General features: G+C 31.7%; 38 protein-coding genes and 6 pseudogenes (1 of these 44 running past the window's edge). 16 read left to right on the top strand and 28 right to left on the bottom strand.

Features of this window, described 5'->3' with window-relative positions; all coding sequences use genetic code 11:
* Positions 1 to 1,144, top strand: the end of a protein-coding gene (locus AC3IPI_RS12255) for a TonB-dependent receptor (RefSeq protein WP_489159196.1). It extends 1,226 nt beyond the left edge of the window; 1,144 of the gene's 2,370 nt are visible here — the last part of the coding sequence; its start codon lies beyond the left edge, outside the window; the stop codon is at positions 1,142 to 1,144.
* Between the two features lie 102 nt (positions 1,145 to 1,246).
* Here the strand turns inward: AC3IPI_RS12255 and AC3IPI_RS12250 are convergent, their stop codons facing one another.
* The 3 genes from AC3IPI_RS12250 to AC3IPI_RS12240 form a co-directional block, all read right to left on the bottom strand.
* Positions 1,247 to 1,663 (bottom strand): IS6 family transposase, encoded by a 417-nt coding sequence (locus AC3IPI_RS12250; protein ID WP_489159233.1) that lies wholly within the window; start codon positions 1,661 to 1,663, stop codon positions 1,247 to 1,249.
* A gap of 427 nt (positions 1,664 to 2,090) precedes the next feature.
* Positions 2,091 to 2,990, bottom strand: coding sequence for a hypothetical protein (locus AC3IPI_RS12245; RefSeq protein WP_489159195.1), 900 nt, complete (start codon positions 2,988 to 2,990; stop codon positions 2,091 to 2,093).
* Positions 2,987 to 3,406 carry a DM13 domain-containing protein gene (locus tag AC3IPI_RS12240; protein ID WP_489159194.1) on the bottom strand — a complete coding sequence of 140 codons (420 nt, stop codon included), beginning with the start codon at positions 3,404 to 3,406 and terminating at the stop codon, positions 2,987 to 2,989. Before AC3IPI_RS12240 ends, AC3IPI_RS12245 begins: the two co-directional genes overlap by 4 nt.
* 533 nt (positions 3,407 to 3,939) lie before the next feature.
* Between AC3IPI_RS12240 and AC3IPI_RS12235 the strand changes: the two genes are divergently transcribed.
* From AC3IPI_RS12235 to AC3IPI_RS12225, 3 genes are all read left to right on the top strand, one after another.
* Complete coding sequence (locus tag AC3IPI_RS12235; protein WP_489159232.1) at positions 3,940 to 4,194, top strand: Cas9 inhibitor AcrIIA9 family protein; 255 nt, start codon at positions 3,940 to 3,942, stop codon at positions 4,192 to 4,194.
* 772 nt (positions 4,195 to 4,966) lie between these two features.
* A complete protein-coding gene (locus AC3IPI_RS12230) occupies positions 4,967 to 5,197 on the top strand; it encodes a PcfJ domain-containing protein (protein ID WP_489159193.1) in 231 nt (76 codons plus the stop codon).
* Complete coding sequence (locus AC3IPI_RS12225) at positions 5,173 to 5,460, top strand: PcfJ domain-containing protein (RefSeq protein ID WP_489159192.1); 288 nt, start codon at positions 5,173 to 5,175, stop codon at positions 5,458 to 5,460. The genes AC3IPI_RS12230 and AC3IPI_RS12225 overlap by 25 nt, the downstream gene beginning before the upstream one ends.
* A 1,113-nt stretch (positions 5,461 to 6,573) precedes the next feature.
* On the opposite strand, the gene AC3IPI_RS12220 is transcribed toward AC3IPI_RS12225, so the two are convergent.
* Together AC3IPI_RS12220 and AC3IPI_RS12215 are read right to left on the bottom strand one after the other, a co-directional pair.
* The gene (locus AC3IPI_RS12220; RefSeq protein WP_489159191.1) at positions 6,574 to 7,443 is read right to left on the bottom strand and encodes an outer membrane beta-barrel protein; all 870 of its coding nucleotides are present in this window, start codon (positions 7,441 to 7,443) and stop codon (positions 6,574 to 6,576) included.
* 232 nt (positions 7,444 to 7,675) lie between these two features.
* Positions 7,676 to 11,440, bottom strand: a complete 3,765-nt coding sequence (locus AC3IPI_RS12215; RefSeq protein WP_489159190.1) for an MBG domain-containing protein — start codon at positions 11,438 to 11,440, stop codon at positions 7,676 to 7,678.
* A 202-nt stretch (positions 11,441 to 11,642) separates the two neighbouring features.
* Here AC3IPI_RS12215 and AC3IPI_RS12210 point away from each other — a divergent pair.
* Together AC3IPI_RS12210 and AC3IPI_RS12205 are read left to right on the top strand one after the other, a co-directional pair.
* Positions 11,643 to 11,836 (top strand): annotated as a pseudogene (locus AC3IPI_RS12210) (IS256 family transposase); the annotation flags it as partial.
* Between the two features lie 820 nt (positions 11,837 to 12,656).
* The gene (locus AC3IPI_RS12205; protein ID WP_489159189.1) at positions 12,657 to 12,998 is read left to right on the top strand and encodes an IS110 family transposase; all 342 of its coding nucleotides are present in this window, start codon (positions 12,657 to 12,659) and stop codon (positions 12,996 to 12,998) included.
* A gap of 133 nt (positions 12,999 to 13,131) precedes the next feature.
* Here the strand turns inward: AC3IPI_RS12205 and AC3IPI_RS12200 are convergent, their stop codons facing one another.
* Together AC3IPI_RS12200 and AC3IPI_RS12195 are read right to left on the bottom strand one after the other, a co-directional pair.
* On the bottom strand, positions 13,132 to 13,974 hold the full coding sequence (locus AC3IPI_RS12200) for a hypothetical protein (protein ID WP_489159188.1): 843 nt from the start codon (positions 13,972 to 13,974) through the stop codon (positions 13,132 to 13,134).
* A 24-nt stretch (positions 13,975 to 13,998) separates the two neighbouring features.
* Positions 13,999 to 14,295, bottom strand: a pseudogene (locus AC3IPI_RS12195) (IS3 family transposase); the annotation flags it as partial.
* A gap of 724 nt (positions 14,296 to 15,019) precedes the next feature.
* On the opposite strand from AC3IPI_RS12195, the gene AC3IPI_RS12190 reads away from it, so the two are divergent.
* Positions 15,020 to 16,780, top strand: coding sequence for a M12 family metallopeptidase (locus tag AC3IPI_RS12190; RefSeq protein ID WP_489159187.1), 1,761 nt, complete (start codon positions 15,020 to 15,022; stop codon positions 16,778 to 16,780).
* 103 nt (positions 16,781 to 16,883) lie between these two features.
* Here the strand turns inward: AC3IPI_RS12190 and AC3IPI_RS12185 are convergent.
* The 6 genes and pseudogenes from AC3IPI_RS12185 to AC3IPI_RS12160 form a co-directional block, all read right to left on the bottom strand.
* Positions 16,884 to 17,195: pseudogene (locus tag AC3IPI_RS12185) on the bottom strand (transposase); the annotation flags it as partial.
* Positions 17,196 to 17,204: 9 nt separating this feature from the next.
* Entirely contained in the window at positions 17,205 to 17,480 is a 276-nt protein-coding gene (locus AC3IPI_RS12180; protein ID WP_489159186.1) for a MauE/DoxX family redox-associated membrane protein, read from the bottom strand.
* 296 nt (positions 17,481 to 17,776) lie between these two features.
* Positions 17,777 to 17,947 (bottom strand): hypothetical protein, encoded by a 171-nt coding sequence (locus tag AC3IPI_RS12175; protein WP_489159185.1) that lies wholly within the window; start codon positions 17,945 to 17,947, stop codon positions 17,777 to 17,779.
* A 263-nt stretch (positions 17,948 to 18,210) separates the two neighbouring features.
* Complete coding sequence (locus AC3IPI_RS12170; protein WP_489159184.1) at positions 18,211 to 18,990, bottom strand: beta-barrel domain-containing protein; 780 nt, start codon at positions 18,988 to 18,990, stop codon at positions 18,211 to 18,213.
* The gene (locus tag AC3IPI_RS12165; protein ID WP_489159183.1) at positions 18,971 to 19,537 is read right to left on the bottom strand and encodes a hypothetical protein; all 567 of its coding nucleotides are present in this window, start codon (positions 19,535 to 19,537) and stop codon (positions 18,971 to 18,973) included. The genes AC3IPI_RS12170 and AC3IPI_RS12165 overlap by 20 nt, the downstream gene beginning before the upstream one ends.
* Positions 19,530 to 20,402, bottom strand: a pseudogene (locus AC3IPI_RS12160) (ATP-binding cassette domain-containing protein). The gene AC3IPI_RS12165 and the pseudogene AC3IPI_RS12160 overlap by 8 nt, the downstream one beginning before the upstream one ends.
* Positions 20,403 to 21,361: 959 nt before the next feature.
* Between AC3IPI_RS12160 and AC3IPI_RS12155 the strand changes: the two are divergent.
* Together AC3IPI_RS12155 and AC3IPI_RS12150 are read left to right on the top strand one after the other, a co-directional pair.
* Positions 21,362 to 22,348, top strand: coding sequence for a zinc-dependent alcohol dehydrogenase family protein (locus AC3IPI_RS12155; RefSeq protein WP_489159182.1), 987 nt, complete (start codon positions 21,362 to 21,364; stop codon positions 22,346 to 22,348).
* A 612-nt stretch (positions 22,349 to 22,960) separates the two neighbouring features.
* Positions 22,961 to 23,050 (top strand): annotated as a pseudogene (locus AC3IPI_RS12150) (JAB domain-containing protein); the annotation flags it as partial.
* Between the two features lie 5 nt (positions 23,051 to 23,055).
* On the opposite strand, the gene AC3IPI_RS12145 reads toward AC3IPI_RS12150, so the two are convergent.
* The 13 genes from AC3IPI_RS12145 to AC3IPI_RS12085 form a co-directional block, all read right to left on the bottom strand.
* Complete coding sequence (locus AC3IPI_RS12145; protein ID WP_489159181.1) at positions 23,056 to 24,174, bottom strand: T9SS type A sorting domain-containing protein; 1,119 nt, start codon at positions 24,172 to 24,174, stop codon at positions 23,056 to 23,058.
* Between the two features lie 11 nt (positions 24,175 to 24,185).
* Positions 24,186 to 26,021 carry a glycerophosphodiester phosphodiesterase family protein gene (locus AC3IPI_RS12140; RefSeq protein ID WP_489159180.1) on the bottom strand — a complete coding sequence of 612 codons (1,836 nt, stop codon included), beginning with the start codon at positions 26,019 to 26,021 and terminating at the stop codon, positions 24,186 to 24,188.
* 232 nt (positions 26,022 to 26,253) lie between these two features.
* Positions 26,254 to 27,525, bottom strand: coding sequence for a hypothetical protein (locus AC3IPI_RS12135; protein WP_489159179.1), 1,272 nt, complete (start codon positions 27,523 to 27,525; stop codon positions 26,254 to 26,256).
* Between the two features lie 31 nt (positions 27,526 to 27,556).
* Positions 27,557 to 28,606: a UDP-glucose--hexose-1-phosphate uridylyltransferase gene (locus AC3IPI_RS12130; RefSeq protein ID WP_489159178.1), complete on the bottom strand. Its 1,050-nt coding sequence runs from the start codon at positions 28,604 to 28,606 to the stop codon at positions 27,557 to 27,559.
* Between the two features lie 196 nt (positions 28,607 to 28,802).
* Positions 28,803 to 30,110 carry an MFS transporter gene (locus AC3IPI_RS12125; protein ID WP_489159177.1) on the bottom strand — a complete coding sequence of 436 codons (1,308 nt, stop codon included), beginning with the start codon at positions 30,108 to 30,110 and terminating at the stop codon, positions 28,803 to 28,805.
* Positions 30,111 to 30,196: 86 nt separating this feature from the next.
* Positions 30,197 to 31,123 carry a glycerophosphodiester phosphodiesterase family protein gene (locus AC3IPI_RS12120; protein WP_489159176.1) on the bottom strand — a complete coding sequence of 309 codons (927 nt, stop codon included), beginning with the start codon at positions 31,121 to 31,123 and terminating at the stop codon, positions 30,197 to 30,199.
* A 118-nt stretch (positions 31,124 to 31,241) separates the two neighbouring features.
* Positions 31,242 to 32,717: an outer membrane protein assembly factor BamB family protein gene (locus AC3IPI_RS12115; protein ID WP_489159175.1), complete on the bottom strand. Its 1,476-nt coding sequence runs from the start codon at positions 32,715 to 32,717 to the stop codon at positions 31,242 to 31,244.
* A complete protein-coding gene (locus AC3IPI_RS12110; protein ID WP_489159174.1) occupies positions 32,710 to 33,843 on the bottom strand; it encodes a glycerophosphodiester phosphodiesterase family protein in 1,134 nt (377 codons plus the stop codon). The genes AC3IPI_RS12115 and AC3IPI_RS12110 overlap by 8 nt, the downstream gene beginning before the upstream one ends.
* Before the next feature lie 19 nt (positions 33,844 to 33,862).
* Positions 33,863 to 35,596, bottom strand: coding sequence for a RagB/SusD family nutrient uptake outer membrane protein (locus AC3IPI_RS12105; protein ID WP_489159173.1), 1,734 nt, complete (start codon positions 35,594 to 35,596; stop codon positions 33,863 to 33,865).
* Positions 35,597 to 35,605: 9 nt separating this feature from the next.
* On the bottom strand, positions 35,606 to 39,178 hold the full coding sequence (locus AC3IPI_RS12100) for a SusC/RagA family TonB-linked outer membrane protein (protein ID WP_489159172.1): 3,573 nt from the start codon (positions 39,176 to 39,178) through the stop codon (positions 35,606 to 35,608).
* Positions 39,179 to 39,281: 103 nt separating this feature from the next.
* Positions 39,282 to 40,493, bottom strand: coding sequence for a FecR family protein (locus tag AC3IPI_RS12095; RefSeq protein WP_489159171.1), 1,212 nt, complete (start codon positions 40,491 to 40,493; stop codon positions 39,282 to 39,284).
* A 66-nt stretch (positions 40,494 to 40,559) separates the two neighbouring features.
* On the bottom strand, positions 40,560 to 41,114 hold the full coding sequence (locus AC3IPI_RS12090; RefSeq protein ID WP_489159170.1) for an RNA polymerase sigma-70 factor: 555 nt from the start codon (positions 41,112 to 41,114) through the stop codon (positions 40,560 to 40,562).
* Between the two features lie 1,470 nt (positions 41,115 to 42,584).
* A complete protein-coding gene (locus AC3IPI_RS12085) occupies positions 42,585 to 42,746 on the bottom strand; it encodes a hypothetical protein (protein ID WP_489159169.1) in 162 nt (53 codons plus the stop codon).
* 463 nt (positions 42,747 to 43,209) lie between these two features.
* On the opposite strand from AC3IPI_RS12085, the gene AC3IPI_RS12080 reads away from it, so the two are divergent.
* The 4 genes from AC3IPI_RS12080 (at position 43,210) to AC3IPI_RS12065 (ending at position 47,734) form a co-directional block, all read left to right on the top strand.
* Positions 43,210 to 44,514, top strand: a complete 1,305-nt coding sequence (locus tag AC3IPI_RS12080) for a hypothetical protein (RefSeq protein WP_489159168.1) — start codon at positions 43,210 to 43,212, stop codon at positions 44,512 to 44,514.
* A 656-nt stretch (positions 44,515 to 45,170) separates the two neighbouring features.
* Entirely contained in the window at positions 45,171 to 46,088 is a 918-nt protein-coding gene (locus AC3IPI_RS12075) for a hypothetical protein (RefSeq protein WP_489159167.1), read from the top strand.
* 945 nt (positions 46,089 to 47,033) lie between these two features.
* Positions 47,034 to 47,276, top strand: a complete 243-nt coding sequence (locus tag AC3IPI_RS12070; protein ID WP_489159166.1) for a transposase — start codon at positions 47,034 to 47,036, stop codon at positions 47,274 to 47,276.
* A gap of 287 nt (positions 47,277 to 47,563) precedes the next feature.
* On the top strand, positions 47,564 to 47,734 hold the full coding sequence (locus AC3IPI_RS12065; protein ID WP_489159231.1) for a transposase: 171 nt from the start codon (positions 47,564 to 47,566) through the stop codon (positions 47,732 to 47,734).
* A gap of 83 nt (positions 47,735 to 47,817) precedes the next feature.
* On the opposite strand, the gene AC3IPI_RS12060 is transcribed toward AC3IPI_RS12065, so the two are convergent.
* Positions 47,818 to 48,873 carry a glycosyltransferase family 9 protein gene (locus AC3IPI_RS12060; protein ID WP_489159165.1) on the bottom strand — a complete coding sequence of 352 codons (1,056 nt, stop codon included), beginning with the start codon at positions 48,871 to 48,873 and terminating at the stop codon, positions 47,818 to 47,820.
* A 363-nt stretch (positions 48,874 to 49,236) separates the two neighbouring features.
* Positions 49,237 to 49,500, bottom strand: coding sequence for a hypothetical protein (locus AC3IPI_RS12055; RefSeq protein WP_489159164.1), 264 nt, complete (start codon positions 49,498 to 49,500; stop codon positions 49,237 to 49,239).
* Between the two features lie 368 nt (positions 49,501 to 49,868).
* On the opposite strand from AC3IPI_RS12055, the pseudogene AC3IPI_RS12050 reads away from it, so the two are divergent.
* The 3 genes and pseudogenes from AC3IPI_RS12050 to AC3IPI_RS12040 all read left to right on the top strand — a co-directional run.
* Positions 49,869 to 50,212, top strand: a pseudogene (locus AC3IPI_RS12050) (DUF1016 N-terminal domain-containing protein); the annotation flags it as partial.
* Positions 50,213 to 50,221: 9 nt separating this feature from the next.
* Complete coding sequence (locus AC3IPI_RS12045) at positions 50,222 to 50,413, top strand: hypothetical protein (RefSeq protein WP_489159259.1); 192 nt, start codon at positions 50,222 to 50,224, stop codon at positions 50,411 to 50,413.
* A gap of 3,626 nt (positions 50,414 to 54,039) precedes the next feature.
* The gene (locus tag AC3IPI_RS12040; protein WP_489159163.1) at positions 54,040 to 54,252 is read left to right on the top strand and encodes a hypothetical protein; all 213 of its coding nucleotides are present in this window, start codon (positions 54,040 to 54,042) and stop codon (positions 54,250 to 54,252) included.
* Positions 54,253 to 57,671 lie beyond the last annotated feature (3,419 nt).

Raw genomic sequence — 57,671 nt, 5'->3', positions numbered from 1 at the left:
CCAGTTTGCAAATCAATATAATGAGGAGACAAGAAGTTTTAGTATTACAGATCTTGGTATTGAAAATAACCTGAGTTATTATTGGTCACAATTGCTAAGTACCACGGCAGGTTTAGGGGGTAATTTAACCCGTTTTATTGATAAAAATACAGATACTAACAAATTAACAAAGGTTGTGCATCTGAAAGCTTATATTGATAATGATATAAAACTTTCGAATAAATTTCACATCAAAGCCGGCTTGCACTATGGAGCGTTTATAACTCAAAATAAAACCTATCATTCTTTTCAACCACGCACAAGTCTTATTTATCAACCAAATTCTTTCAATAGTTTTTTTTTATCATATTCTACAATGGAACAGTTTTATCATCAGATTGTTACAAATGCATATGCCCTTCCCTCCGATTTACGTATGCCAAGCTCGGATCAGATGCCGCCAGAAAAATCAATTATTTATGAATTAGGATACGAAAAATCATTCGGTAACTTTGGATATGTCAAACTACAATTATTCAAAAAAAATCTTTATAATATTTTGATGTACCAACCCAGTTATAATAGCTTGAATGATGGTGAAACGGAACCCATTTTAATTGGAAATGGCAATTCTAAAGGTTTTGAACTCGAATATACCAACCATTTTAAAAAAGTGAATATACAGGCTTCCTATACTCTTGGACGATCAATGATGCAATTCAAAACAGTAAATAATGGCAATCCATTTCGCTCTCCAAACGATATAACAAATAAAATAAGTGGCGCAATTACTTGGAATATAAGTTCGAGATGGGAAATATCAGGAATGTTTAATTATAGTTCAGGAATGTTAATCTCTGCACCAGGTTCTTTTATATACGATGATAAAAAAGATAGCTATCCACTAGCCGCAAATGAAAGTAGTGATGTTCAGGTGCCTTATAATTATCGGTTACCGGATAATTACAATATAGATATCGGCGTTGTAAAAAACAAAACATTTCGATCTGGTAACTCTGCTAAATTACATTTTGGTGTTAATAATCTGATAGGAAGATCAGTACCTTTTCTCATTAATACCTCTTTGAATGATGGTATTTTTTATTTAGACCAAGCAAAAATGTTTAAATATTTTCCTTATATTGGATATACTTATACATTCTAAGCAAGAATATCTTTTATAACCTCATTAAAAATTTTATAGTGACGCTCTAAGGTTCTGTCGCATCTGTCAGAATCAAATATAAGAATGTAAGTAATTTAAAAGTTAGCCTGCCAATTTATAGAATGATTTAAACATAGTTATCTCTGGACTAATCATCTGATTCTTTCTTAGCATATACAAAACTTCAATTCCACTCAAGGTTCGTTTGGCCGATTCAAAACTTTTAAAGCCTAATGCGTTTTGTATGCGCCATTTGATAAAACGATGATCCTGTTCTACAATATTGTTGAGATATTTACACTGTCTGATTTTAATCTTTGAGAACGAACGTTTGTTATATACTTTGATCGCTGCAGTATTAGAACCGCTTTTATCAATGTTTATTACTCTTGGCCTGCAGTTGTTACTAATTGCTTTAATTAGAAAAGACTGAGTGCTCATTCTCTGTCTTTTTCTGGTCAAAAGAAAGTCTACTGTATTGCCTAATTTATCTACTGCTTTATATAAATAACACCAAATACTTTTACTTTGATATAGGTCACATCTAATCTCCAGCTCTCTCCCACTCTACCTTTTCTCTTCTTCCTCTCTGACTCCAGCAAAGGGGTAAACTTATAAACCCAAGACTGAATCGTAGCATGCCCCACAAGCACTCCTCTAATTTTCATTATTTCCTCAACATCACGGTAATTAAGTGTAAATCTTAATTTGAAATATACTCCCCTGAAGAAGTATGTGTTTTGGATCACAATGCCCTCCAGTGTTCCTTTTTTGATCGCTTTACAATCCTAAAGATAAAAGTTATTCCCAGATGCGACAGCACCCCTTTGAGTTGTTTTAAACCAATATACTCCTTCATATTCCAATAAGATAAATATCTCTGTATTGATTCATCCAGAGTGAATCTTATAGTCTCAGCCATTAAACTAAAAATAAATATTAAAAACTAGAAAGCATATTTATAAATAACTCCTGCTGTAAACGAGCGGGTTAATCCATCGGGTCTGACTTCTCTAACTAAAAATGGAGTGGCAAACGATAATTCAATACTATTTTTAGTATTAATAACGTAAGATCCTATCAAGTTTCCATTGATTGTCAGTCCTTCTGATCCATTAATTTTATTCCTTTCTCCGAAAATTGTTTCGTAGCTGTCTTCTCCCAAATGATAAATAAATAGCACGTTAGGCTTAAAGGTTAATTTCTTGCTAAGCTCTTTTACCGTGTAAAAAATCCTGAATAAAGCATCTGCTTTTCTTTCAAATAAATTGGTCGATACAAAGTCGTCTGAAGACGAATACTCATCAAAATATGAATTCTTATTATTATTAATTACCGGTAATTGAAATGAGGCATTAAAGCCCCAGTTGTTATACTGATAATCCACTCCAACAATAAGGTCATAAGTTCCTAAACTTGCCTGATAATCCATCGGTAAAGGAGTATTATTAATTTTTAAATTAGAACTCGAAAAAGGAAATTTAATCCCAAGGGTACTGCTCCACTGACTGCTATGTTTACTCTTAAACACATAATTACCAACTAGATAAGCATCTCCGAATTGACCTCTGGTACCAAAACCTCCTGTAGCCTGTGAATAGGTTACTCTTCCACTAAGTGAAAACTGATTGGTAAGATTACGTTTATAAAGTAAATAAGGTGAAATGTAACTTAGATCAGCCTCACCTTTTCCAAATATAGTACCAACTTCGACCATACTTTTGAATTCTTTTGTCTCAATTGCAAAATTATTCCCAACTGAGCAAATTCCGGCATCACTACAGCCCTGTGCATACGCCAATACATTTAAAAAACTAAAACAAAACAAGAACTGATACTTTTTCATAAGATAGAATTTAATTTAGCAATAGCGAAAAGATGGTTATACTGCTGACAGTGAATCAAAACATACTTGTAAGTACTCAGGTCTACTCCCTCAGGAATGATATAAGTCCTAACAGAGTCAAGCGCTCCTAAATTTATATATTCATTTGGCGAGTCTGAGGTAGACAAATAAACTTTAAGATCGGGCCCATTCGAAATTGAAAAGTTCGATAACTCAAGCTTTTTTTCTCCATTGACCTTATAGATGTTAACCCTACCACTTACAGTGATGCCTCCTTGAGGTTCAAAGAGACCATTAGCAATCAAATCACCTTTAGACAACTCGGTTTTGTCCGGATTTTTTTGGGACAAATCATTTTCTATTTCACAAGATGTGAAACAAAATAAAATTGGAATTAAGAATAAATAATTTTTCATACATTTTTTTTTCAAATGTATGAATCAAAGAAAAATTGTTTTGTCCGCTACTTTACATTTACGCCAATTTAATTGACACAATAATAGTACCCCAAACATTTAGTAATTCACCCCAAAGTTGTAGACCGTTTTCGATATGCTTAAGCAATAAAAAACAGTCATAACCACCTGTTATACTGAACATTAAAACTTGTGTTTTTAATTAAAAAAACTAGTCAACTGCGGTAAAATAATATTGCTACGCAAAAATAAATCAAGTCGTATGGAAAAATTACACCAGCTCGAAGAAGAAGAAGAAGAAGAAGAAGAAGAAGAAGAAGAAGAAGAAAAGATAGAACTCGAAATAGTTGCCAGGGAAAATGGTCTTCCAACAGACTAAGTACTCAGGAAGGGCAAAAATATCGTATTTGCTGTGATAACAATCAGTTCTAGACCGACTTGGTTAACAAAAACAACTCCAAAGGGTTTCTTCAATATTCTGTCCTATATTGTATGGCAACGGGTGAAAGAACCTTGAAAGCTGTTTCAACTACATTTTTGGCGAAGTCAAAAAAACAGGATTATGTGCCTTTGACAATCAGGAAATCTTTGATATGGCTATCAAATACTATACCTATGATAGTATTGCAACACCTGTTCCCATGAACTGTAGAGCCGTCGTAAATCGGCCTGTGAAGGCTGATTTATTTACTCCCGTGCCCGATGTTCCGCAAAAAATAGAGCAGAAAGCAGAGGTAATAAATACTCCGAAATCGGTACAGACCACCTTAACACTATTTGACCTATGATACCCAAGACCATTATAGAAAAACAGATAGCTGACCTCAGCAGCACGCTCAAACCGATTAACGAGCAGGTGCACGCTTGGGCAGAAAAAAGCATTTTCCTTAAATGAGGCGTGCTCTCCCGTGGAAAATTTCACTGTTTGGAATGTGCCCATTCTTGGAACCCCGAAACGCAGCCTAAGTCCTGTGATAAATTTGTAAAATGTACCACCTGACATGGGAAACTCAAAATACAGGGATGCAATCAGGTACATTTCAGAGAAATGGAATACTTTGTCGTTTTAGACGTATGTCAAGGACATCAAATCGTACGCATCATTTGTTCACATAAACTCATGAAAAAGAATTATACTCCGACGTATTCTAACAAAGAAGTCATGCAACATTGGATAAACCCAAAAGGCGAAGTCCATACCATGTCCCTTAGCACTAATGTTTTTTCACCTGCTTATGATGCGTGGCAATACTATTCCGCTCTTGAAATCAGCCCAAAGGATTTTCAGAACTCCTAGAAATACCGAATCAATCCGTACAAGTTGTATCCTCATATAAAAATACTCCCTATCCTAAAAAGAAACGGATTTAAAACAAGCGTTTACGATATCACTCCGCAGATTCTTTTTACTGCTCTTTTAAAAAATTCCATTGTGGAGACGATTTTAAAAGCCAAACAAACTTGCCTATCACCTACAATCACCACATCAGGAGATTATCCGTAATTGGCAAGCCGTAAAAATTTGCTTAAAAAAATTTATATTATTACAGATTACAGTGTTTGGAGGATTATATTACACTGCTTCAATGGTCAAAAAAAGACCTCAACTGCCCAGCTTTTGCCTGTCCTGAAAATCTAAACGCATCGCATGATAAACTTCTCGCTAAAAAAAGAGAATTACAAAGAAAAAAATACCTTTTGAAAATGCGCGCTGAAACCCTAAAAGCACAAAAAGTATACCTGAAAAATAAAAAGATTTCTTTGGATTGTACTTTACAAATGAAAACTTGACTATTACAGTTTTGGAGAATGTACAGGATTTTATGGAAGAGGGAGATACATTACATCACTGCATCTTTAGCAATGAGTATTTAAAAAAAAAGATTCTCTGTTTTTTTTCTGCTCAAATAGATAATAAACCTATTGAATCTATAGAGGAATCACTTTCTAAAATGAAAATAGCTCAATGTCGAGGTATGAAAAATAGTAAATCAAAGCATCATAAAATTATTTTAAATCTAATGAAAAAAAATCTTTACCAAATTCGTTCATGAATGAATAAAAATAAAGCTATAAAATCCTAAAAGCTGAAAACTGAAGAAATTTCGGTCTTTCAGCTTGCCATTACTGTACACATTACAATAGATCAAAACTTTCTCTGAAGTACCAGAGTTAAACTTTATCATCTAATAGACATAACCTAAGATTTATATTTTAGTAAAAACTTAATGAACAGGCGTATATTTTGTGATTTTTTGATTAATTTTTCCAAATATAGATTTACCATCTCTATCGTGCATTTCTATTGCTACTATATCACCAAATTTCAAAAAAGGCGTCGTTATTACTCCTTTATCTATCATTTCCAAACATATGATTTCGGCTATACAACTAGATCCGCTGGCCGCCCCATTATTAGCAACGGTCCTGGAACCAATTATCCATCCTGCTATCAGAGAATGAGTTTTAGCTGCATGTCCAATTAATTGTCAAAAATCAAAAATCATTGCCTAAGTTATCTACAGCCCTATATAAATAACGTCAAATACCTTTTACTATGATACAGATCTCACACAATCCCCAACTCATCCCTACTTTGTTTTTTCTGTACTTCATTTCTGACGCAATGACGGGTGTAAACTTATAAAACCAACGCTAAAACGAAGTATGCTACACAAGCACTCCACATATTGTCATTATTTCTTCAACGTCACGATAACTTATGGAGATAACAGCCAACATCACTGCGTTTTACAAACTCAATAATCTTTTCGTTTGTACTTAATTTATAAGCATTAATACTGTAGTATTCCACTTTTGTTTTCTTGTAATTTAAACACTTAAATCTAGTCTTCCCTGAAGGAGTAAAACCATCTTTAATGAGTTTTCCTTCACATAAACGACAGACCTTTCATTCAAACCACATTTTGCTACACTGACTTCAAATTTATTCATTTTTAAAGTATTTTAAACCTTAAAAATAAAAGGGATGAACACAATACTCATCCCTTTAAAGTTTTTTTTTAATAAATACTGATTATCAATTCTTTTAGTTTCAAAGAATAAAACCACATCATTGATACACTATCAATAATTATCACCAACACATCTGATCTATTAGGTAATCTCTTTTTTTTATCTTTTTCAGGTTATGTTTTTTGTTTTTATCAGAAAAAATCAAATCCGTCAAATCCCATTCGAAGCTTAAGCCCATAAGCCATTAGATGTACATTACCCACAGCGGCCAAGTTTAGAATGCTATTGGTTTGGCTTTGGAGAATTCCCGTTGGGTTATATGTAATTATAGATCCTGCGCTTCCCTGGGATTTGTTACTATTGTTCAGGCCGTAATTGACATACCCCCCTGCAAATAGCCGGTGTTTTGGAGACAGGCGGAACGTGGCACCAGCTTCAGCAGTCAGGGATACCGACAAAGAAAACTTGTTCTCACCATTAGCACTCCAGTTCTCCAGGGTGCCAAAACCATGCTGTGGCAGATTGCTGATCTCCGCATTTACATCAGGGTAATAGCCTGTGGTGGTTAATTCCGCAGCCTGTGCCTGATAAGTGGCACTCAACGGAATGCAAAAAAGAAAACCACCACGGGCATAAAACCCAATACCCCGCAGGGTACCTCCAGTTTGGTACTGTCCTTGCAGCGGAATACTTAGCGTATACATTTTTTGTTCTTCTGAATAGTCTTTTGCATTTGCCCTGAATTCGAAGGCATTACCGCTGTCATCGACCATGTTTTCATAAAAAACAGTATTGGAACTAAGACTAATTTTGGTTCGGGAAGCACCAAATTCGATTCCCGAAAGGATGCTCCAATGGTCATCAAAAAAACGCGTGTACTCAAATCCAGCTAGAAAACCTGGCTGTAACTTGCTTTGTTCATCTTTAACGCGGTATTGCAGGCCGGAAAATCCCCCGCCAAGTACAGCACTGATTTCTGATTTCTGTTGCTGGGCCTGTGTCTGAAAAGCAAGTGCTAAAAAGAAGCAAATCCCCATTGTTTTTAAATATCTTTTTCTCATGTTTTTTTATTTATCCTCAACCCAGCCCTCTCGAAATAAGAATCGGATTATTTTATGTTTTAACTTTATCTAAGAGCCCACAAAACCTGTCAAATGTTTTCTGGCAGGCATTTAACACCGATTTTTTTGTTATTGAGAAAATCTATGTTGTTCTTTTTCATCTACTTCGCCAATACATTTCCTTGCTGTGTGACCAATTTTATTACTTTGAAATGGCTTACGGAGGATCTAATTACTTCACCAGTACATTTATCGAATGGTGAGCACCATTAGACAAATTAAGCTGTAAGATAAATATACCTGTTGCCGATGGCATTGTCACCATCGTTTCAGGGCTGATGTCGTGCTGTATATGCAACTGCTGTCCCAGAAGGTTTGTTACTGTTATGCTGGCGTCTTTCAGGACCTGGGCAGTATAGCCGGTTTTGACCTTTATTGCTTGGCCCTGACCAACCGGATTAGGGTAAACCATCAGGGGTATAAAGGCATCTTTAGGTACAACGGTTAGTGGACAAGTACGCATGGTCAGATTCGATTTGGTTTTAACCTCTACATAATAATCACCTTCAAGCCCACCGTTTTCATTATAGTATTGGTCCGTGGCACCCAATATCAGGGCTCCATTTTTGTACCATTTCCATGACACATATTCATTACTGCTGTTATCAAACACCAATACGTCGTTCCAGCGTTTCACGATCATCGAGGATGAAAGTGAGGAAATCAGCCTATTTTCTACAGTCGCAGCAGCAAGATAATTACTATTTCCTTCCTGTGAGGCAGTAATGACGGTCATTCCGTTTTTGATTACGCTCAACTCGCTGCCGTTTATCGTGGCAATATCCGTATTTGACGAAACATAAGTTATCGGCAAACCACTGCTGGCAGTAGCGGTAAGGAGTATTTGTGTGCTGTCTCCACAACCATTTACCAGTGTTTGGTTCCAGTTGATATTTTGGCCAGCTTTGTTAATGGTCAAATTAGCCCCCCAATAAACGCTGATACTGTAATTATTATTGGCGAGTGTCCCTTGCTTGATGGCATAAATGCCTGCGTTTTCCCCTGTATCCCTGCTTAAAGTACCATTAAATTTGTCTGCTCCCAATAAGGCAGGCATTACCATATAAGTAAGTACAGGATCGGCATCGCCATAAGTTTTGCTCTTGGCATCTGCCGTTACCGTTACTGCTTTGGGAGTAATAGTCAGATCCGTATTTACGTAGGTAATGGCATAGTTACTGTTATCCAATGTGCCCTGGTTGATGGCATAAGCACCTGCATTTTCGCCTAAGTTTCTCGTTAGCGTACCATTAAAGGTGTCGGTTCCTAATAAAGCCGGGGTTACGGTATAGGTCAGTAGAGGATCGGTATCTCCATAGACTTTGCTCTTGGCATCAGCCGTTACCGTTACCGCTTTGGGAGTAATAGTCAGATCCGTATTTACGTAGGTAATGGCATAGTTACTGTTATCAAATGTGCCCCGGTTGATGGCATAAGCACCTGCATTTTCGCCTAAGTTTCTCGTTAGCGCTCCACTAAAGGTGTCAGTTCCTAATAATGCAGGGGTTACGGTATAGGTCAGTAGAGGATCGGTATCGCCGTAGATTTTGGTTTTGGTATCTGCAGTTACCGTTACCGCTTTGGGAGTAATGGTAAAATTACTGCCTGCGTAAATTATAGAGTAATTATTACCTAATACTAGTGTCCCTTGATTGATGGCATAAATACCTGCATTTTCTCCAGTTTCTCTACTTAAGCCACCGCTGAGTTTATCCGTTCCCAGCAAAGCCGGAGCTACGGTATAGGTAAGCAAAGGATCTGTATCGCCGTAGACTTTGTTCTTGGTATCTGCCGTTACCGTTACCGCTTTGGGAGTAATGGTAAAGTTACCGGCTACCCCTGCATAAGCAAGGGCATAATTACTGCCTAATGCCAGTGTACCCTGATTAATGGTATAAGTACCAGCATTTTCTCCTGCCTCTCTACTTAAAGCTCCACTGAATTTGTCCGTTCCCACCAAAGCCGGAGCTACGGTATAGGTAAGCAAAGGATCTTTATCGCCGTAGACTTTGTTCTTGGTATCTGCCGTTACCGTTACTGCTTTGGGAGTAATAATCAGATCCATATTTACGTAGGTAATGGCATAGTTACTGTTATCCAATGTACCCTGATTAATGGTATAAGTACCTGCATTTTCACCTGCCTCTCTGCTTAGCGAACCACTGAATTTATCCGTTCCCAATAAAGCCGGGGTTACAGTATAGGTTAGTATAGGATCGGTATCGCCGTAGATTTTGGTTTTGGTATCTGCAGTTACCACTACTTCTTTTGGATTTATCGTTAGCTGGAAAGTTACATTTTCGGCAACACCGTACAGATCATTTCCTGTCTGCGAAGCGGTAATCGTTACTGCTCCCGCTTTGAGTATTCTCAGTTTCCATTTATTGTCGTCTGCTGTATCCTGAAAGGCTTGAGCAATGGTGTTGTCTTCCGAGACATAACTTACAGGCAAACCAGAACTTGCCGTAGCACCAGGATCAAATGGCGCATCGCCATAGTTTTTTGTAAATTCTCCTGCTTTAATGATTTGCCTCATTAAGTCCTGATTTTCATAAGGGCCTAAATCTATAACAGGGCCAAATAAACGGGCCTTGCCGGCAAGATCCAGCGTTTGGGCACCTAAAGCTGTAAATAGGCTATTGTCTCCTTTATTTAATACAAGGCTGCTGCTTTGCAAGGTAAAATCACCAGTAGCGGCATCAACAAACAAGGGATTGGTAGCACCGTCTATATTGTTAATATTGGTGTCATCATTTAAATTGGTATTTGCAGCACTAAACCCATTTACCAGACTGTTCTTACGGATGATAGCCCCCGAAAACGTGCTGCGGTTGGGATAAACAATACTGTTGTTCAGGGTAATTTCACCGTCTTGATGGCTTATTTCTTTTCCGGTCGTTTCCTGGGCCTCATTGGTTGATACGGTACTGTTGGTAAGCGTAATATTAGATGTAGCACTATTGTAAATACCACCGCCATCATCACCAGCACTGTTTTTTGTTATCAGACAATTAGTCAGACTAGTGTTTGCATTATAAGTATTACAAATTCCGCCGCCGTCTCTATCGGCAAAATTCTCCCTAAAGAGACTCGTACTAATAACTCCTGTAGTACTCTCTAAACTTACTCCTCCCCCTAAACGTGCGCTATTTCCATTAAAATTGCAATTGATAAAAATCAGACCAACAGAAGAATGATTGCCAAATGTAGATATTCCCCCACCATTAAAGCTTTTATTATTAATAAAATTACAGTTGGTTGCAAAAAGATCAGAATCAATTGCATCGATTCCACCACCATATCCGGAACTATTATTCCACATAAAATTACAGTTGCTGATGGAGAGAGAGGAATAGCCAATACTCATTCCACCACCCGAAGAACGAGCAAAATTAACTTCCATAAAGGCAAGAGAAGTAGCAGTATTAGCATTCCCGCCCTGCACGGTAAAACCATCGAGCAGAGCGGTTCCTAAATTTCCATAACCCAAAACCACATGATAAGCGTTTTCGGTGTTGCCTGCAAAAGAAAGGGTAGCACCACTGCCGGTTACTATGTCATCACTATTAAAATCACCGCTCAATATGGTTTTGTTTGCTGTGAGGCTTAGGTCACGTTGAATTAAGGCTGTTTCGGTACCAGCGAAGCCACCATAAAGTTTTACGTCTGTTTTTAATAAAAAAGCATTGTCACGGTTGGACGGGGTTGCGGGCCCCGTAACATTGTTTACCACATATCGAGGTATATAAGTTCCCGCAGCCACCCATATCTCATCACCCGCTACAGCGGTATTGATCATGACTTGCAGGTCGGCAGCGGCTTTGTTCCAGGTAGAGCCATCTCCTGTACCTCCCACTTTTACATAATGTACAGTTTGGGAAAACGCCATACCGCTATAAAAACCAAGCAATAAGACAAAAAATATTTTTTTTTTCATTGTTAATTTTGTTTAATCAATTATAAGGCCAATACTCGAAAGTATTACACACAAAAAAGTTATGCCAAGAAAGGAGACATTTAGCTAAAAAAACATCCTAAAAGGACATATAAACAAAAAGATATAACATTTCTTGTATTAAAAATTGTACTGATGTTTTTATTTAATGGTTAAGTATTAAGACTGAAAATAAGTTTTCAATATCACTTATACTGCGAATTTAATTGAAAACCTAAATATAAAAAGAAGAAAATACACCAAAAAAAAATGCCATTCCTAGTGATGGTGTCATGTTGAAATCCGCATCTTTGGCTTTAAGGATAGCAAATAAAAAATGGACGATGCCTATTCAAAATTGGGGAATTTTTAAACCAATTTACCTGTACATTTAAAAAAGTTTCGATTATTAGCCGAAGCCTTGACTTTTTAAATTACACATTTTATAGGACAGGACCTAAAAAAAGACTTATTATCCTGTTTTTCAATCCTTGTAGTTTTTTCTCTGACAAATTTTTATTGTTATTTATATTATTTTAGTTTAAAGAATTTTGAACTAAAAAATATTGCTACTATATGCTACTAAAAAATCATGTTGCGCTATGAAATACCTACCTTATTTTACTATTCAACCATAAATTTTACTTGCAGTTCATACCACAATAAATCTATTATATTAAGTTTTTCAAATATTTATGCATTTCGCTTTGACATTATATTAATGTAAATATCCTAGTATACTGTTGAAAATGGTAAGTAACTAAGAACTATTCAAAAACAGAGGGAAATATACGCCCCATACTCTTACTTTTTTTTAGTACAAATTAAATTAATCACGTTTAAATTGGACATTTACCCTGTGGGTATATTTTTTTAAGTCATCAATAAAATGGATCAAAAATTGTCCCCTTAGGGCTACTAAGACAAAAAGCTTCAGAGAAATCTGGAGCTTTTTTTTATGCAGTAATTTTTTCGTCTGTCATCCTGAGCGAAGTCAGGAGACATTCGCCTTTACTTTGGATTAGATAAAAAACTTTAACTTTATTCAAAAGGAAAGCAGAGGTGAACTTTAGACTTTCGTAGTTAAGAACTATGCTGTGCATTAGTCCTCTGCCTTCTCCTTGAATCCCGTTGAATTGCTTCAAATAGAATGATAGACATACGGTCTAATAAAGGCTCTAAAGAAGTTCAACATTTTTGTTTATTTAAATTCAAAGTTATGAAAAAGTATTTATTTTATGTCGGTATTGATGTATCAAAAGCTAAGTTGGATATTAATATTCTTGATGCTTTAACTCTTAAATCAGAACATTTTATCATAGAAAACAATATTAAAAGTATTTCTATTTTCATTAAAAAACTTGGTAGAAAAGTTGATAAAAAACACACTCTTTTTTGTTGTGAAAACACAGGTATTTACACTAATCATCTATCAAGTATTTTAGTAAAACGCTTTCTAGATTTATGGATTGTTCCTGCTATTGAAATAAAAAAATCAAAAGGAATTTCAAGAGGAAAAAATGACAAAACTGATGCCAGAGACATCTTTTTTTACTTATAATATTACATGCTTCATTGGGACTATCCGAAAAACCAATAGACAAAACTAGGTTTTAAACTTCAATTGTTGGTATATATTTTTCTCGGCAATAATTTTCTATGTCAGTGTCATTTTTAAAATAGTCATCACTGAACTAGATAAGTTCTTTTTCTGCGCCAGAAATATATTTTTCACTTGCTGTCATTAACTTTTCTGTCTGCTCAATAAACTTATTAAACTTATCATTCATTTTACAAAGCTTATCAATTGTTTTAAAATCTAATTCACGATATGTTGCAGGAAAAATTACTTTGCTCTGATAAGGATTAGCGTTGAGTTCAATTATTCCGATTCCAAATGATTGATTTAGTCGTCCCATTTCTTCATACAAACTATCACTAAATTCAAATCCAGCTAGATAGTCATAGTTTGCCCAACTTGAGTTTGAAACTGCTTGAAAAAACGCCTTTTTTAGTTCACTATCACTGTTGATTTCTCTCTTTAGCTCATATGAACTCATTTTGAAAGTATCTAAACGATTTATTGATTTTAAGAAACTCTGACTGGCTTTTGTCTGAAGATTAAGAAATTTTATTCCAACCATGTCAGGATGTGTCCAAATTTGGTTACTATCTTTTCCATTTGATTGCTCATGAAATATAGTTTTCGAATATGTATCTGTGTTTTTAAGGTAACTACTCAAAAGTTTATGTAAATCTCGTTCTTCGTAAGATTTCTTTCTTCCTGTTTTTAAGCTTGTTGCTGATTCCATTTCAGATTCATCATACATAAGATCAAGCCCCATACTCTCCTCATCTTTAGCTAAATAGTATAAATATATTCCTGTGGTTTGTTTAATTCTCTTAACTCTTGTATCACCATTTCTTATAAAATCTCCAAGTTGAGCTGAAACTGTAGAAGGAGGCGTCTTTCCAGCAAAATTATAATACTGATTCGAAAGAATATAATTGCAAACTTCATTTGAATTAGAGTGCACCCAAAAGTTTGGACGAATTTATAATTAAATTTGATAATAATGAGCTCGATATTGTATCGGGCTCATTCCTTTTAGATTAAGTTTTATCCTTTCATTGTTATAATATTCTATATACTGCTTTAAATGTTTTATGTCCTCGAATTTCATGATATAAAATAGTTTTGATTTTATTATTCCAAAGAAATTCTCTACCACTGCATTATCTAAACAGTTTCCTTTCCTGGACATACTTAGTTTAATCCCCTTCTTTTTAAGCAATAATTGGTATTGCTTCATTTGATACTGCCAGCCTTGGTCTGAGTGTAATATCAAATTTGTATTATTTGTTTTTTTTTTGTACAATAACTTTTCTTCCACTATCTCTCAATTACCAAAATTAAATCTTTTAACCTCCCTATTTTTTTATTAGATTCTTGTAATTCAACGATTTTTTGTTCAGAAAAAAATCATTATACAATAAGGGTCTATTATGTTATAAGTAACGAAATTATACATAAGTGACCATTTTTTATGATGTTAAATTAAAGGTGATACATCTATCTCTCTAATCAGACAACTTAAAATCTGCAAAGTTTTTAATGAAAAATCCTTTTCAAATTCTTTTAGAATGATGTGCTGTGTTAAAAAACTCTCATACATACAATCAATCTGCGCATTTGGTTTTACAGGTGACTTACAAAATTTCTTAAAATAATTATAGAATTTTCATGCATTAAATGCAATAGTAGATTTTTTTAATCGTATTTTATTTATAAGTTATTCTTTATAAATTTAATATTAATTTTTAGCTATTTATATGTTGGATTCTCCTATTAATAAGGCTTATTAATTATTGCAATCTTTTTAACCTTTTGTTTATTTACCAAAGGAGTTATCCTTGAAAACAATTAGTTATTAAAGTAAACAAAATAGAAATAAATTATAAAAAAAGCTTCCGTTCATAATTCCAGAAAAGAAAAAAACTGTGTATAAAATAATAAAAAACACTACTGCTTATTCTGCCTATATACATTCCAATTTATAGCAATTTTAAACTTAATTTATTATGAAAACAAAAATTATTGTATTTGCCTCATTTATCACTATGATTTCCTGTAACGAAAAAGATCTTGAAAGTAATGAAGTTTCTCAATCAAGTAAAAATGAAAAAAGCAATGTAAATATTGAATATAGAGGAAATAAAATGTCAGTTCTTAAAGATGCTGACGGAAATTATTTACTTAATGAAGATTTAATTTTGTATGAAAACGATGTGAAGGAGTTAAACAATTTAGGTACTGTCAAATTAAAAAGCAGTAGTGTTAATGCTTGGGATCTCAGTGAAGATATAAGTATTCTGCTTTGGCCAATGACAAATTTGACATTTAAAATTGATCCAAATATATCGGCTTCACAAAAGCAATTAATACGCGAAGCAACAGCTCAATGGGGAATTAAAACTCTTATATCATTTACAGAAACTACTGGGAAAGAAAATATATATTTTAAAAAAGTAAATAGTGGATGTAGTGCTTATCCTGGTTTTAGTGGGAACGATGATAACTCTATTGTAAATCTTAGTGAAACATGTGACCTTCAAAGTATTCTTCATGAATTAGGACATGTTGTTGGTATGATACATGAACATCAAAGGACAAATAGAGATGATTTTATTACTTTGCCATCAAAAACATTTAACCATATAAAAGAAAAATATTCTGATAATATCTATAATTTAATAGTTGATAATCTTAAAAAGGAAAAAAGCAATTTAAATGATCCTTATGATTTTGATTTTAATTCGATAATGATGTACGGATCTTTTCCAAGAAATAACCTTCAGTTGAGGGATGATTTGATAACTAATAAGTTCCCCTTATATACGAAAATAAATGGACAGTTAGTTGACAGGCCAATTACCGGCTTAAGCAGCAAAGATGTGAATTGGGTAGAATATCATTACACTAGAAAAATTATTCTTAAAAATACAGACTATAATGTAATAAATCTAAAGATACGTTTGTCTAAGGTAAGTGATCCACATACTATTTCTTTAAATAAAGGGGATGAAATAAAGCTCATTTATGATAAATCGAAAAATAAATTCACATATCGGAATGCTGAAGTGCAACAATTGGATCTTAATGATGGTGGCTCCTCGGATGATATAAATTTTTCATGGAACAATGATAAAAAAAACATAACATATTCTACAAATGATAAATCTACAGTGATATTAATAAAAGACTATACTAATGATGACATGACTTGTTATCAAGTTATAGATAATGATGGAATTAATGGAGGAGCTAGAAATGCAATTGTAGAAGCAATAAAAATAGATAACTATACTACTTACATAAGTTTGAAAAAATGGAGTTCTAAAATTAATACAGATGAACGAAATCATACTTTTAATCCAGAGCAATCTACTACCCTAACATTTAGAAATGTTAATTACCCTACATTAAACAAATTTAAAATTAGATTGAAAGATGCTCCAGATCGTTCTATTGTTTTGTCTAAAGGAATAAATGTTCAATTTACCTATGATGGACGAAGCAAAAACTTTTTTTATAATGGTTCAATAGTGCAACAAGTTGATTTAAATGATGGATCCTCAAGTGATGATATTGATTTTGAGTGGGAAAAATCCAAAGTAAAACCTTACAGAGCAACTTCCCACTATTCATGTTCCTTAATAGATTTAACGAATGGTTACATATATGGAACAGTAGATTCAGATGGTATTGATGGCCAAGTTGCAAATGCTCAATTAAATGCTTACGTAAGTTATGACAAATTATATATTGACATAATGAAATAAGAAAAATACTTTATAGGTGAAAAAAAAAAGGAATCTTACTCTTTATAAGAAAAAAATATTGGATTAAATCTGAAAATTATTTTACTTAACCTATTGAGTGAAATTAGATTATTTGAATTTTAATGTTATTTATTTTCCATCAAAGATAAAATTATTGATGAACTGAACTAGAGTTAGTGCTGTTATTTTGGCCAAAACTCTAGTTTTAAAACCTAGAAATGTTTTAGCATAATTACGTCTGATCATAAATTGTTAACCCAACTGAGAAAATAATGTTTCAATTCTTTTTCTTGATTTTTTTAAAAATATAAGTTTGTTTTTTATATCCTTTTTGGTTTGTGCACATCGATGTTACTAATCTAATATTTGCAGTTTCGAATAAATCTAATTGTTGGGTAATCGCCAAATATTCTCTAATATAAATCTAGGATGTAAACATTATCATGAGCAGATAGCAAGCGTATAGACCGAATAACCTAACATGTCTTAGAAGTAATGAAGCAGTTATAATAATTTCTAAAACACGTACAGTTATTGAAATCCAATTGGCTACAGTGCTCAATAATGGGGATTGACCTAATTGTATTTTAAAATTTTCAAAATCTAATAATTTGCTGGTCGCGGCATATACAAAAAGCAAAACAAAAAGCAGACAAATTATATCAACTACAATGTTTTTAAAAAATACGTATATTTTCATATTTTTCCTTTTTATCTTTTAGTGAGCCATAATTAAAATCATACTCCGGCAAATGAAATAGACTGATATTCAGCAACTTAATTATCGACAACCATCACTTTGCAAGCATTTTAAATGGGCCAAATTAGAACAATAATATTAGAGGATTGTTATAAAAAACAATCCATTTTAGCATCTTCCAAAAAGCAAAGGCAGAAAAATATTGACTTATTATATAATTGGAGAAACAGATAACCAAATTGCAAATTTAAAACCCCTCAAAATGCATTTGCGTACTGAAACAAAACATTATACTTTTATACAGGTTTAGACAAATCTTCGGCAACAATTTCACATTGAAATGTCACAAAATAGACGTTCAGCGGAATTACCATTGCTGAAACCACTCCTAATTCGCTTGTAACCCTATTGTTTATATAATAATTACAAAAACCTAGCTTAACTTTTTCACTACTTTTTGTTTGCATTTCCACTTTGTAATGTGAGCTCCTATTTGATTTCCATGCTTTTACTAAAGACAATTTTGTTCAAGGTTCAATAAGAAAATCTAATATCTATTTCTAAGGAGAAAAATTATCATCTTCATTTCAGTAATATAAGCAACCCTCTCATAAGAGCTTCAATAACAAACCACACTAAAAGAAATCCTAGAGTTAAACCCATACAATACCATATCATGCCATTTATCAACTTATACAATTGTGATACACTAACCAAGCAATAAGCAAAATTACTCCAGCTTATACCTCAAATTATCAAAAAAACGTTCAATTAGTCTCCGTTCCTCTGTGATAATTTCTGCTGTTCCTTTAGCCTCTGCATGGAAGTCTAATTCGACTCCGTAATTGGTTTGTAGCCCAAATGGCAATTGTACATCTACCAGATAAGAATTAACTTTATTCTGATTATCAGAAAGTGTCTGTTGATTGGTCGAAAGTGATACTCGTTTTACTTTTCCCTTTATAGAGCCGTATTCATTATAAGGGTAATTATGGAGCTTTATAATCACATTCTGTCCAATTTGAACTTTTCCAGAGCCACTCTCAGGTAAATTTACCTGGCCAATAATCTGATTATTTTTTGGTACAATTTTAAAAAGTTCCTGACCAGACTGTATATAATCATTGTCTTTTATAAAGTTCAAAAAATCAATATTGCCATTTACAGGAGAAACAAAAACATAGGTGCGTTCCCATTTTTTTATCACATCGAGTAAATCATAATAACTATTAAAGAGGTTTATCATTAACTCTCTTTCTTTTGCCGTTTTTTCAATGGCAATTACCTGAGCCTTGTTATGAACTTCGTTTATTTGATAACTAGTACTGCTGATTTCTTTGTCAACAGCATTGTATTCAAGTCCGCTGTTCGCCTTGGCTATAATGGAATGTTCAATATCTGCTCTGGAAGTTACATCTTTGACATACAGGGTTGAATCTCTTTTGAAAAGGCTCTGAGAGGCTTTATATTTAATTTTTTGATTTTGATAATCATTTTTGTAACTGATCAAACTTTTCGGTCTGTAATTTTAATAATTTCTCATTAATTTGCCTTTGTACTTCGTAAGGTTGCTGAACATTATAATCCAGATATTGGTATAAGGCATTTAAATAATTAAAATATTTATTATTGATTTCTCCTAATGTTAAGTTCTCTGGAAATACATAACGATGCTGCTTATAGTTGACTTTATGTATATCAATTTTATGTAGCATAATGTCCAATAACTGAAGATCTTTTATTTTGGTCTCATTTTTAATATAGGCAATATATTCTCCTTTTTTTACTTCAGCTCCTGATTTGTTTTGCAAAACAATAATATTTCCCGATGTTGATGCAATTAATTTTACAGGAGATTGTCTTGTGTTTAAAATCAGTTGTCCCGTTAGTACTTCAGGATACTTGATAAACCAACCGAATAAAAGTAATAACAAAACCAAACCAATCACTACCGCACTAATCGTTGTGCCAAACTTAGTAGGCATTCTTTCAATTATTGAAGCAACCTCTTCAGTTCTATTTTCGTTAAGCGTTTTATGGAATCCTTTATTAGCCATTTACCGTATCTCCTATTTGTGTTTTTACTAATTGATAATAATGTCCGTTTTCTCTTGTCATAAGCAAATCTTGATTTCCAATTTCGGTAATGAATCCATTTTTAAGTACTATAATTCGATCCACTTTACGAATAGTACTCAATCTATGAGCTACAACTATTACTGTTTTATTTTTAAAAATATCTTCCAGTGCCATTACAATTTTTTGCTCATTTATAACGTCTAAAGAATTTGTAGCTTCATCAAAAAACAAATAATCAGGATCTTTGTATAAAGCTCTGGCAATTAATACGCGTTGTTTTTGCCCTCCGCTCAATCCTCTACCGTTTTCTCCCATCATGGTTTGATATCCTTTTGGCATTGCTTCTATTTCAGCCGCAATATTCGCAGCAGTGACTGCTTTTTTTAGTCTTTCGTAATCAATTTTTTCGTCATCAAGAACAATGTTATTTTATATTGTATCACTAAAAATTTTACCATCCTGCATTACTGCACCACAACTTTCCCTCCATTGCTTTAAATTGATGTTCTGAATATTCAAATTCCCCACAGATAATTCCCCATGAGTCGGCTTATATAATCTTAAAATAAGTTTCAACAGTGTAGTTTTACCGCTTCCGCTATCTCCAACAATTGCTGTTACTTTTCCCTCTGGAATCATTAGTGAAATATTACTTAAAATATAATCTCCATTACGGCTGTATTGAAAACTAACATTACGCAAAAACAAGCTTTTATCTTCCGGCAATTTTATACTATTATTTACCTCATTTTCTTCTTCCTCTTCTAATTCATGTATTTCGTTAAGTCTTAAAAAACTTATTTTAGCATATTGGGCCGATTGTACAAAAGAGATAAATTGCATAATGGGACCATTTAACATTACTATTATAAATTGGGTCGAAATCATTACTCCAAATGTTATATCACCTTTAATTACAGCTTTGGCGCAATAAAAAGTAATTACTAAATTGGTTAATTGATTGATAAATTGCGCTCCAAGATTCTGAGCATTGGTTATCCGAAGTGTTTTTTGATCAATTTTAAAAAGCTGGACTTGCAATTCTTCCCATTTCCGGGCTCATTGAACATTCTTTTAGCGGATATGAAACAGATTTTATCATCACACAAACGAACCTTTTTGAAGAAGCCGTAGCCCGGATCAGCCGCAACAAATCTGACAAGTTTTTATGTTACAGTAGGAGCTTTAGGGCGGTCTGATATGTGGCATTTCGAGAGCCAGCAATGGCGTATGGAAAAATCCCTCTTTGATAACCAAACAAGCTACGACAGAAACTCACCAATTGTACATATAAAGAATATAACAACCCGACTAAGTTAACCCGGAGTGCATTACCTAAAAGAGAATAAAAATTGTAGTTACCACACAACGATCAAAATGCACAATTTTATAGCAAATTAAGTTAGTAACCCTTGTTTTGGGATTTTATGAGTGAAACCCATAGATGAGACATTACATTTATCAAAAGGCAACTCAAAAAACAAGTTTTAGTTGTATTAATAATTACTTAGTTTAGACATCTATTAGAATTTTATATTTAGGAGGATTTAAAAAATAGATTCTTGTTTTTTTATGACTTATTATGATTAATGCATATTTTAGTATTATATATTTTTGGTATAATGAATAAATATAAAATGTCTTTTATTTTATATTGCTTAAATATTAATTCCAAATTAGTAAGTATAAAAACATTAACTATAATCCAAATCATAACCAAAAGTGCAAATAGAAATATCAATAATCTAAAAATCAATATTAACTAAATGAACCACGAGTAATCATTATAAAAAAAACATACAATGACAATGAAAGCACTTTATATAAATACTTACGAATCAGATTTTATAAGCACACAAGTTGAAAAACCTATTCCCAAAAAAGGAGAAGTTTTAGTCAAAATACATGCAAGCGGAGTAAATCCAATTGATAACAAAATTAGAACCGGTAAAGCGCCATATGCAACACCAATCTTACCAGCCATTTTAGGAACAGATTTAGCAGGTGTTATAGAAGAAATTGGGGCTGATGTAACCGATTTTATAGTTGGGGATGAAGTTTACGGACTTGCGGGAGGCGTTTTAGGGCTTCAAGGAACATTAGCCGAATACACTGCCGTAGATGCAGATTTATTGGCAAAAAAACCAACAAACCTCACCATGAGAGAAGCTGCAGCTATTCCCCTGGTTCTACTTACAGCTTGGGAAGGCTTGGCAGATAGAGTAATCATAAAAAAAGGAGACAAAGTTCTAGTTCATGGAGGCGCTGGAGGAGTTGGCCATATAGCAATTCAGCTTGCTAAATTTTTTGGAGCCGATGTATACACAACCGTTTCTTCAAAAAAAACAGCTATTGCCATATCCTTAGGTGCAACACCAATAGATTATAAATCTATTGAAATAGAAGAATACGTTAACCAACACACTAATGGAAAAGGCTTTGATATTATTTATGATACCGTAGGAGGTCAATCTTTAGACAATTCATTTCAAGCAATTCGTCATTATGGCCATATAAGTAGTTGTGCCGCTTTTGGCACACATAATCTAGCCATAGGATCACTTCGATCTTCTAACCTACAAGGTGTATTTGTTTTACACCCAATGTTAAGCGGAGAAGGAAGAAAACACCATGGAAATATCCTAAAACAAGCTACAAAACTAATTGAAGAGGGAAAATTAAAACCAATTTTAGATCCTAGAAAATTCACATTAGATAATGCTATAGAAGCACACAAAGCAGTAAGTGACGGCTCCTCTATGGGGAAAATTGTAATAGATATTATTTAATATCGCACCGATAGTGCATTTAGACAATATTGTTTTTTTAGATTATTGCTATTTCTATTTGCACTTTTGGTTATGATTTCAATTATAGCTAATATTATTATTTTGGTTAATATGCTGGTTTTAAAAACTAAAAACTTTTGGCATAATTTCGTATTATTCATAAATTGATCGCATAGTTTTATAAAAATAAGGTTTCCATCCTCTTCCTTTATTTTTTTGATACTATATAGCTAATCTTTATCGCTTTTCTGATTCATTCTTATCTCATCGGAACTTTAATCTTCATATTATGTGATGTAAAGCGGTCTAATTAATATACTGATGATAAATATCTCTTATTCCCAATAGTAACACATATTTAGAGATTAAAAACTTCCCAACTGATAGAATTAGTTTTTTTTAAGATGCCTACATCAAATGATTCCTTACGCTATTAATATCTTATTTAATTTCTATCTTATTTAATTTCATCACAAAATTCGGGAATCACTTGCGGGCACTTGCAAAAACCCCCTAAATGCAGGAAAAAATCCTGCTTTATTAGGTTGCTTTTTTGTACTTGCTAGGCGATTCCCGGTGTATGTTCCATAACTAATTTAAGATATAGAAATTATGGAAACTTTAAATCAAAACTGGCAGACAGTATCTGAAATTGAACTCATCTACAAAACAAAAGTAAAAAGATCTCAAAGATCTCAAATAAATTGCTAATTTTTTATAATCTTTTGTTTCCAAATCATATTATTATTGTCATCAAAGACATTAAGAATATAAATCCCTGACTGTAATACACTTAAATCAATTGACATATTCTGAACTTTTTGTTGTTCCATTTTCTCCTCCTTTATTAAAACTTCACGCCCACTCAAATCAATTATCTTAATTTTAACTGTATTTGATTTAATCTCAGGAATTTCAATGTTCAGTAAACCTTTTACCGGATTAGGATATGCTTTAAAACTAGTGAAACTATTACCTGCTTTTATCGAAGTTAAAGCTTGAACAGGCTTTTCCTCTATAGTTTTAGCAGTTGAAGAAGCTGCAGGACATTTATTATTAATATAACAATCTGTAATGTTAGTAATAAGTTTTGAAGTACTAAAACCATATAATCTGGCATTAATATTTGTCAGAGTACTTTCACTATGTGCGTTTTCAAAATACAAGCTAACTGAAGAATCATAGGAAAGTAATTTGTCCATAATATCATCATTATTAAAATTCATACCAAAAAACAGAGGGGTATGAAATACAAAGTGGGGCTCTGGAACAATAGGAGAACTTGAACTAACAGCCTGTCGTCCTACTGATATCCAAATAAAATTTTTTGTTAATTTTAATGATATTCTAAAATATGGATATGAGAGTGTAGCATTAGCATAAAACAATTGATCCAATATAGTATAATCAATAAAATTATTGGCATCAAAATATCTCCTTAAAATTAAGGTTTTATCTTTAGATATCAGTTTTAGTTTAGGTACATTACTAACCTTAATTGTTAACAACCCTTTTTGTGCGGTTAGATCTTGAGCTGTAGTAAAATCGATTGATAACCCGTCAGAACCATTTGTCTTTGGACGCGTGATATTACCTGATATTGAACTAAATAACCATTCATAATCGGGTACTACTCCTCCAGCAGTCCCTCGTGATGATGAACAAGTTGACTGACTAGTCATTGCATCAATATTATACGGCCAATAGCCATTATTTTCGGTAGTTACAAATTGTGCGTTACAAAATGAAGTAATAGATAATGTTATTAGCACAAATAATCCTCTTTGTTGCCAAACTGATTTAAGAAAAATAACATGTTTTTTCATATAAAATTTTATTAATGGTTCTGTAAAACCGTTTTTACTTGATTCCAAACATCTGGTCTGTCGGTGGTAATTAAAAATAATTTGGAATAGGGTATTGTCGTAAGCCAGAAGAAATCGCCTCTCCTATCAGTTGTTTTTCCATTTATTTTCCAACTTCCCCAACGGTTTACAGTTCCTCGGCTACCGGCAGGATCTTCTGAAAAAATTCCACTACGTCTTCCTGTTTTAGCAAATATGTAATGTGGTAAATTTTGATAAGTAATACCATTACGTACAAAAGATTGAAGCATAGCATCATCTTCATTAAAAAAATCTGTTTCAAAACATGCTATATTATTAGAGAATTTTGACTGCCAATCATCTATAAACGCACACATTTTTTGTATATCTGTTCTACCACTGGTTTTCCATTGTGGGGCATTAGATACAATCATTGGTGTCCAAAAAATTTCTTTCGCCATTGTTACACCAATACTCGTTCTAACATCTTGTGCTGAATAATATGTTTTAACAATTAAATGCTGTTCTGCCTCTTTATTAATTGCACCATTTATCGCTAATCTGGTAATATTTTCCCAACTTACATCTCTTTTATTTTTCTCAGACACACACAAGTCATCCGTACAATCAGGAAAAGCATTTTGCCCTTTTGTTTGTTCCTCTTTAATATCTAACATTAAAAAATGTCCATTTTCTTTTACATTTTGTAACACGTCTTCAAATGTACTTACTGTTCTTGAGGATATCGACAGATCCCTAAGTCGAATTTTATAACGTTGCATCTCTTCTAAAGACATCTCAAACGACTTTTTATTACCTACATAGGAACTCAGACGACTCATTACATAGTCGTGTAAAAAAACTAAATGTCCATCTGCCGTTTTGGTAAGATCCATTTCTAATAATTTTGTATTATATCCAGACAATCCTTCTGCGGCAATTACAGCAGCTAAAGTATTCTCAGGCTCCCCTGCACTTAATGGTTGCCCCCATTTACCTCTATGACAAGCTACAAAAATATCTTCCTTTGCAGTAGTATTAGGAGTAAATATTTTTCTGTAAACGTTACAAAACTCATCAGTTCTTCCTTGGCAGAATGTAGCTAAATTAGTAGGAGGATGCTTAAGCACTACAACATTACTTTGAATATCTACCACACCTATACCAGGAATACTAGCTTCCGAAAAACTTTTTGTTCCTACTCCAGAATATTTAACCTCTACAATGACAGGTATGTTTGAAGCTAATTTTTGTGCACAGTTATCTCTCTCTCTATGCCATAATGAACCATGACTATAACCAAAAAAGGCGAGGAGACTTCTCAAAAAACCTGGTGCAACGTCTTTATATGACCAAAGACCACAACCATCCTCTCTATATAGTTTTGAATTTGCTAGATATCGCTTTATATCATCTGAATTTGCTGATATATTTGTATCAAGAGTTGTCTTTTTTGTATATATAACTGAGGTTTGATCTATAAATATATTATATAAAAAATACCCTTTTCCACTAATAGCACCCGGGTTATATGCATATACCGCAACTTCTATTTTACCGCCCGATGTAATACCGTTCTCATAACTAAAACTACCTTTTATCCCGAAAGTCTTTTTTATACTTTCTAATGAAAATACTTTGGTAATGTCTAAATATACCATGTCTTTAAGTAGATAACTGGTATTAATTTTAGGATTTGGTGATGAGTACGTTTGATTATTATCAGCTGCATAGCCACTATAGGTAAATACCAATAAGAATAAGAATAACAGTAGAATACTATTCCGTTTTATTCTATAAACAAAGTACCCGCAAGTCCCTTTGTATTTATGTTTTATTATTTTCATAGCAATTATATTTATAATTTACAAAATACACACAAAAACTTACTTATTGCATTTATACAGAAAGAAATTTATTGTTAATTAAAAAATATTCCCCTTAAGTTTTAATAATAAGTAATTATGTGCCTAAATATTTTCTTTTTATCTAAATATTATAAAACAAATCTGAAAAGCTTAAACAGCTAATTATTTTATTTATATAATTATTTTCGTTAAACTGGATTATTAGTTTAATCTACTTACTTGAATTAACTTGGGAATTTAATTTTTCCAGTTTCTTTTCTAATGCGATGGTGTACAAAGTAAGTTCTTCTACTTTTTGTAATAATGTTCTTGTCATATCTCTTACTGTATAACCATTGTTTTTTACATCCTCTGCCGAAGGAACATCTGGAAGATGTTTATTTGTTGTTATAAAATTTTCAACTTCTTTTAGTGTGGGCAATTTATAATCCTTTTCAAAAACATCATCTTTCCATTCCGATTCTGTTGCAATTGCAAAATCATTACTTACAACACCTTTAGTAACCCACAAATTGTAAGTAGAAAAATAGCTGGAATTTATTGCTCCACTTTCTATAGCTTTCCAATCTCCAATATAAGTTGGTCCTGCTACAGTAAGTGCTGTACCTGCTACGGACGTATCAGTATTAATGGTAACATGAGTCATTGTAGCATCTGAGCTGCCAAGGTCATTATTGAAAGTGGCATGACCGTGCACGTCAAGAAATTTAGCTGTAGAAGAGGCATTATCATTCCCTATGTTTACGCCTGTGTTAAAAAAATATTTTGCCCATACATTCCTTGCGAATAATGCATCTCCATCATTTATTGAATATCCAAAATAAGTAGCACCAGATGATCCAATAACCATATCTGGAACTGTGCTATTTTGCGTAGTAATACTTATAAACCCAGCATTGCTATAAATCCCTCTATGAAAGTTAATACTTGAATTTGAACTTCCGTTATACGTAAGAGCAAGCTTTCCCACAATATCATTAACATTATTACCACTTCCGTTTTGAAACCCTATTTGATAATTAGGGTCTTGTCCTCTAGTAAAAACTGAAGTACGGGCATTAGCGGTAACATTGTACACATCAAGTAGCACAGATGGTGTGGTAGTACCGATACCAACATTGCCGTTTTCATCAATCCTCATTTTTTCTGACTGATTAGCTGAGGTTCCGGTCGAAAAATATAATCTTCCTGCTCCTCCACTCATAATATTTACACCAATTCTCGCCCGATCATTTGCATCTGTAGTGTTATTACCATGACTAAAACCCATCCACCATGTATCTCCGCTATTATTTGAAGTTGATCCAATCTTTAAATTCCCGGTATTATTTGGTCCTAAAACGCTTAGTGCTGAACTAGGACTACTGGTACCAATGCCTACATTTCCACTAGCAGGAAACGTATTTTGCGCCATTAATGATGTAAAACATGTTCCTATAGCAAAAAGGAACGCATAAAGTGTTGTTTTTCTAATCTTTTTCATAATATAAAAATTTAAGTTAATAGTAATTGCGTCATTTATTTTTATAATGTAAGTCTGGTATTTTCCTTAATAGTTCAGCACTTTTTTCTGGAGTTATATCTCTTTGCACTTCGGCTAGCATCTCGTAACCTACCATAAATTTCTTAATAGAAGCTGAACGCAATAAAGGTGGATAAAAATGCATATGAAATTGCCATTCTGGATGTCGTTTACCATCAGTAGGAGCTTGGTGAATGCCCGACGAATAAGGGAAAGAAGTCTCAAAAAGATTATCGTATTTTATTGTCAGTAACTTTAAAATAGTGGCATAAGCCGAAACCTCTTCAGAAGTGAACTCTGTTATTTTTGTAATATGTCGTTTGCTTATAATCATAGTTTCAAATGGCCAAATAGCCCAAAAAGGGATCAAAACCACAAAATGATCATTCTCAATTACGATACGTTCCTTTATCTTTAATTCTTCTTTTAGATAATCAAATAACAGATTACTTTGATTTTTATCGAAATAAGATTTTAGGCTGTTTTGCGTTTTTTCAACCTGCGTTGGCAATGTCGACTGTGCCCATATTTGTCCGTGCGGGTGCGGATTACTGCATCCCATTACACTTCCTTTGTTTTCAAAAATCTGAACATGATTAATGTAGTCAATACTTCCTAAATCTATGTATTCTTTTTGCCAAGTTCTGATAATGCTTTCAATCTCAAAAAGCTCCATCTCAGGCAAAGTCAAATCATGTCTTGGTGAGAAACAAACTACTCTGGCAATACCGCGTTCTGGTTTTACTTTGAAGAAAGTCTGCCTTATTTCCTCTTCAAAGGCAACCGGTTCTTGTTTAACGGCAGAAAAGTCATTTTCAAAAACAAAACTCGATTCATACTTTGGATTGTTTTCTCCATTGGCGCGCACATTTCCCGGACATAAATAACAGGCCGCATCATACTGCGGAAGTGCATCGATATCATTTTTTTCATTTTGTCCTTGCCAAGGTCTTGTAGCCCTGTGCGGAGACACCAATACCCACTCGTTAATCAACGGATTAAAGCGTCTGTGAGGATCTTCGTTTATATCAAAATTTCTCATTTTTATTTTAGTTTTTCACTGGTGCTTCTTATATTTTGTCTCTCTGTAGTTCCTTATAAATTTTAAAAACTAAGATTATAGTATGCAGTATAAGATTCCATTATACCAAGAATCAGAAATCAGTATGTCTAGTGATTTTCAGAAATAATTTCAAAAATCGCCTTCCTATGTAGTTCTGACTAACCTTTAACTATCGTTAAGTTTTCTTCCATGTAAATAATGTTAGAACCACTGAAATCAATGCTGAAGCAATCCAAAAAAAAGAGACTGAATCAAAATCATATTGTATTATGCCATTGACTACAGATTTATTATTCTCAATTAGATAGCCACTGACAATATCTTGAATACCCGCAGCAAAATAGCTCACAATCCCTACCACACCCAGTGCTGCACCAGATGCTTGCTTTGAAGCGATGTCTACTGCCATAAGACCTCCTAAATAGCATATAAGTGCGCCAATACCTAGTCCAAAAATTACCATGCTCAAAGCATCCAGCCACCAAACGTTTTTGGGTCCCAATAAAAATAAGGAAAGCGCAAATACGTTCATTAATCCAAAAATCAATGCCGGTTTATTTCTTCTTCTGTTAAAAAATTTATCCGATACAAATCCAGATGAAGCTGTACCTATTATCCCAAATATCGCACTTATTGCAACGAGAGAATTTGCCTGAGTAAGACTATAGCCTTTTGCTGTTTCAAAATAATAAGGCCCCCAACTATTTACTGCATATCTTGATATATACATGAAGGCACTTGCTAAAGCCAAAATCCATATGTACGGATTTTTAAGAACCCCTTTTTGTTCCTCCCATGTAGATATTTTTTCTTTTCTGAAATCTTTGTTTACTACTGGTAAACCTTTACTTTCAGGAGAATCATGAAAAAAGACAGCAATCATTAAAGCACCGAATAAACCAATGATAGCAGCTATTCTAAAACCCCACTGCCATCCAAAAGACGTTGCCACTACAGCGGTTAAAATATAAGTAAGAGCCTCCCCTATGTTATGACTTGTGCTCCAAAATCCATAAAAGCTGCCTCTTTCTTTGTCTGTGTACCATCTTGATAAGGAAACTATGCTAGAGGGTGCTCCCATAGATTGTACCCAGCCATTAATACCCCAACATATAGCAAAAAAGAAAAAACTGGCTGTAAAGCCCATAATTAAATTGGCTAATGCAGATACTAACAATCCAAGAGCCATAAAACGTTTTATATTACAATGATCTGCAAAAAAACCATTAATTAGTTTTCCCACAGCATAAGAAAAAAACAAGGCCGAACCAATGATTCCTAATTGAAATTCTGTCAACAAGCCGCTATCTACGATAGGTTTTTTTACAACATTAAGACTTAAACGGCATAAATAATACAAACCATATCCTAAAGTGGCTGAAATAAATACCTCCCACTTTAGTTTTATATAATAAGCCTGCATTTGCTCTTCATTGAACAAAACCAAGTCTTTAGGCTTTGACTTTTTAAAATAATTTAACATGAGCTATATTTTTAAAATTTATGAAAAGGCATTGTTTTTAATAGCTCCTTTTCTTCCAAACTAATTTATCTATCAACAAATATTTATTACTTGTGTACTTTTTTCTCTTTTAAGTATTCGAGCAACTCTCCTGGCCTATCAGTTTGAATTACATTGGCTCCTTTTGTAATAATCCATCCCCAGGTTTCTTCAGGTTTGTTTTCTTCCACTGCAGTATCATCATCATGCCCTCCATTTAATGATGCCCAAAGACTGTTAATCCAAATACCATAACCTTTCTTCTTAAGTATTGGTAATTCATTAATAATTTGAATTGTATCCGTTTCAAATACAGGTTGCAGAATAGTTTTTTTATGATTTAAGTAACTATTTACAATCTCTTTAGCATTTTCTTTTTTATAATTTATGATGGGCATCAGCACGATTTCAGCATCTATTTTTCCATATTTAGATTCTACATCATTAAAATAAGTATTGTCATCAATATTGATAATGGTTTGATCGAACATTTCATGCTTTTTAATGAGTGCTATTACATCATTAAAATATTCATACCCCTTATCTACATCTATCAGTATTTTTCCTTTAGCAGCGATTAGCATTTCTTCAAATGTTGGTATTTGATGTGATGTCGCTCTACCTAAACCATTTCTAAGTTTAAATTTTTTAATTTCTTCTAAAGTATAGTCTTCTGGTTTTCCTTTGCCATTCGTGCTACGATCGATGGTTTTGTCATGCATCACAATTAAATAACCGTCTTTGGTTTTTTTTAAATCCAATTCTAAAATGTCAATGCCCATGGCAATGCATTTTTTTAATCCTAATAACGAATTTTCAGGAGTATTTCTCCAATCTCCTCGATGTGCTGAAATCAAAACTTGATTGTTTTTTGGATTAAACAATTGCTCCAGTTTTTGTTGAGGTAAAATCGTATTTTTTTTATTTTTTTGGGCTTGTGCCTGATAACAAAAAGTGCTTATCATAAAAAATGCAAATGCTAAATATTTATTCATACTCTTTTTATGTTTAAATTGAACTGTCTTTTTTACATCTTTTTTATTTAAAAACAATAGTATATTAGATGTAATTGTTACTACTATTTTTATTCTTTATTCTTTATCTAATAAAACTCTATCGACCAGCATGTTTAGCATTGTTAGATTGCATTGGCCATCCTTTTGACGCAGGCCCTGTAGCATTAGTCTTTAGCGCATAAAGCAGTGCACTGGTATTATTTGCCTGGGTTGCTGCAGCATAGATAACTCCATCTTTACCTATGGTAATTGAACTCCACATAGAAGCTCCTAATTTCTTTTCTTTCCACATTTTATTACCCTGTGGGTCTATTACATATAAATAGCCACTGTCATCACCTACATAAATATTCCCATCGTTATCAACGGCTGCACAGCCACGAATAGGTCCTCGTGTAGCATATTCCCACTTGATTGCACCATCATTAGGATTATATGCTATTAATTTAGAATCTTCACCTCCCAAGTATAATGTTCCATCAGGAGCGATTACAAATCCACCTCGGGAAACTTTACCGGCTCTATCTTTTCGCCACTTTTCTGTTCCGTCGGGGTTATATGCAATTAGAACACCTAAAAGTAATGGCCCTTTATCATTTACTTCACCTGAAAAATATATAGTACCGTCAGAACCAATAGCAGTTGCACTAGCAGTATATGATCCATATTTTGATTTCCATTTTAATGTACCGTTTGAATTTATAGCATAGAAAAAACCATCTGTTGAACCTACATAAATTGTCCCATCTGATCCAATGGCAGGGGTAGCATTTAAAGCATTACCCGTTTTGTACTTCCATTTTAGAGTTCCATTAGGATTTAAAGCAAACAATTCAAATGATTGTTGGGAGCCAATGTAGATGGTTCCATCTTCTGCAAATACGGCACCTTCATATCTAAGGGTATTAGCAACATTATATTTAAAAGCAACAGTACCACCATTAGGTGAAAACCCATATAAATATTTATCATAAGAGCCTACATAAATAATACCATTGGCATCTATAGATGCGGCACTACGGTTGATATCACCAGTAGCATAACTCCATTTTTTTGTACCATTTGGATTAATGGCAAACATATTATCGGTGCCTTTTGCTGAACTACATGGCATATAAATGGTGCCATCATCACCTATTCCAGCAGCAACACTTTCTATTATTCCCGGAAGCGCAAATTCCCATAATTTTATTGGTTCAATTATTGCTGTTAGGTCTAATTCTTTGGAAAATCGATTTACATTTACGTTTCCACTATTATCAGTAACTGTTAAGACTACAGTATATTTTCCAGGTACATAAGTATGAGTAGGTGATTGTTCCGTAGAACTTGTACCATCTCCAAAATTCCAATTCCATGAGGCAATACTTCCATTTTGGTCAAAAGATGCATCAGTAAAAGAACTATTAATGACTTGTCCATTGTCTGCTAATTTTATTTCTTTAAGAGTGAACCCGGCTACAGGTTTAGTATCGACAAGAGCATCTTCATTATTACAGGAAGCCATTCCCAATACTAAAAAGAACATCCAATATTTTATTATCTTCATTGCTTTTTCCATTTTCTTAATCATTTAAGTTTTTTTGTTGTAGATAATTCTTTAAGTACTCTGGGTAATCAGTTTGTACTACACTACCCTTTACGGCAATGAATTTATCTATTAAATAATTGCCGTCTGATTGAGGTGTCGTATTTGTATTAACGTAAACATTAGCATAAACACTCCATCCTTTATTTTTTGCGGCTTGAACCAGAGTTTCGTTTAATGATGTGTCTGAATAATGTACAATGCTCAAATTTATATTAGCATAAGCGTTAAATTCTGAAACATTATCTATATAGGGCAATACAACTAAATCTTTATCAGCAACTAGCATACTTCTAATCAAACCATTGTCTTTACTGTAAAATAAAACTTGCTTTAACATGCCATACTGCTTTACTAAAGCATATACTTTATTAAAAGGCGCTTTCTCATCGATATCAAGGTTTATATAAATTTTCCCTCTTGCTTTTTTTAATACTTGTTTTAAAGTTGGGATCCTCTCATTGGTTAAGGTTCCGTTTGATTTGTATAAATTAAATTGGCTTATTTCTTGCAATGTATATTTACTTACATCTCCTTTTCCGTTTGTGGTTCTGTCTATAGTAGCATCATGCATCAAAACCAATTCTCCATCTTTGGTTTGTCTAATATCAATTTCTACCATATCTATATGATTATCTATTGCTTTTTGAACAGCTATCAATGAATTTTCTGGAGTATCTAGTTCTGTCGCCCTATGAGCACAAACCAAAATTTTGCCACTAAGATTACTCAATTTTTCTTTAAGTGTGCTTCTTGAACTTATATCATTAGATAATACAACAACTATAGTTTTGGAATACTTTTTCTCATGTGTGTTATTTTTTGCGGTAAGAGTTACGATATAAGATCCAACTTCAGTATATGTATGAGAAGGGTTTTGTTGTGTTTCGCTTGTTCCATCGCCAAAATCCCAAACTACTTCAGTGGAACCGGTTGATTGATTCCTAAACACAATTGTCTCACCTGCCAAAACATTTTCAGTACTTACAGAAAATGATGCTTTTAGGGCTTCATCCACGGAAGAATCGTCTTTGGAGCAAGAAATTAAGACAACTAACCCAATAAGGAAAATCAGCGCTATTTTTAAACTAGGTAAAAAAATCTTTTTCATACTTTTTAAATTAATTTTATTACCAATTTGGGTTTTGAGATAAATTTGGATTCAACAATATATCTCCAGAAGGTATTGGATACAAATAATCACGACTTTCATCAAATTTTTTTATTCTATCTGCAAATGGTACTAAATTTCCGCTGGAACCATTAGATAAAGTTAAAACTCCACCGATTTCAACTTTTTGAGGCGCAGTGGTTTTCGGAGTACCAGTATATAATTCTACGTCAAGAGTACCATTCCCATCTAAATCGAAAGCACCTATTCCCGAAAAATACATCCCTTTAAAATGATCTTTAATTAATTTTCCTACTTTCCATCTCATCAAATCATCATAACGAAACCCCTCCATTACTAATTCCACTCTTCGTTCTCTTCTAATTTCAAGAATAACTCCAGTATTTGAGCCGGAAACATTTGGATAATCAACTTTTAGAACAGAATCTGGAGAAGCATTTGCAAATGCCATATGTAACAAAGGCATACCGACACGGGCACGCAATAAACCAATTGAGTTATCTAAGTCAGTCTGTGTTAAGATTCCTAATTCTGCTTTTGCTTCAGCAAAATTTAACAGCACCTCGCCAAATCTAATAACAGGCAAATCTTGAAATCCAGATTCAAAACCGTCTTGTGTTGCATCACTTACATATTTAACAATTTGATAGCCACTAATAGTTGCAGAAAAATCAGGAAGTAAAGCAGTCATACCTCCAATTCTGATATAACCTGGAGTCCTGATAGTTTGGGACATTCTAGGATCCCTATTTTGGGATTCTTGAAGAAAACTCATTGTTTTATAACCCGGTTTACTAGTAAATGAAATGCCGCTATTCATTAAATATGTATCTTCCATAGATTTTGTCAAACCCGCGTCATCTTGCGTTGGAGAAGTAAAATAATAATTTATACTATTGGGAATGTTTAAATTTTTATCATATTGTCTTGACAACATTATTTCTGTTTCTTTGATATCGTCAGAAGCAAATAAATCCCTATAATCCTTAGTAGGATTACCTGTTGAATATAAGGCGTAACTCCCTTCAACCATAACTCTTTGTGCTGCTTTATATGCCAAAGTCAATAAGTCATCGGCTCCAGCTAAATTGTGATATTTCCTGTAGGTTCCTTCAAATAAACAAACTCGTGATTTTAAGGCCAAAGCGGTCCATCGGTTAACTCTATCAGATGATTTAACCGTGTTTAAATTAAGAATCGCTCTATCTAGGTCTTCAATAATTTTATCGGTGATAAAAAACCTTGAATCCCTAGGTTTCAATAATAAACTTATATCCGAAGTTCCAATAACTTGATCATACCAAGGTACATCGCCAAAACGCTTTAATTTATTATAATAAAAGTAAGCTCTGAAAAATGAGGCTACCCCGCTATATTGTTTTTTTGCATTAGCATCATCACATTGTTCATAATATTTAAAGAATACATTTATTTTTCTTAAATTATTCCAATTCCATTCGCTGCTCCCAGCAGCTGATGGAACTAATCGTGTCCCTGATTGTTCTAAAGGAACTCCATTATATAATACATTATCTGATAGTTTATCCAATCCAATAATCCCATCAAAGCCTGGAAGATCATTATAAAAACTATTGGTATACAATTCTAAATCCGACGCTGTTTTAAATGAGTTTTCAGGAGCAATTTCTGACAAAGGATACCTTTCAAGAAAATCATTGTTACACGAAACCAATAAAATAGTTATTGTAAAAAATTTTAATATATTTTTCATCTCTGCTTTTTAAAATTTAATATCTAATCCAAATGCATATGTCTTTGTAAATGGGTAGGCATTGCCATCACCAAGTTGTTCAGGATCAACAGTTCTATCAGGATTATGCCTGTATAATGGAGAAAAAGTAAATAAATTAACTCCAGAAGTATAAAATCTAACTGCATCCAAATGCAATTTACTTACAAATGCTTGAGGTAAAGAATACCCTAAAGTGATATTCTTAATTCTTAAATAAGCAGCATTTTGTAGATATTTATCTGAATTAACTCCTAATTGTTCGCCTTCATAAGGTCCTCCTCTTTCTGCATATGGAGCCAATCGAGGGAAATAGGCATTAGGATTTTCAGGCGTCCAAGAATTAGCTTCTATACTTTTAGGATAAAAATTATTATATTGTCTAGTAAAAGGTCCCCAAAAGAAACTGTTATCTGTGCCAGGATTCCAATCACGATGCATGATTCCTTGCGAAAAAACATTTAAATCGAACCCTGCATAATTAGCTCCTAAAGTTATTCCGTAGTTATATCTTGGGTTCGTATTTCCAAGTTTTTTTAGATCCCCATGATTAGCCAATGTTTTATCTCCAGGAGATATTACTCCATCACCATTCAAATCGGCAAATTTTATATCCCCTGCCACAGGATGATTGATCAAATAATTATTTTGAATCCGTTGATTCACTAATGTTTGATTTGCATGATTCAGATATTCATCATCGGTTTGAAAAAAACCATCAACAGTATATCCCCAGACTTCTCCTACTTCCTGACCTACATAATACTGTTGTATATCTCCTGTTGGATTATCAAATTTGGTTATGAAGGTCCGACTGTCTCCAAGTGTAAAACTAAGATTATAACTGAACGACTTTCCTGCTAATTTCAAATCATCTTTCCAGTTAATAGATAATTCAAATCCTTTTGTACTTAAATTGGCCGCATTTTCTTTCGGCTCTGTTGCACCAAATACAGAAGGTAATTTTGTTCCTGTTGTTAGCATGTCAGTGACATTTCTTTGATACCAATCATAGCTTACGCTAAATCTGTTATTAAAGGCTGACATATCTACTCCAAAATCAGTAGTTTCTGATTTTTCCCATGTGAAATTTGAGGATATTGGATTTGGTGTCGTAAAATAATTATTTAAATTTCCTCCTGAAATATACTTACCTTGATTTATTGACATTGTAGATATATAATCATAAGCTCCAACATTTTGATTACCCAATGAACCGTATGACGCTCTAAATTTTAAATTTCCTATATAAGGTTTAATATTTTTCCAAAATGATTCGCTACTTAGTTTCCATGCAATCGACGTAGAAGGGAAAAAACCAAGTCTTTTGTCTTTTGGAAACCTCGAAGACAAATCAAACCTACCATTAAATTCAATTAAATATTTATTTAAAACATTATACTTTACTCTATAAAAAGAAGCTCGAATAGCCCATTCTTCTTCTGTTGAATTTAAATAAATATTATTTCCTGTCGCTAGATTAAAAGAATTTAAGTTTTCGGATAAATTTCCATTTCTGCTGGCAATATTTCTTTTAAATGAATTCCATTCTTGATTGAAACCAACCAATGCGGAAAAAGTATGATTCTCTATTGGATTAAATTCAAAATCCGCATAGGCATTGATTGCCTGATAAAGCTCTTTTCTCTCTAACTCCTTATAAGTCTCAGTATTAGTTTTATATAATTGCACTCCTTCACCATTAGGCTGATTTGTGTAGGGTGCTGCTATTAAACGAACTTGTTCACTTTGCTGCCTTTTTCTAAAGCTATAATCACCATTTACTTTTAAACCTTTCATTATATTTATTGTAATCGGTGTCGTATTTGATACTTCAAAATCTTTTTCAACTGCTCTACTCTTACCGTATATTAAATCCGCAAAAGTTCCATCAGCTATGTCTCTATTATTCGTGTAAGCTCCTTTTATAATTAGCGAACCATCTGGGTTTGTTGGTAAATATAAAGGGGAAGCATGAAATGTATACTTTCGCCAATCTTCACTATTATTTGCTCCACTTATACTTCTTGTGTTAGTAGCCGGAGACGAATAATTTTTATTATAAATACTTGTAGAATTCCCAATTGATAACCATTTATAAGGTTTAGCATCAATTTTTGCACGCATTGTGTAAGTGTCTAATACGTCCTTATTTATTTTATAAATCCCATCTCTAGTGTAAAATCTACCGGATAAATAAACATTTACTTTATCGGTTCCACCTGATAGATTTAAATTATGTTCTGATGATGCTTGAGAATTACTGAATATTGTATTCCACCAATCTGTATTTCCATAATGCACATATCTTTCAACACCATCTACAGTTTTAATTAAGACCGATGGAAGACTTGGATCTTTGCGCCTAGCTTCTAAATAGGCATAATCTTCGGCCGAATATCCTAAATAGGTACTTTTGTTTTCGATTAAACTCAATTTATCACTCAATCTAGCCCAATCTAAACCGTCGGTAATAAAATTTTTTGTGTTAATAGTTGGAGAACTCCAGTTAAAATTAGAGTTATAATTTATTTTTATTTTGCCTTCTTTTCCTTTTTTTGTTGTAACTAAAACAACACCAAATGCTGCACGGGCACCATATATAGCTGCCGAAGCTGCATCTTTTAAAATGGAAATAGATTCAATATCTTTAGGACTGATTCTATTGATATTTCCTTGTACGCCATCAATAAGAATTAAAGCACTACCTCCATTTATAGAAGCAATTCCTCTAATATTGATATTTGCTTCTCCGTTGATATCCCCATCAGATAAGTTTACATTCAAATTAGGCGCAATTCCCTGAAGTAATTGTCCTGTATTGGGTCCAATTTTATCTTCAATTTGTTTCGATGTAATTACTCCTACAGCTCCTGTTAAATTCTCTTTCTTTTGTTTTCCATATCCCACAATAACGACTTCATTAAGAGAGGAAGATTCTTCAATTAATCTGACCGTTAAACTAGTCTTCCCTTTCAAAGAAATTTCTTGTGTTACAAAACCAATGAATGAAATAAGTAATGTTGCTTTTTGACCTTCTACCTCAATTGAAAATTTACCGTCAAAATCCGTTTGTGTTGTATTATTAGTTTCTTTTTCCAAAATATTAGCTCCTGGCAATGGCTGATTCTTTTGATCTACAACAATGCCTGAAATTTTAACTTTTTGTGGTATCTGTGCTGGTTTATGTTTAATTTTTTTTTCTATTTTTTTAATAATAATGTTATTCCCATCAGATAATTCAAACTTGGCATTACTTCCATAGAGGCTTTGCTCTAGCAATTTAGAAACTTCAATAACTCCTTTTTTCAATTTTACTTTTGAGATATTTTCAAATAAATCATCAGGATATAAAAAATGTAATTTCGTTTGGTTTTGTATAGTATTAAAAACCTCATCAACAGTCACTACCTTATCGGAATCTATTATCACTTTCTCTTGTGAAAATGATTTTTCAGTCGTCAAACTAAAAACAGTTGTACACAACAAGAATAGAGAGGTTTTCATAATTAACAGGAGTCGTTCCCAAATGAGAAAATGCTCATTAATTGATTTAATTTTCATAAATTTACATTGTATTAATTAGACAGATGTTTAGTTCATACATCACAGAGGGACGAAGTTGATGCACCGCAAAATGTTTGACTTCGCTCCTTTTTTTTGTATATTATTTCAATATTACTTTTTTGTTTGAAATTTCATAATCATTGATGACTTTAAAATTTTTAATTATTTCTAATATATCTTCAATCTTTTGATCCTTCCCTAAATCCCCATTAAATCTGGTTTTCTTTAATTCTTGATTCTCGAACTGTACATCTATATTGTACCAACGAGACAATACTTTCATAATTTCTCCGAGGTTTTTTTTACGAAAACTAAAAACCCCCTCTTTCCATGATATTTCATTATAAACATCAACAGTACTAATTACTAAAGCATTAGTTTTTATGTTTAGACTTAATTGTTGGTTTGGTATTAATCTTTGTTTACTCTTTGCAATATTTACATCTACTTTACCCTCAACTAGAGTTGTGTACACATTAGTTTCGTCTTTATATGCTTTAATATTAAACTCTGTACCTACAACCTCTACTTCTTGAGATTTATTAAAAACTTTGAACTTTGAACCTTTATGTCTTGTACTTGGGGACACAGTAAAATATGCTTCTCCATATACCAATTCTACTTGACGAATTTCACCTTCAACAAAAGCAACAGGATATTTTAATTGAGAATCAGAATTTAACCATACTTTTGTTCCATCCGATAATTTAATAAAAAATTGACCTCCTCTTGAAATAGTTAAATAATTGTAGGGCATCTTTGTTTGCTTGTGTTCAGTCGTATGGTAAACAATCTCCCTGCCGTTACTAATGGCGTTTTGTGTATAGAAAGTTTTTCCCTTTTTTAACACTACTACAGATCCATCTTCCAAAGTCAGAGTTACTTTACCTGTTCCAGTCTCAATAAATTCCGTTTTCTTTACAATTGCCGGAGTCAAATTCAAAGACTTGGTAAATAAATTATCTTTGACGACATAAATTGTAGTTAGCACCCCTACTAGAATGACTACTGCAGCATATTTAACCCAACGATTCCTAATAGAAAAGAATTTAGATTCCTTTTCTACAATAATTTGCATTAATGGTCTTTCTAATTTAGAAACAATTTTATTCCAAGCAATATCTTTATCAATATAATCGGCAAATGATATTTGTCTGGTTTTTTTATACAATAACAAAATATCTGTAAACAAAACTTTGTTTTCAGGTGCGTCACTTATCCATTTTTGTAACTCGTTAAATTCTGCGTCACTTATTTCTTTGGCAGTATAGAATGAAATAAGTTTTAAAATATGGGAATTTATTTTACTCATTAATGATATCTTTATATTTATAATATAATTGAACACCAAAAATGGGCGACAAAAAAATAGTTTTTTTTACAACAGCATTAACATAATAATAACATCAAGTTTAAACCGAAGTTGTTTTAAGGCTCTAGCATAATGTGTTTTTACCGTATTAACCGAAATATCGAGGTCTGCTGCTACCTCTTTATATTTCATATTTTCTAATACAATAGCTTTAAAAACTTCTTTACTTTTTTCGGGCAAAGCTTCTACTTGTTCAAATAGTTTCTTTTTTTCGTCTTCTAAAGCTGTAAAGTCCAATTGATCCTCCTCCATTAAATTATTGACAACTTCTTCGATTCCTTTAAATTGATACCTTGATTTCTTTTTAAGAAACTGTAACGTATTATTTTTTACAGATTTAAACAGATAAGAACCTATGAAATCATCCATTTTCATATATAACTTTTCGTCCCAAAATTTCACAAATAAATCTTGAACAATATCCTCGGCCAAATGAAACGAATCGCAATATTTAAAACTGTACACGCATAATGGCATATAATATTTATCAAACAATTGGATGTACCCTAATGAATCACCTCCCTTAAGTTTTTCGAGAATTTGTATTTCGTTTAATTCCATAAGAATGTTTAGAATTTAGCACCTGCTTTAATTGTATTTTTATTCATAAATTAATCTTGTTAATATCATCATTCAAAAAGAACACCAGTGTCATTTTAATAATGACTTAGATTTTAAATTAAATTTTAAACAAAAAAATAATAATTTTACTAAAAGCTTAGAAAACACCTAAAATGTTTATCACAAATTATGCACTATCTTTATAATTGCAATGTAATTTTTTATTTCTCAGACAACTACAACAATAAGACATATAAATGCAACAATAAAATATTAAAAATATTGTTGTTGTTGTTGTTGTTGTTGTTGTTGTTGTTGTTGTTTACAAAATATCCGGGAACTGTAATCTATTTAGGAACACATAAACTGATGAACTACCTTGTATCAAAAAAAATCAAAATTTTTAGTTGTTTTTGAATCTGATCATGGAAACGATCACAGATTGTGCTACAGCACCGGAAAATCATCAGAGATCTTATCCATCTGTGATTTTTTTTAAGTTCTGGCGTTTTATTAATATCATAGAGCTGCTTACGGAAAATCAGAATCTAACACTGAATCTAGAAATATCAGTAAATTAAGAAATGAACATGAAAAGATCATAGATAAATTTACAAACAATAGAAAGGTACTACTTGGTAAGACATTCATTTAGCACATTGCTTATTAGAGATTTTGCTATAAAAATCCAAAAAAAAGCTACCACATAGTGTTTGTTGACACTTCTAACGAAAAATACAACCATTTTTCACAGAGTCAGATAGACTCATTTTATAATACTTATAAAGCTAATTATGGTGAAAATTCGGGAATAGCGTTAGAAGCTCAGCAATTAATAAAAGATTTTTAACATATGGAAGCTACCTAATTTACCTGATGTTCCAGTTATTGCAATAATCAAGTGTAAAAGTTGATGCTAAACATGATTCAGCCGATAGACAATTATGATACGACTTTAAGGAATCACTTAAGATTGGAGTAAAAGATTTCACACATATAAGAACAATAAAATCAGGACATTTTACTCAATTTGACGAACCATTAATCTAAACTTGTTTTAGGGAACATCAGGCTATTGTTATCAAAACTATCTTAAGATCACCTGTTCGAAATCATATTCTTATCCCTTTGAATCCAATTATTCATCCTAAATATGATAACAAAAAAAACAATGAGTCAAGAAAAATTAAAACTTGATCTAGTTTTTTTCTAAAACAACTATATGATAACGGAACTTACTTTTAAAAATCATACAAGTCGTTGGTATTTTGCGATAGTAAATCTAAGACACAAATACAGTAATCATACCAGATTTCACCTCTTCAACAATTTTTGGCTTACCCTTCTCAAATCAATTATTCTGAAAGGTTTTCACTAATTAGAGTATTTGTTTTTCTATTTTGTATGTTTGTGTCTTCATTTCTTGTTTTTTAACTATATGCCATAGTAAGGCGAGACACTTTGTTCAATTTATCCGTTATGTCTTTGGTCCCATTCTGCATCTATCGTCATTGATACAAACTCATCGATCATATAATGATTCGTTTTACCACTTTCAATGACTGTTTTGAAAGGATTGTGGATTCCGTAAAACTTTATTTGCTTGATTTTTGTTACCGTAGATTCATTCATTTTATATTGATTTTAGCTAAAATAGTATTTCCCCTAATGTTATTGTGCCCAGAAAAATTCTGCTTTTTCCTGTTCAAATGGTGTTTTATCGAGAGTATTCTTTAATTTTTTTTATAGTTGAGTAGGCATATATTAATCATTTGGTACCTGCCTTTTCAAAATACAATATTTTCAAACAGATATTATATGGCTGTCCAGGATGGTTTTAGCTATCACTTATCTAGATTATATATTCTCCTACTGACTCATCAATACTATTGGCCTATTAAATATAAAGATACTCCATTCTGCGGTCAAATTGATGTGCGTTTACCAAATGTTCAGGATTTCCAATATAAATTAGTGAAAAAAGGCATTTTTTCATATTAAATTTAGCTGAATAATTATAGTTTCATGGCTCATTGCGACGTGAATTATTTGCATTTTGCTGTTTTTTTGCAAAATAAATTTAACTAATAAAATTATGAGTAAAGTAAAACAAAGGTTAATGTTGTTATTTGTTGGTGTATTGGCAGTGTCCTGCTCCAACAGCGATAATAATGACAATCAAAAAACGAATGAAGTTATTAATACCGAAGCCCAGTCACTTTTGACGGCATTGGCTACGTATGGAGGCACTCCTTACAATGCTAAAAATCCTACAATTTATCCTACTGAGGCGGATGTAAGTCTGAAATCAGTTTATGGTGTGAGCTATAAATTACGAAATTTTGATACAAATCCTGCAGGGCCTATTGCAACTTTTCCTTTATACAAAGGAGTTGATCCGGACGGGAATGTTGTGGATTATATCATTACCGAAGCTTCAGACAAAAAATTTGCTGAAACAATTGGTGTTTCTTACACACCAAGGATGGCAAATGCACTACCAGCAGGAAGACAGGAAGTAACTATTAAAGACGGAATCATCAGATTTAAAGGTAAGGTAGACTTTTCAAGTAAACGCTCTCTTTTTCCGGGTACTTCAAATCAACTGCCGCTACTTTCTTTTCCTCCAGCTTCTGCAACTCCAGGTGCCACAGCAGATGCTGAATGGTCAGGTTTCTGTAGATTACCTAGTGGGGTTGTAATCAATGCACAGGTGATATCAAATAAAACTGGTGTCCATGACAGAATTCCTCACCACGGATCTATTGGCGAAGACAACCAGAAAAATCCATATCTCGACCAAGTAAAAAGAAGAGTATCGCTGCAATTATTAGACGGATGGAGTGGCGGAAAACGTTTCTTTTTCCACATCGTAACTGAATCAAACGATCCAGGACCGGCAGCTATAGAATTAGGATATTATGCACCTAGATTAAGCAAGCTAGCAGTTTTTGGACAATTTCCGGAAGGTTGCTTCTTAGGCTTCTCTCCTAATGCTAATGGACCTGATATTTTAGGGGAAAACAACCAATCAAATATTACATTATCTCAGGGATTAAATGTGGGGGTAAAAAATAATCAGCAGATAGATCCTGTAAACTGTTTTCCTTTCGGTCCTAAAAACCCTGACTACTCGCCAATGTGGGATGCACACATCTCTCAGTGGACATTAAATGCAGTTAACGCTAATAAAGTGAGAATTATAACAGGTATAGCCGATCTGGCTACTTTAGTAGCAAACGGTGATGTTATTAATTTCGTTGGGAATCCAGCTACTGGTCCTGTAAGTAAACTAATTGCAGGATTAAAACCATCAAATTTACTAATCAATTGCCCAGTAATATCACAACCAGAAGCTTCTGCTATTGGTAAAGATTATGGAACAGTATTAAAACCATAATACTTAATTAGTGTTTCCATTTATTCTCGATTACTATCTAAATGTTATTTAAAATCATGAATATTTGAATATTTGTGATCTTAAAAAAATATTTCTTGAAAAAGTCAGATCTTGAAAAGTCACGTTTTCTTTAATAAAAAAACATCCTCTAAGAGGATGTTTTTTCATTGTAGTATATGAAGTTATTAATTTATTATAATTACATAATCCTGAAATAGATAACTATACAACAAAAAATCATTATGAAAGAGGCACACAAATTATTTAAAACGTAGCCAACGAAACTACAGTATGTCATTAAAACTTCAAATTGTTTAGTGATAGAGAAAGAATTTATTTCTGTTATTCAGACAAAGAAGCAATATGGTTCAAGCCCCTTCAACTGTTATTCAGTGGCTTAAAAATTTGCCAACTTTGATTGGGAGAATCAAACCCTAATCAAAATGACAAAAAAATTCAAACAAAAAATCATGAAGCTTGAGCTTCAAGTCAAACTTTTAGAGAAACAAAAGGCATTCTTATAGAGACAAGCTTTTGTTGCTGACAAAAAAGGATCCTGTTTGATATATTGATTGATTTGACTGACAAAGAAATACCAAACCCGCTGTAGTACCAGAACGTTACCAGTAAGGCTACCACAACAAGACAAAATCTAAATGATAACAAATTTACCAACAAAAGAGAACTTTGAGAATATAGCTAAACAACGTTTGACTCAAGCTTTTAATATTATTTACGAAATTAACAAAGATTTAATTAATGTAAATGATATACCTGATGAAGAAGTTTGGGAATATTATTTAGGAGATCTAAGTATCTCTCAAATTCTAGTTTATCAAGCAATAGAATCATTTTTAAAATCTAGTATTTGTAAAAAGACTCCATTACTTTTAATTGACCTTAAACGAACTGATTGGTCCACAATGCCAAATTCAGAAAATAAAGATTTTAATGAGTTATTAACTATTGGAGGGGATTCCTTAATAAGAACATATTATTCAATAGTTGATTCAACTAAAGTGAATATTGAATTAACTCATTTTATCGAAGAAATTAGACTTAGCCGTAATAAAATTGTACATGATGTAGCAAGAAATTCGCTCAACCCAGAATATCTTGTAAATTTAATTCTAAAAACATACACATTTTTTATTGGAGCTGATAGTTGGTGGCTTTCTATGAGAGAACTTTACATAAATAATCCCCTTTTCGGAATATTTAATAATGATTTTGAAGAAGCTTCTTTGATTGACAAACTTGACTATGTTGCAGGATTAATTAAATCACCTGAGTTTAGTAAGCACTTTAAATTGGATCTTAAATCGCGTAAATATTTTTGTCCTTGGTGTCAAGAATCTCTGCAAGAAGGAGATAGAAAGCTTGAATCTGAATGGGCTTTATTAATTCCTCAAGAGACAACTAGTGCGACAGAGGTAAAATGTATTAATTGCCAAAGAATAAACAAAGTTATACGACAAGATTGTACCGAAGATGACTGCAAAGGAAACGTAATATTTGATGGCGCCAATGGTCTTCAATGTTTAACTTGTAATGCTGAGCAAGAAGAAAATTAAAGAAAAAGCCCAGCTAGCAACAGTTACGACAACGGATTTGGGCAATAGGCTTATTGAAAAATTGTTTTTTTGTATTTAGGATGATTTGGTAAATCCCGATAAAGCAGATTTGCAATGTTACCATAACAGTAAAGTAAGAGTAAAAATAAGGCATAAAAAACGCTATCATTTCTAATGGAGTTTCTTGGAGGAGTTTCAAGGGTAATAATCGAACACTTAGCACCAATTTTGATGTTATTTGAAACAATAAAATGGATGATGTTCTATATAATACTCCTAACTATAGTTGCTAATTGATGTTTCGTAATGCAGATGATATTTTGAAACGTTGTCTTTAATCAGGGTATTTTCTCGATTAACAAGTATCTTTTTAAAATGCTCATTTATTTTTGCAACTTTCTATTAAAAAATTGTACTTTCTGTTTGCTGAAAATAAAGTTTTTAAAGAAGTAAGGATTCAAATGTGTAAATATGATAGGATAATTTTTCACCTTTCAGTTTGGAATTTTTGTATAAACTGGGTGACAGCGATTAAATTTGCATCGGCTAAGTGATCAAAAACTTCATCTATTATTAAAATTCCTTTTTGTTTTGTTAGTTTTAATTCGCCTTTTTTAAGTAAAAGATGAAACACTTAACATCACTTTGTCCATTGGAAATATACACTGTTTTTAGAATTTCAACAATTAGTTTATTAACTTTTGCAATAGATTTGAAATTTTGCCAGCTTGAATTAAAACTAAAGAAAAGAGCTTCGTATTGATCTTTCTCATAGTTGCAAATTTTTCTGGAAAGAGCCCCTTTAAAATTTACTTTATTTTCTTGGAACATTCTAGCTAATTGAATAGCAATTAAAAAACTATCTGAGACTCTAGTATAATTTAAATCTAGTGAAATTATATATTTTCAAAAAATGTTTCCTGATTACCACCTTATACCTTTTAAGTGCTAACCAATAAAGCTTCAAAAGTAAGAAAAGGAACTATAGTAGCCACCATGATTGCTGGAACTAAAGCCCAAACCGTTATTGCTGTGATTGAAAAAATTTCTCTTAAACAACGAAATTTAATTAAAGAGGTAAGTATGGATATGGCTGGAAATATGAACTTAATTACTAAGAAATACTTCCCAAATGCAACTCGTGTTACCGACCGTTTTCATGTGCAAAAACTAGCTACAGAAGATTAGCAGAAGATTAGGATTAAACATCGTTGGCAAGCCATTAACCAAGAAAATGAAGCTATAGAGACAGCTAGAAAATCTATTAAAAATTTCGAATCTAGAACACTTACTAACAGAGATACTCTTAAACAATTACTAGCCAGAAGCAGATACTTCTTATATAAAAATAATTTTAATAAACTCAAAGCCAAGCAGATAGAGCTAAATTATTATTCAAATTGTATCCTGATATATACAAAGGATACAATCTAATACAGGAACTTCGAGATATTTTTTAGAATACAACCGATAAAATAATAGGTTTTACTAAGCTGGCTAAATGGTATGAGAAAGTAAATCAAACTGGCTTCAAATCATTCAACACAATATCCAAAACAATAATGAATCATTATCAATCAATATTGAACTATTTTAACAATAGAAGTACTAATGCTTCTGCCCGAATCCTTTCAATGCTAAAATAAAAGCGTTTAGATCCCTATTTAGAGGTGTAAAGAATGTTCATTTTTTCCTTTTTAGACTGACTAATATTTATGCTTAATTTTTGCTACTGCACAGGTTTTTGATATGATTCGTTCCCAGCTAATCCTAAGTCATGACCAATAAAGTATGCTATCATTTTACGCAATTGTAGGGTAGAAATTTCGTTAGTGTCTATACCTATACTATGATTATGATAGGGCTCATACTTCTTTTTCTGGCTAATTGAGAATAAACCAACGGTAGGAGTTTGTACGGAACTTGCTAAGTGCATGATACCAGAATCCGCCCCGATAAAAACTTCGGTATTTGCTATTAACGCGCCAATTTCACGAATATCTTTACTGTAAAAATGAATGGCTTTAAAACCAATTTGAGAGACATTTTCAATCGGTAAAACTTCAATAATATTATGATAATGATATTGCGATTTTAATCTGACGTAAAATTCATCCCACCATGGTTTAGAATAACATTTGTCTCCAGTCGCATAAGTATAAATGCAAAGTGTTTTTTTTTCGTTGTTCACTAATTTATCTAGGTTTTTTTTTCCTTCAATGATTTCAGAATTACTCAATTTTAGATTTAATGCTACGATTGGTTGATTATTAGGAATAAAGCCCAGTTCTTTTAAATAACTCCTGAAGTTGTATACAGGATACTTTGCAATATGCTCGTAATCACTATATTTTAACTGAACATCTTCGACTGTAGAATCTCCGAAGAATTTGAATTTTGAATTTGAAAACTTAACCGAAAGCCTTCCAGAGGAAGAATTTTTATCAACATTAATTGCTATGTCATATCTTTGTTTTCGAAGAGATATCCATACCTTAATATATTGTAGTAAGTACTTAAAAGGTTTTTTAGGTAGTTGGATAATCTTATCTACATTGTCATAGTTTTTGAATAATATAGGAGCCAGATTTCCTTTTACAAATACGTCAATTTTGCATTCTGGAAACGTATTGATGACTTCTTCTAATAAAGGTGTGATCAATAACAAGTTTCCTAGCCGGGCATTTGGACGTGAAATCAAAACTTTTTTAATCTCAGGTTTGACTGCTAAGTTTGTATGTTTATTAATTGTCGAGTTACCTATATTTTGGGTTAAACCATGCATTAACTCTCGCCTTAGTACGTTTATACTTTTTAAGATTTTCATAGTATAAATAATTATTTATTAAACTTCTTTAAATAAAAAAACAAATAGTACTCAAAAAACAGAAAGGATTTAAAGCATTAAAAAAAATAACATCTTCGCTGCAAAAACTAACCTAAATAAGATATAGATATTTATTGTTGATTAACGATATCTTAAAAAGACCAAAAATATCAATATGTATATCAAATGATTACGTTGCTATTTATTCGTCTTCTTTTTTAATTTATAGGGATAATTCTTCATGGAAGAATCTTAAGTTTTTGCCAATCTATACCTTATCACTTCTTGTTAGATTACATTTCAATCAGCTTTTATTTCCTTTTACAAGTAAATATTATCATTCTTAATTTGATCAAAATATTCAAGGTTATTCTCTTTTAACCATGATTTATAAATCTCTTGCAATTTATTTCGATCAGTTTCATCTTTTTCTTCATTTTCTATATTGTATTTTACTAAGGTTTTATATCTTGAATCTCTTATGAATAAGCACAACTCATCATATCTGGTTAATACAAAATTTTTAGCCTCCTCTTCGGAAACTTTTCTTAACAATATGTCCTCAACGACTGGAATTAGCCACATAATATCTTAAATTTTAAAAATTAATTCTAATAAAAATAAACCTCATTGCAATTATCATCTAATTGGAATAACTAAAATAAACCGAAAACATAAAAAAAAAGATTTTAAAAGCCTTAAAAACATAAACAAAAAACTGAATACTCTTAATTCTATTACAAAGCCAAAAAAAATATAAATCATTTAATGATTTATATTTTTTTCAATAGATTTAAATAAAATAGTTTATCTAATTTTAGTCCATACTACATTATACTAACTCCTTATAAATATATCATGTAGAAAGAATTATCAGGAAATAAAAATTCAGCAATAATGATACTTTCCTAGCATTTAAAAGACTTTCCAAAGATTTACAAAAAACAAAAACAATCAAAATATATCATTTCTATCCATTTAATACCACAAAATTAGAGGCCTATATTCAAAACAATAGTGTTCTAATTTTACTTTTTTGGCAAATTGGATTTCATATAAATGAAACCATACTACAGAATAAGCATCCTGAATATGGAAAACAAATTGTGCCGACACTGTCGGCACAATTAGAAAATAAGCATGGCAGAAATTTTACATAAAAAATGTAAGACGAATACTGTGTTTCGCAGAGCAATTTATAGCAACATTATCACAACAATTAAGCGGGTCCCATTTTATAGAATTATTACCTCTCAAGAAAACTGAAGCCGAATTATTCTATGCACATCAAGTAATCGATCAGTTAATGAATATTAGAGAGTTGCAAAAACAAATTGCAACCAAACCTTTTGAGCGTACTGCAATAGCTAATACACAGACTTTTCAAATAGAAAGTAACTTACCAAGCATCTTTAAAGATCCTCATTTATTGGATTTCCTTAATTTAGGAAATGCCTATTTAGAAAAAAATTTAGAACAAGCATCTTACATGATTTAGAAAAATCATCCTGGCACTTGGCAAGGGATCTAGATTTGTAGAGCGCTAATAAAGAATGATTATAGATGGAGAGGATTTTAATTTAGATTTACTTTTTTATCACCGAAAATTAAAGTGATTAATAGCAATTGAATTAAAATTAGGGAAATTTCAAGCCAAACATAAAGACCAAATGGAGTTATATCTTAAGTAGTTAGACAAATACGAAAAGCAAGAAGGGGAAAAAGCACCAATCTGTTTAATCATTTGTACCGAAAATAGCAAAGAACAAATAGAGTTATTTGAAATGCATAAAGACTGAATTATTGTTGCTAAATATTGGACAAATTTGCCACCTAAAAAACAGTTTGAAGAAAAAACACACCTATTTTTTAGTGAAGCCAAAGAAAGAATAGAAAGAAAAAAGTTGATGTAATATTTCCATACCCTCTTTTTTAGTTCCAAGAGTAATTCTTTCATACTTTGGATTTCTGATAGCTCCTGTTTTTTATTGATACATACGTCCGAGTATACAATTAAATCTTAATGATAAAGAGGCAAATGGTAATCATCACATCAAAAAATTCAATTCTGGATAGGGTTAACTTTACAGCTAATACCCTTAAAGGAATTATCAAATAAAACAAATGCATATAAGTTACGAAATTCTTTAAGACAAGGGAATGGGCAGTTCGCAATTTTCTTCAAAAACGGAAATGAACATAGATTTTATATTGAAGATTCCCTTCTTTTTTCTGCTCAAATAGATAATAAGCCTATTGAAACTATATGAGGTATCTCTTTCTAAAATGGAAATAGTCCAATGTCGTGGCATGAAAAATAAATATTCACAACAGCATAAAATGATTATAAGCCTAATGAAGAAAAACCTTTATCGAATACGTTCCCGAATGAAGATAGATAAACCTATAAAATCCTAAAAGCTTAACTTCGATTTTCGACACACAATAACAATCATTACAAGTGTTTCTTATTAATAAAATTCTACTAGTAGCTATACTCTAACACCATTAATTTTCTTATTCCAAAATATAAAACAAAAATAAATTTAAAATAACAATCTTGTTAATCTAAAAGTAAATCTCAATTAATATTAAATTCGCAACATCAAGTGATTTATATTAAAATCATTTTTTAAGCACAAGACAAATTAATTAGGAATAATAAGTAAAAAAAAACAAAGTATAAAAAAACTTTTGCTGTAGTAATAAAATAGTAAAAACACATTTAATCTTAAGGAAACCACAACATTCATAAGTATCATTTAAAAAATAAAGTATACTCATTTATGAGTATACTTTATAAAAAAATAAAAATTTACTAAAGACTCCCCCTGCTATGTTTCGCAATATACCTACTAAAACAATCGAAACAAGCAAATCTTAAAAATTCTTAACTGCAAAGATAAACTGCACTCAAAAAAAAAACATTCAAATAAGCCTAATAATAGCAATTATACTGCTTTTTTGCTAAAGCACTTTTACCAATAGTAAATCAATTGCATATTATTAAATTGCAATCTCATATGTCTCTAAAATTCTCAGGAACGTAATTGGATCTTACTAGTTTATTTCAACTAATCATCCATCATACCAAATCAAATTCTTGATTATGTTTTTAATATTAAATCTAAAACCTGTACTTATAAACTATTCAATATTTTACATCATTACTAAATCATTTATAAATTACAACTTGTGAATTTTTTATTAGCAAAAACAAAAGATTTTCAAATTGAATCTTTTGCTTTTAAAAGGTGCTATTCTGGTAAAATTAGTATCAAAAAAAGTACTTTAATTTTATCAACTTATATTCTTCTTATATTCTTCTTATATTCTTCTTATATTCTTCTTATATTCTTCTTATATACTTCTTATATACTTAAAAAATATTTAGATTTACTGGTTCTTTTAAAATATTTATATTACAAATAAACAAAATGTCATTTTTTTGTCTCTTTCATTTTATTTTTTAAATTACCAAAATGTCATTTGAACTACCAATAAGTCATATAAAACCAATAAACAAAAATCACTAAGTCTACTAAAATGCAAGCACTTACATCTATTTTCATATCGCCTAAACTAATAATATTCTTAACATCTAAACTGATTCAAGGACTATTACTAGAATCCCTTCGTTTCCTCATAATTTTCAAAAAAAAAAAAAAAAAAAAAATACTACGTTTAATTTTTTTTTAGTTTTGAAATTTCGATATCAACACAAATAATTCCAACATTGCTCAAACTCTAATTGCTTTACACTAAGTTGTTTATGCTTTCGAATCTATCACATTATAAATCTAAAAAAATATTTTATTATTAAGCAATACCAATCAGTCCAAAAACACGCGAAAACAAATCATATGAAATCTTAACAACTCTTATTAAAATAATTCAATAGCATTCATCAGAAATAAAAATAAACCATAAACAACTTCATATCAATCACTTAATTCATGTTTTAAAACAAAACCACCAAGTTCACAAATTAACTTACCAACTATGATTCACAGAATGTAAATTACTTCAAAAAATCACTTTGAAAACTCAAATTATTTGATAATAAAAGCGAAAATTAGAAATACTTTTTTGATTTTTCTGTCCTATAAATTATCTTATTTTATTCAACGTAGATATATAGAATCATTTAAAGATAGAAGAAATAACATCTGTAAATAAGCAATTTTTATAAAACAACGACGAATCCTGTTCAAATACAAATTCACATCACATCACAATAAGTATCAATTATTTGATGTCAATTATTCTGAAACAATTAAAAAAGAACCTACCCTCATTATTCAAAATAAAGATTATAATGCCAGAGCCTTTATTAGATTCTTATAGATATAAAAATAAAAAAAAACTTATGTTTTTGTGGCTTTTTTTCCATTATTACACGATGAAGACTTATTAAATTTGCAATTAGTAATTACCCTCTATCTTAAAAGGCACTGATATAATATTGATTTATTAATAGAAGTGCCTTTGTTTATTTTTTTTCAAGTTAAAAATCTAGATTAATCTGCTCAATATTTTTACAGACGAAAAGATTAGGAATTATTAAAATTACTAATGAGAATCAAATCTGAAAAATAGTAAAAAGGATTTTAAATTTGCTAAGAAACATCAAAATTCTTCTTGACATTTAATCACTTAAAAAATAAAAAGCAATACAAAAGTACGCATATACACATAGCCCTTGGCATCTCAAACTATACGTTTTTTTTTTAAATCAAATTACTAATAACTAACTATTTAAAAATAAAAAAACATAGATCAATTTAAGTAAATCTCATCCTTATTAGCAGCTATAATCATAGCTCAACAAGGCAATTATTAATAACTCAGATGAAGTTGTAGTTAATTTTAATTTTGATACTGATAGAAAAGTTTATAAACTAAGCATTTATTCAAGTACAATAAAAAATAATCATTCGGATTATTTCTAAATAATGGAAAATTGTTTTTTTTTTATTAATCAAGGATAAAAAAAATACTCCACATAGTCAAAAATAATACTTTAGCATAAAACTAGATAGAATGTAAAGAACTACTTTCAAAATAATCTTTAACAATTATGCTTTATAAAAATAAAAAATGTTAAATGGAAAAACAGTTTAAATGGAAATTACTATAAAACCAATAAAAGACCACGAAATATATATGGTTAACGGACATTTAGTGTACAGAGATGCATTATCGAACTGGTCGTGTCAAGATGATTTATCAGACAAAGAGCTTCATGCTTTTTTTGTTTATGAAAATCGGATTATAAAAAACTCAAAACTTACAAAACATATTAAAGCTACATACAAAAAAAAGACACTGTCCTAAAGAGTGCATAAGTTTTAAAAACAACAACGGTTTTACTATTTAACTAAAGCAGAACACTTTTTTCAAATATAGTTAAGAACTGACTAAGTATCAATCCCAATCATGGATTAGTACTTTCTATTTTTTTTGGTAGCTTCTCTTAAAGTCAAATATGCAGACTTAAAAACTGTCTCATCAATAGGGAATGATATTTTTTTGTTGTATTTCTTAATCTTCCCCTTTAATTTTTTAATTAGATTAGCAATCTAAATTTCCCAAATTTCAATGAGGAGACCAAAGAATAAAGTAAGTTCTTTCTCTAATTTCACAGCATACAGATAATTTATTATTCTTTTATTTGCAAAATTAACAATAACAAACACATTACCATATCCAAGTTGGCTCATTAGTATACAAAAATAGAAGGATTAGGTTTTAAAAACTTTAACATTCTATTTAATACAATAACGATTAATCACAAGTCGATCTTAAATTATTTTGAAATTAAAAGCACAAGTACTTAGGCAGAGTCTTTTAATGCTAAATAAAAGCTTTAGAATCTAATTTAAAGTAGTGAGGAAAATAGACTTCTTAATTTTTAAATTATCATTTTTATTGCATAATCTCCAGCTTTTACATATGATCAAATATTAGATCACAGTTTAGAAGGTTAAGAACTATAGATTTCTTTTAGTTCAAATCATATGACCTTTTTAATATAATTTTCAACTTTTACGCATGATTCAGCAACTAACCAAAATTAAACCATAAAAAAACTGTCCGAAAATTACTTTCCGAACAGCTGCTTTTACCCAAAAGAACTCAAATAAACAATAAAATTTACTTCGTACTACAGCACAAATATAAAAATACCCCATCTTCTATCTATTTCAAATAAGCCAAACAAACACAATAAAACAACTTAATTACAAAATAAAAACATTAAAAAATAAATCACCATAATATCAATCCCGAAGCTTTAGGATAAACTAAGTTCAGGATTTTCCTATCCGCGGACACCAAACATACTACCATATCACTCCTAAAAGGTGGCTTAAAAAGGTTATTTTCAGAGATTGGAATTTAGTAGCAGATTGAACTCTTGCAACAAATTTAGTTTACATCTTTTTAAAAGAATTCAGTTCAAATGATTATAATACCATCACTTCTTTCTACTGAATTTCGGCAGAAACCTGTAATACAAAGATTGTTTAAGTAATTTTAAAGTTGGGGATAAAATATATCATGCAAAACAATGAATCCTTTTTCCACAAAACATTGAAAAACTCTTATTCATAGATAAAGCCTCCCTTTCTAATGACGAACTCTATACTATTTTAACCAACAAATCTGTAAAAGATTGAAAAAGGGGAACTACAATAGTAATGACTGCAGTAACTAAAGCAGAAACAGCTATCACTGTCATAAACAAAATCCACTTAAACAATGAAATTTAATCCGGGAAATCACCTTGGGTATAACTTCTAATATGGGGCTAATTGCTAAGAAATATTTCCTTTTTCAACCTCACTAAGAATCTGAAGTTTTAATAACATACTGCAATCTCGTTGACAACACTTTACACAATTTACTTGATCTTTCATAACAGTGTTTTTTTTGCGTATCCCTATTTCAGAACTGACAGATAATAAAAAGAGATACCCCTCTCAGAAGGCATCTCTTTTCAAAAATTGTAATCAAAATACAAGAAACAATAGCTTGATTTTAATACTGTAAATTTAAAAAGATCCTATTTACTAAAATAGATAAATAAGCCTAAAAAATACAATAAAACACCATTTTTATATTTTACGAAATATTAATTATTTGGCTAAGAATCATGAAATAAACATTTTTATTAGTTCCGTATTTCAACGTGATATGTTAGCTACTTGTTAAGTCGATTCGTACCTAAGAGTGACAAGGTATCAAGAACAAAACTTGGTGAGGAAATTTCTAAATAAAATAAAATTTGTAATCTAAAAATTTTACATGACTTCCATATATACATTTTAAAATTTATGCTGATTGATTTTTTTAGCAGATCTCTTTAAAATTGTTACTAGTTCAAACACAAAGGAATATTACCTCTTTATTACAAAGAGCCCCCAAAGCTTCCAAAGGATTTTAATATAATTGAATTAGACACAAAAGAAGTTCAGTATGAGCTAACTATTCAGGTTTTTCCTCTAAGAGGTAAATTTGTGTACCTAAATATCAAAAGACCTCGCTGGACCAAGGAACAACAGTTGAGATTCATAAAAAAAATAGAATTTAGTAGCTAAAGGAGCTCGTATGGCACGAGAATTTTACATCTCAAAAAAAAGACAATAGTCCTGTGCAGACAAACCATTGATTTTTTTCGTTTTTAAAGGAAAAGACTCCAAAGACCATAAAATAACAACTGACTTCTTTATACTTAGTATCCACGAAAACTTGCGTACCAAGGGATTGTTTACCTTGATAATATTAGCCACAATTTATTAATTGATTAAGTTGTTTTGTCTCCAGGAGAACTTTATACTACCTTGACTTACAACCAATTCAAAGGCAAAAGGGCTATTACTACCAATTCTTACTTAAAAAAAAACACGAACACTCAACTACATAAACATCTAAGCCATTATAGATTCTTTTAGAATAAATATTTAAAAGATATGGTGGGGCATCTTCTGCGCAACCTTTATTTATAGAGTATTTACTTACCAAATAGTCATGAAATAATTAAAAAATCTATCAGTTTATTATTTTTTTTAGAATATTCTTCGCTACAATTAAATCATAGTGAGGAATAAGGCCTAAACTGAATTTGTTATCACTGACTTAACATATAAAAAAGGAGCAGAAACTTTTAGCTTTAACTCCTTTTGATTAACTTTTTTGTCCCTACTAATCTAATAACCAAAGATTTCTTGTTTTTAAAATGAATCAGGCGGGGGCGGGAAACCAAAAACAAAAAATGAACCGCCTGAAACATTCAAAAAAAGTATAATAAACTAAAAAACTTTCATATTTTTACTAATTAATAATAAAATTAGATAATAGTATTGGTGGAGTCGTATAAAAACTACATTTCAATATTTCTATAAACTTCTTAAAAATCAACAAAACAAAAATTGTTGTCCTAATTAATATCAAAATTAATTTCAATCTAAATTAATTTAAAACATAAGAAAATCTACAATTAAGGTTTTATCATAAACAAGACCTACTTTACCGTTAACAAAAGAAATTTCTAAACCAACATTTTTATTAACTGGAGAATGGGCTGCAATATTATTTATTATTGGAACTCCTATACCAACCCATTACGACTGGTGCATGGGAAAACACTCAATACGTCGTCTTTCGTCCACATAAGCAGGATTAAAAACTGATAGTGCCATAAAGGATACTGCGTGTTTTGATATTCCTCTTGTGACCAAGCAAAAAATGTATTC

The sequence above is a fragment of the Flavobacterium sp. GL_143 genome (assembly GCF_057834355.1).
Note: the sequence above shows the minus strand (reverse complement) of the source record. Positions and strands in the feature narration are given on the sequence as shown.

Excerpts from the sequence above, each read along its gene's own strand:
- AC3IPI_RS12245 (WP_489159195.1), bottom strand. The coding sequence starts at position 2,990 with ATGAAAAAGTATCAGTTCTTGTTTTGTTTTAGTTTTTTAAATGTATTG.
- AC3IPI_RS12240 (WP_489159194.1), bottom strand. The coding sequence starts at position 3,406 with ATGAAAAATTATTTATTCTTAATTCCAATTTTATTTTGTTTCACATCT.
- AC3IPI_RS12220 (WP_489159191.1), bottom strand. The coding sequence starts at position 7,443 with ATGAGAAAAAGATATTTAAAAACAATGGGGATTTGCTTCTTTTTAGCA.
- AC3IPI_RS12215 (WP_489159190.1), bottom strand. The coding sequence starts at position 11,440 with ATGAAAAAAAAAATATTTTTTGTCTTATTGCTTGGTTTTTATAGCGGT.
- AC3IPI_RS12205 (WP_489159189.1), top strand. The coding sequence starts at position 12,657 with ATGAAAAAGTATTTATTTTATGTCGGTATTGATGTATCAAAAGCTAAG.
- AC3IPI_RS12190 (WP_489159187.1), top strand. The coding sequence starts at position 15,020 with ATGAAAACAAAAATTATTGTATTTGCCTCATTTATCACTATGATTTCC.
- AC3IPI_RS12180 (WP_489159186.1), bottom strand. The coding sequence starts at position 17,480 with ATGAAAATATACGTATTTTTTAAAAACATTGTAGTTGATATAATTTGT.
- AC3IPI_RS12175 (WP_489159185.1), bottom strand. The coding sequence starts at position 17,947 with ATGCAAACAAAAAGTAGTGAAAAAGTTAAGCTAGGTTTTTGTAATTAT.
- AC3IPI_RS12165 (WP_489159183.1), bottom strand. The coding sequence starts at position 19,537 with ATGGCTAATAAAGGATTCCATAAAACGCTTAACGAAAATAGAACTGAA.
- AC3IPI_RS12155 (WP_489159182.1), top strand. The coding sequence starts at position 21,362 with ATGACAATGAAAGCACTTTATATAAATACTTACGAATCAGATTTTATA.
- AC3IPI_RS12145 (WP_489159181.1), bottom strand. The coding sequence starts at position 24,174 with ATGAAAAAACATGTTATTTTTCTTAAATCAGTTTGGCAACAAAGAGGA.
- AC3IPI_RS12140 (WP_489159180.1), bottom strand. The coding sequence starts at position 26,021 with ATGAAAATAATAAAACATAAATACAAAGGGACTTGCGGGTACTTTGTT.
- AC3IPI_RS12135 (WP_489159179.1), bottom strand. The coding sequence starts at position 27,525 with ATGAAAAAGATTAGAAAAACAACACTTTATGCGTTCCTTTTTGCTATA.
- AC3IPI_RS12130 (WP_489159178.1), bottom strand. The coding sequence starts at position 28,606 with ATGAGAAATTTTGATATAAACGAAGATCCTCACAGACGCTTTAATCCG.
- AC3IPI_RS12125 (WP_489159177.1), bottom strand. The coding sequence starts at position 30,110 with ATGTTAAATTATTTTAAAAAGTCAAAGCCTAAAGACTTGGTTTTGTTC.
- AC3IPI_RS12120 (WP_489159176.1), bottom strand. The coding sequence starts at position 31,123 with ATGAATAAATATTTAGCATTTGCATTTTTTATGATAAGCACTTTTTGT.
- AC3IPI_RS12115 (WP_489159175.1), bottom strand. The coding sequence starts at position 32,717 with ATGATTAAGAAAATGGAAAAAGCAATGAAGATAATAAAATATTGGATG.
- AC3IPI_RS12110 (WP_489159174.1), bottom strand. The coding sequence starts at position 33,843 with ATGAAAAAGATTTTTTTACCTAGTTTAAAAATAGCGCTGATTTTCCTT.
- AC3IPI_RS12105 (WP_489159173.1), bottom strand. The coding sequence starts at position 35,596 with ATGAAAAATATATTAAAATTTTTTACAATAACTATTTTATTGGTTTCG.
- AC3IPI_RS12100 (WP_489159172.1), bottom strand. The coding sequence starts at position 39,178 with ATGAAAATTAAATCAATTAATGAGCATTTTCTCATTTGGGAACGACTC.
- AC3IPI_RS12095 (WP_489159171.1), bottom strand. The coding sequence starts at position 40,493 with ATGAGTAAAATAAATTCCCATATTTTAAAACTTATTTCATTCTATACT.
- AC3IPI_RS12090 (WP_489159170.1), bottom strand. The coding sequence starts at position 41,114 with ATGGAATTAAACGAAATACAAATTCTCGAAAAACTTAAGGGAGGTGAT.
- AC3IPI_RS12085 (WP_489159169.1), bottom strand. The coding sequence starts at position 42,746 with ATGAATGAATCTACGGTAACAAAAATCAAGCAAATAAAGTTTTACGGA.
- AC3IPI_RS12080 (WP_489159168.1), top strand. The coding sequence starts at position 43,210 with ATGAGTAAAGTAAAACAAAGGTTAATGTTGTTATTTGTTGGTGTATTG.
- AC3IPI_RS12075 (WP_489159167.1), top strand. The coding sequence starts at position 45,171 with ATGATAACAAATTTACCAACAAAAGAGAACTTTGAGAATATAGCTAAA.
- AC3IPI_RS12060 (WP_489159165.1), bottom strand. The coding sequence starts at position 48,873 with ATGCATGGTTTAACCCAAAATATAGGTAACTCGACAATTAATAAACAT.
- AC3IPI_RS12055 (WP_489159164.1), bottom strand. The coding sequence starts at position 49,500 with ATGTGGCTAATTCCAGTCGTTGAGGACATATTGTTAAGAAAAGTTTCC.
- AC3IPI_RS12045 (WP_489159259.1), top strand. The coding sequence starts at position 50,222 with ATGAATATTAGAGAGTTGCAAAAACAAATTGCAACCAAACCTTTTGAG.
- AC3IPI_RS12040 (WP_489159163.1), top strand. The coding sequence starts at position 54,040 with ATGGAAATTACTATAAAACCAATAAAAGACCACGAAATATATATGGTT.